Source organism: Priestia sp. VA7 (assembly GCF_055710015.1).
Map to the genome: position 1 here is coordinate 169,322 of NZ_JBVQPN010000003.1, position 54,787 is coordinate 224,108.

Sequence of the window (54,787 nt, forward strand, 5' to 3'; positions counted from 1 at the left end):
ATATGAAAGATGAAGGTATTATTCCAACGGGATCATTTAAAGCTAGAGGCGCCGCTGTAGGGGTGTCAAAAGCAAAAGAACTGGGCGTTGAACAGTTAGCGATGTCTACAAATGGCAATGCCGGAGCCGCTTGGTCGCTTTATTCGTCACGCGCTGATATAAAAGCAACCGTTGTGATACCAAAAGATGCGCCTGTTATTACACGAAATGAGTGTGCTGTCGCTGGAGCTGACCTTTACTTAGTAGATGGACTCATTAGCGATGCGGGTAAAATTGTCGGTGAAGCTATTAAAGCCTGGGGTCTTTATGACGCTTCTACGCTTAAAGAGCCGTACCGAATTGAAGGTAAAAAAACAATGGGGCTGGAAATTGCTGAACAGTTTTCTTGGAATCTTCCTGATGTGATTTTATATCCAACAGGAGGAGGCGTTGGTTTAATCGGCATCTATAAAGCGTTAAATGAATTAAAAGAGCTTGGCTGGATTAAAGGTGACCTTCCTCGTTTAGTTGCGGTACAAGCTGAAAACTGCGCGCCTATTGTAAAAGCGTGGAATGAAAGAAAACAAGAATCTGAATTTTGGCCGGATTCTTCAACCATCGCCTTTGGTATCAACGTACCAAAGGCGATCGGAGACTTTCTTGTTTTAGAGGCCGTATACAATACAAATGGATGCGCGATTGCGGTGGACGAAGATAAGATTGTGGAAGAACAAAAAAAGGGTGCGCAGCTTGAAGGTTCGTTCATTTGTCCTGAAGGTGCTGCTACATTCTTAGCTGCACGCCGCTTAAGAGAAGAAGGCTGGATTAAAGAAAACGAAACGGTTGTTGCTTTAAATACAGGGCTTGGAGTTAAATATCCAAACACGGTAGATATTGAAGTACCTGTTTTAGAGCGAAATGGCAGCCTTACTAAAAAATAAAGCAAGTAAAAAAATAGATCTTCTTCTAAGCGAAGGTCTATTTTTTTATGATAACGCAGATAAAACTTTTTGAATGTAAAAAAATGTAATAAGTGTGAATCTTTATGTTCAAAACTATACGGGGGTATTTAGGTTTAAAGTTCGTCTTATGGGGTATCTAAGAGAAGAAAGAGAGTATCTTTCTATCCGGAAAAACAGCGTGGTGACGGAGTGGAGCTGGCATATTACGCAAGTTGAAGAATATGCCAAAAGTAGCACTGTAAACCAGCTTGCTTTTACAGTAGAAAACTTACTTGAAGCCACGAACGATTATACGGAGAAAGGAGTTGAATTTTTATCCCGCGACCCCCAGCCAACTCTTAAAGTTTTATTCTATGGACCGAATCATCCATTGCTGCCTTGTTAGAACGAGCTTTATATTTATTTTTAAGGCTACATAATTTTTGTAATAGAAACAGTGTATCTATTACAAAATAAAGCTTATATCTAAGGGGTTGTAACAATAATTGTCAGATAACCTGAGTGGAAATTGCTACCAAGCACATTGTAAACCAGATGCGCTCTCTTTAACGACAAGTTACTATTTCAGCGACTGTAATTCCGTCGAAAACGATCCCTATTTTAGGCGAAAATCGTTTTTTAAATAGCAATAAATTGTACGTTGAAATAAAAAAAGTTTATTTTGGTTTTAATTCATTTATTTGTTAGCGTTCCTTTCTCAGCATTTTTTGGCTTCAATCCCTTTAGCCATAACCTTTTTTAATATTTAATATCACATGAATAGTTTTTGTTTTTTACTTAAAAATAAAGAGTGTTACAACACATTTAAGTGTGAAATACAGTAAGTCAGATTTGACTTTACTACTCAGTCTTGTATAATCGTATACCGCGGAGGTGACGTGATGAAATGAAGTTTAATAAGAAAAAAATTAACGTCGTAGATATTGACAAAGCTAAAAAAAGCGTCTTTGCTACAGGAGTAGGAAACGCGATGGAATGGTTTGACTTTGGCTTGTATTCATATTTAGCGGTAATTATTAGTCAAAACTTTTTTAGCGCAGTTGAAAATGATCAGCTCAAATTAGTGTTCACATTTGCCACATTTGCGATTGCCTTTTTAATGCGTCCATTAGGCGGTGTTATATTCGGTAGAATTGGGGACAAGTTAGGAAGGAAAGTCGTTTTAACCACCACCATTATTTTAATGGCCTTTTCCACATTACTCATTGGGTTGTTACCTACATATGATCAAATCGGTATATGGGCACCCATCCTTTTATTAATTGCACGAATCATTCAAGGTTTTTCAACTGGTGGTGAATATGCTGGTGCGATGGTGTATATTGCGGAATCGTCTCCAGATAATAAGCGAAATGTGCTTGGAAGTGGACTGGAAATCGGTACACTTGTGGGCTATATTCTTGCTTCACTGCTAGCTAGCTTACTATTTTTTATTCTGTCGGATAAACAAATGGCCTCATGGGGCTGGAGAATTCCCTTCTTATTAGGATTGCCTTTAGGACTTATTGGTTTTTATTTACGAAGAAGTTTAGGGGAAACACCTATTTTTGAAAATGAACTTTCCAACGAAGACGAAGTTGAAGAAGAAAGCTTCCTCTCTATTTTAAAAAATCACAAAAAAGATGTGTTTGTTTGTTTCGTAGCCGTGGCTTTCTTTAACATTACAAACTATATGCTATTATCGTACATGCCTTCTTATTTGAATGAAATTATTGGTTTATCAAACACAGTTGGTACAGTATTAATTACGGCAGTTATGATCTTAATGGTGCCGCTTGCTCTTATGTTTGGAAAACTGAGCGACAAAATCGGAAACAAGAAAGTTTTCTTAATCGGTTTAGGCGGATTGAGCTTACTGTCAGCCTTTTCGTTCTATTTAATCAACTTAAATGGTTTAGTATTTGTTTCAATCGGTATTCTTATTCTAGGTGTTTTACTTGCTACGTATGAAGGAACAATGCCAGGAACGCTGCCAACAATGTTCTACACAGATATTCGCTACCGTACATTAGCGATTACGTTTAATGTTTCAGTTTCTATCTTTGGTGGAACGACGCCATTGGTTGCGACATGGTTAGTTCACGCAACGGGCAATCACTTGGCTCCAGCGTTCTATTTAACGATTGTGAGTATCATTGGATTCTTCGTAATCTTGTTCCTGTTTGCGAACACGGCAGGAAAATCACTCAAAGGTTCATACCCAACGGTTGCTTCTAAATCTGAATACAATGAAGCCGTTGAAAATCCAAAAGATTCATTATGGTGGCACACAGAGCAAACAGAAAAATAAAGTAAATAAACAGCAGCTGCATTAACTGCTGCGCAAAATATGAATACTTAAAAAGAGCCTTCTCCTTGTATCGCATAGAGAAGGCTCTTTTTATCATTCAATCATTTATCCCATTCCCTGTATTTGCTATCTTTGATTCTGTATGTTACGATTAAGTTAATTATTTTTGTTCGGTATAAAATTGAGAGAAGAGAAATGTCTTCCATAGAATTTTTTATCTTAAGATAGTATGGTTGGACAAGGGTAGTAATACAAGCGTGGAGTATTCCACACCAGGAGGCAACAATTATGGAACAAGGTACAGTGAAATGGTTTAATGCAGACAAAGGCTTCGGCTTTATCGAAATCGAAGGCGGAGACGATGTATTCGTACATTTCAGCTCTATTCAAGGTGAAGGCTTTAAATCATTAGAAGAAGGTCAAAAAGTAACGTTTGATATCGAACAAGGCCAACGTGGAGCACAAGCTGCTAACGTTCATAAAGTAGCATAATTAAAACTAAAAAAGACTCCACATAGGGGTCTTTTTGCTTTGGATTTTAATAATTTAAAAAGATTACTTAAAAAATAAGTAGAGACAGTGGAGACAGAATGCTATTAAAGCAGAGCTACCTATATGTAAAATTCCGTGTCCCAAAAAAATAGAAAAAACCCCTTATGGTTATAGAACTGTATGCTTTAGGAGTACATATACGCCTGAAGGTTTCAAAAATAACTATCCTTCGCTGGATTAACACATTATATTTCCCGATAAATAAAGTTAAAAATTTGATTATTTTTGGTACGAGAAAGGATGAGGAATATGAGTATAAGCTTATTTTCCAATGGAGAAATTGTAAATATAAAAGCATCTAATGAAAGAGTGATCATCTTAAAAAGCCATTATGTAAAAAACATGAAAAGATACTCTTATACAGTGGATAAATATCCAAGTACGTTTTTCTTTGAAGAAGAATTAATGAAACATGAATAAATATTGATTTATAGTTTGGATTTTGTCTATATTATGCTATACTGAATTTACCATTTGTATTACCGATTACTATTTTTGTATTAATAAGCCCTATCCCTCAGTGGATAGGGCTTTATTATGACATTTTCAAGGAAATGAAAAAGACAGACTCCATGGAGTCTGTCTTTTTATATTTATGATGGATTACGCTTTTTGAACGTTAGAAGCTTGAGGGCCGCGTTGACCTTGTTCTACGTCAAATGTAACTGCTTGACCTTCGTCTAAAGATTTGAAGCCTTCGCTTTGGATTGCTGAGAAATGTACAAATACATCGTCTCCGTTTTCGCGTTCGATGAATCCAAAACCTTTTTCTGCGTTAAACCATTTTACTTTACCTTGTTCCATAATTGTTGCCTCCTAGTGTGACACGCACACATTGTGTTACTATCCTTGCTCAAATCTATAGACGAAAGTTATGTAACTTATCAATCTTTACCGAACAAAAATAATTCTTCTTAAACTTAACAGAAATAGGGACTTATTGCAAGGATAGAGTCTGTAAAGCTAGAATTTCTCTTTTATCTATGTTTGCACTATGTGAGCTAAAAAGCGATACGTAAGCCTCCTTAGTTCAAATAAAGAGAATGTTTGTGGTACACTTAAATAGTAAAAAACATTTAAAAGTGAGGAATTATATGAACACACCTAAAAAACATCACAGGCCTAAGCGGCTAAAAATTGCTTTCCGAGCGTTAATGGTCATTATCGGAGGAATTATTGCAGCTTACGGCTTAGAAACTGTCTTAATTCCAAACCATGTTTCAGATGGAGGGGTAACAGGCATTAGCATCGTTGCTTCAAACCTATTTGGCTTGCCACTTGGGGTTCTCATTGCCGTTATCAACATTCCTTTTGTATGGTTAGGATATCAACAAATTGGGAAAAGCTTTGCCATATTTTCCATCCTCGGAATTGTCTCATTAGCTGTCGGTACTAGCCTCATGCATCACACTCCAGCAATTATTGAAGGAGATACACTACTCGTAACCGTTGTTGGCGGTATTATCCTCGGGTTTGGAATGGGAATTGCACTTCGTAACGGCGGGGCCTTAGATGGCATCGATATGCTGGCCGTACTGCTTTCTCGAAAATTGCCGTTTGGAACAAGTGATCTTATTTTGTTCTTAAATGCATTTGTATTTATTTTCGTTTCATTAGTATTTGGTCTGCAAGGCGCGATTCTTTCTGCAATTGCATACTTTATTGCATCCAAAGTTATTCACATCGTAGAGGTAGGGCTAAGCGGATCGAAAACCTTCCAGATTATCACTTCTCAGCCTGCATTAATGGTAGAGACAATACGTGATCGTTTAGGTCGAAGCGCTACATACAAAGAAGCTTACGGCGGTTATTCTCATGAAAAATTTAAGGAAATCACATGCGTAATCAACCGTTTGGAAGAAAGTAAAATGAAAGAAATCATCAATGAAATTGACCCGACGGCTTTTGTTACGGTATATGACGTAGCGGAAGTTAAAGGCGGTAATTTCAGAAAGAATAATATTCACTAAGTTCACAAATCACTACATTCGTACGAACACTCTGCAATAATTCACTTTTAGGTTGGAGTGTAGAGATAAGAAAAGCAGCGTGATGTTTTACATCCGCTGCTTTTTTATATCGTAAAATTTATTTAGTACAGGGCGCCCGTTGTATAGCTAAATTGCTTAGGGGCGGGTTTTAAAACCGGATATGCTGAAATAGTGAAACGGTCAGAATTAGGGTGGATAAGGTATCAGCAGACATTAATGTGATGATTTCCCCTCGATTTTTCTCTTCATCTAACAAATCCAACAGAAAAAATCTCTGAACATAAAAGAACAGAGATTCAACAGAATGATGATTCTTATATAATACAAAGGATGACTTTTCCTGTCTCAGAAAGGGCATTTTTATTGTAACACCAGCAAGGTCTTAACGCTGTGAGATATCTCACAGCTAGGGAAGAAAAAACCTGCTATTATATAGAGGTCGGAGTAAACTTTCTTAATTATGTGCGCTTCTTTCATATGTATCGAACCTGTTGACTGAGATCAGCAGGTTTTTTTATGTTACCAGCTAGCTGTCATCTTTAAAGGGGCAAGATCGTTTAATCTTTATAAACAAATAGACTTTATACCATTTTACCTATACGTAAAATAGGTTAAAATAAAGGGGTGAGGCGTGGAGAGAAAAGAGTTAAATAAGAGGTGCGTTACATTATGATCACAATTTATCTTACAAGGTTATAACGGTGATTATACTAAATGGTGAACGTTGAAAGGGGATACATAGTTTTGAACACAAAATACCTAGATTTACTTGCACAAAAGTATGATACGGAAGAAAAAGTGGTAACCGAAATTATTAACCTTGAAGCTATTCTTCATCTGCCAAAGGGGACCGAACATTTTGTCAGTGATTTACACGGCGAATATCAAGCCTTTCAGCACGTGCTGCGAAACGGTTCGGGAAATGTAAAAGAGAAAATCAAAGACCTTTTTAAAAATGTATTATCAGACAAAGAAATCAATGAATTTGCGACATTAGTGTATTATCCTGAAGAAAAATTACCGTTGATTAAAGCGCAGTTTCGAAACAAAAAGGAACTCTATCAATGGTATACAGAAATCATTGATCGTATGCTTAATCTCATTTCGTACGCTTCTTCTAAATACACGCGTTCTAAACTGCGTAAAGCATTGCCGGATCAATTTGTGTACATTATTGAAGAGCTGCTATATAAAACGGATGAATTTACAAATAAAGAACAGTACTATACAAAGATTGTTCAGCAGATTATTTCTCTGGGACAAGCCGATAAGCTTATTATAGGGCTTGCTTATACGACGCAAAGATTGGTTGTGGACCACCTGCACGTAGTAGGGGATATTTATGACCGTGGACCTGAACCGGATAAAATTATGGATACGCTGATTAACTATCACTCCGTTGATATTCAGTGGGGAAATCACGATGTGCTATGGCTAGGGGCTTTTGCGGGTTCGAAAGTGTGTCTTGCCAATATTATTCGTATCTGCGCGAGATACGACAATCTAGATATTATTGAAGACGTATATGGCATTAACCTGAGACCGCTGCTTAACCTGGCGGAGAAATATTATGATGATAATCCTGCTTTTAGACCAAAGGTAAGCTCAAGTGATAAACTATCCGATCACGAGCGACTACAAATTACGAAAATTCATCAGGCTATTGCGATGATTCAGTTCAAGCTTGAAAGTCCGATTATAAAAAGACGACCTTTCTTTAATATGTCAGAAAGGCTGTTGCTTGAAAAAATTGATTATGATAAAAATGAAATTACGATATACGGAAACACGTATCAGCTAGAAAACAGCTGCTTTGCAACGGTTAATCCGGCGCAGCCTGATCAGCTATTAGAAGAAGAAGAGCAGGTAATGGAAAGACTGCTGCTTTCTGTGCAGCATTCGGAAAAGCTGGCGAGACATATGAAGTTTCTGATGAAAAAAGGCAGCCTTTATTTAAAATACAACGGAAACTTATTAATACACGGCTGCATTCCTTTAGATGAAGAAGGAAACATGGAAAAAATGACGATAGAAGATAAAACGTATGCGGGACGCAACTTGCTTGATGTGTTTGAACATTATTTACAAGAGGCTTTTGCACATCCTGAAGAAACGGATGATTTGGCAACAGATATGGTCTGGTACCTATGGACAGGAGAATATTCATCACTTTTCGGGAAACGCGCAATGACGACGTTTGAACGATATTTTATCAGTGATAAAACAACGCATAAAGAGAAGAAGAATCCATACTACTATTTACGGGAAAATGAAGAAGTCTGCCGAAACATTCTGGAAGAATTTAAGCTGAATCCGGATCATGGTCATATCATTAATGGTCATACGCCAGTCAAAGAAATTGAAGGAGAAAACCCAGTCAAAGCAAATGGAAAGATGATTGTTATTGACGGCGGTTTTTCAAAAGCGTATCAGTCTACAACAGGGATTGCTGGATATACATTATTATATAATTCTTACGGCATGCAGCTAGTCGCTCACAAACACTTTAATTCAAAAGAAGAGATTTTATTAGAAGGAACGGACGTCTTATCCGTAAAGCGATTGGTTGATAAAGAACTAGAAAGAAAAATGGTTTTAGAAACAAACGTCGGAGAAGAATTGTTAAAAGAAATTTCGATTTTAAAAGATTTAAGAAAATATCGCTATAGTTAAAGGTGAAAAAAGAGCAGTATGCCCCGGGGCTTCTGCTCTTTTTTATGTAGCCACTACACTGTCATTTCCCAGCTCGACATTTCCAGCCAGTTCTCTTGTTCACGATAATCGGGCATGATTTTACCGACAAGACGCCAAAACGACCGGTCGTGATTCATATGAACCATGTGGCACATTTCATGAACGACTACGTAATCAATGACGTGCTGCGGTGCCATTGCCAGCCGCCAGTTAAAGGTTAGCTGACGCTTGGAATCACACGTGCCCCACGCTTTTTTGCTATCGGAAATCGAAATGGAGCGCGGCTTTGTTTTAAAATATTTTTGATAGGAGGAGATACTCTTGGTTACTAGCGCTTTACATTGTTGATAGTAAAAGCGTTTGAGCGCTTGTTTTATCGCTTCATTGTCGTGTTGATTGACATAAATCTGAAGCGTGTTCGCTTCAAACACTACAGAATCCTTTGTAATGGTCGAATCGTGATGAATCTGTATCGGATAGTTTTTTCCTACATACAAAAAGCGTTCTCCGGGTTCATAGACTTTTTTCTGTGGTCCATGCGTTCTATCTTTCATTTCGTTTATTTTTTGCTGAATCAATGCCCAGTTGTTCTCTAATAACATCCGTACTTGTTCAGTAGAGGTTCCTTTAGGAGCAAGGACTTCGACCGTTCCGTATCCGTCTACTTTGATTGCAAAAGAACTTCGGTTTTTATATCGTATTTCATAATGAATACTCTGATTTGAAAAAGTGTGTATCATTTTATCCTCTATATTGTACGGTTAAGCCTCTTAGGAATTTCCGAGCAAAATTCTCTTTGCACGGTTTGTAATTTTTGTGGCCTTTTTTTCGTAATAAAGCACCTAATTCTGCTTTAGATACACGTATGCCACCGTCGTCGAATACTTCTAACATCTCTTCACTGGTTAGGGACAAAGCAATTTTTACTTTCTTTAATAAGACGTTATACATATTTTGATTGCTTTGAACCGGCGCTGGAGGTGCTTGCCCTGGTTTAGGGTCTTGTTCTCCTCTTTTAAAGGTAATAAAACCGTTTAAAAAAGAATCTAACATATTGTTACTGCACGAGATGTGTTCGTCCGCATGAATTGCATCCTCGTCCTCTTCGTCCGGTGTTCTCGTAAGGATCTTTAATACGTCTTCTTTTGTTACGTCTACTCCGCCAAGATTAAAGATCTCTACCATTTCTGTGTTTTTTAAATCCAAGGCATATCGTAATCTAATTAAAATATCGTTATTATCCATTCTTGCTCCTCCTATAACTTGCTTGCTGTATGTAAAAATCATGACTGCCACAATCTGAACGAACTTGGTCAATATCAGTACAATTATAGTAACAGGTTTCGCTGGAATTCTAGGTTATTCCATTCATTTCTACAAACATATAATTTCTCATATTTATCAGCCTTCGTCAACTCTTGAAAAAGAACGATTTGCTCATATTATGCCCGAACAGACTCTTTACCATAACAAAAATTAGGCGCCGCAGTCTGCTAAAGGAAGCAGAAGCAGCTTTATTTTTTTAAGAACAGATAGGACAATTTTTGAAGTTGGCGGATCCCTGTGTGCTGCTAGAATGATATACCTTACTAAATAAATAGTTTTACGTATTTATTAAGTGTGTAATTAGGAGTATGATAGTAGTAAAAAAAGAAAGAGGTCAACAGATGAATTCAACATACTCACCCAGAGAATCAACCAAAATTAAAGCTTTATCTATGCATGCACTTTTTATCGCACTGACGTTTGTAGCGACAATGTTTATCAACATCAAGCTTCCAATCATGGGTAACGGAGGCCTCATCCATTTAGGCAACGTTCCTCTTTTTATAGCAGCCTTTATTTACGGCAAGAAGACAGGAGCCATCGCCGGGGCTTTTGGAATGGGGTTATTCGACCTCATCTCCGGCTGGACAGCATGGGCGCCGTTTACGTTTATTATCGTAGGGGCAATGGGCTTTTTAGCAGGTCTTATATCTGAAAAAGCACCTGGTAAAAGAGCACTTGTGAACACACTGGCAGTTGTTGCTGCGCTGATTGTAAAAATCGTGGGCTACTATTTTGCCGAGGTGATTCTTTACGGTAACTGGATCGTTCCGCTTGGCTCTATACCGGGGAATGTGATGCAAGTTGTTATCGCTGGTATCATCGTCGTTCCGCTTGTAGGACGCTTAAAGAACAGAGCTGTACAGATTTAATCGCTTAATTGAAAGTCGTTTTACCATTATCCTATTCTTAAGTGATATACTTGATAGATATTCATCAAGTGAAAGGAGCGGAAAACACCATGAAATATTTAAAATCACAGATGAAACAGCTCATTAAAGACAATCAGGAACTGCAAGGTAAGCTGAATGGACTGATGAAAGAGCACAGCCTTGAAAAAAACTTTGCTCTTAAAGCTCTGTACCATGCAGAAGTGGCTGAAGGCGGGAAATATCAGCTTGCCTATCAAGCATTAGACGCACCGAAAAAGTAATGGCCTTGTTGCTCATTCGTATATTTCTTCATTATAAAAAGGCAGCCGAATCGCATATTTGGCTGTCTTTTTTAGCAAGTAGAATAACATAGCATTATGTTGGCTTTTGCACAACTTCTTTCTAACTGCTTAAATCTTGATAAATAGGGTATTAAAAAATAAATGCTACCGATCGTTCTAATTATATAAGAAAAGAGGAAAATAGCGATGACCGTATCTGCTTTAGAACAAGCAAAAGTAGAATTACCGAATGGAGAAACAGTAAATTACCGAATGAAAAAAGGCGGAAAAGAGGTACTTTTGTTAATTCACGGAAACATGAATTCTTCCCTTAACTGGGATGTGTTAATGAATGAACTTCCAGAACATATCACAGCTTATGCGATCGATTTAAGAGGATTTGGAGACTCCACTTATCATACACCTATCCACACAATCAAAGACTTATCAGGTGATGTCAAACTGTTTGCGGATGCTTTAAAGTTGTCTGCTTTTACAATAAGCGGATGGTCATTAGGAGGAGCAGTTGCTATGCAATATGTGATTGATCATCCGAATGATGCCAAAAATTTAATTCTCTTAAGCTCCGTCAACATTAAAGGCTACCCCATTCCAAGAAGAACGTTCCTAGAACTGCCTATTCCTAACAACTTTATACAAACCAAAGAAGAAGTAAAAGAAGCATTTAGAATGGTAGAAAACGCAAAAGAAACAAAAAACACATGGTTTTTAAAAATGATGCTGCGTCAATTTTTATATACAAAAAATAAGCCGTCTGCTGATCAATTTGAAAAATATTTAGAAGGAACGATCAAGCAGCGAAATTTAATTGATATCAATTACGCACTCATGAGATTTAATATTTCAAACGATTTTAATGGTGTTGTGGAAGGGACAGGAGAGGTGGGAAAAATTATGATTCCTACTATAGTTATTCAAGGCGATGAAGATAAGATGGTTTCCACAAGAGATGCATCTGAAATCGCGAAAGGCATAGGGGAAAACGCGACGTTAAAAATTATGAAAGGCGTAGGCCACTGCCCGTTGTTGGATGATTTAAGCAGTTTAATGGACTTATATAACGCTAATTTAAGCAGGGCTTAGTTTGCTGCTAACAGAAGTTTTATTATTGCTAGATGCAGCATGTTCTAAATCTACACAAGCAAAATGGGCTGCTTGCAAAAGAGATACTGCGAGATGAAAAAAGCGTGTTATCTTTTGAGGAAGCAGACAGCGAGCAAATAAAGCCACTACAAAAAACGTAAGGTCTTTTTAAAGAAGCTTACGTTTTTTTACATGCATTCAACGTATTCAATTCTGTTTTTCAAAATAAAGAAAAAGGTTGGTAATCCATTTTGACAGCAGCATCACACCGAGATAGAACACGAATAAATGGCCGTAAGTGACCCATTCATGTAATTGAAAAAAGCCCATCATTTCTAACAGCGGTTTAAAAATAAAAGCGAGAAAAAGACAAAGGCCCGTTGCGTATAAATAGTAACTTTTATGATAGTTAATTGTCCATTGATAAAGAAGCATAAAAGAGACCGGAATAAACGAAGCATCTAGGCTAAAGCTTACGGGTATAACGGTATTCATTTGATAAGGGTACGTCCACAGCCCGTTATAAACGCCAGCGGTATCACTATAGTGAAACCAAACGTGCACGTTAAATCCATAAAACCCTAAGTGAAAAGCTTTTTTTCGATCGATTAAAAAATAAAGAATAACTAAAGGTAAAATAAAGGCACCTACGATAACCCAGAACTGCCAAGAGCCTGGAGTGGAGTAGTGATGCCAATATTCTGTCCACGTTTTAGCTAACTTTTCCTGTATGTCGTTTATTTTTTCAAGATATTCCTTTTGATTGGTTGTCAATGTGATCCACCCTTTTTCAGTAAGAAAAGTTCTTTTATTTTTAAAATGCCCTTTTCTTAAGGTTTGGATACCTTTTCCTACTAAGATGTTTGTAACTTTCTGAGGAGAAATTATACTTTTGACACATTAAGTGTAAAGGTTTAATTATTCTTTCTTTATCTCGATCATTATCCGATGAGTCAATAAAGCGGATTCGGATTAAAGGGCTTCTTATCCCGATGTATTGGATAGCTAAAGGAATACTTTAACGTCCCGTTTGAACGATTTGTGCGTAAATGGTTATATGTATTCGGGATTGTCTTGATGCTCTCATCGATTTGGCTACTTGGAGTTGCCGTTTATCAGCTCATCATTAAAAAAACAGTTACAGCGACTGCTTTTTTTCCATTTCTATGAAACTTTTAGCGCGGTTTTTACGTATAAAAGGTATCACTAAAATAGTAAAAAAAGGAGTGCAGAATGAAATATTTTGACGAAGCAAAAGAGCTATGGTTAAACTATGTTCCGAGAAATGGCCAGTCGGATATCGTAGAAGGAGAAGTCATCCGGGCCATTGAAAAGCTTCGCTGTGAAGCTCAAGGCAACGGAAATGCCAATTGGGACGGCGGATTTGAGATGCTGGTGTTATATATACTAGACGTATTGAATGATCCGGACGTATTCAGCACAGCTATGTTAGCCGAAATAAAAGCCGATGTTCACACCTTGCTCACTTCGGCAGAAGATCCGTATTTAGAAGATGACTTATACGATCGTTTGACCGACCGCGTCATTGAGTGGCATATTGCCAAAGGCGGACCTATCAAACGAGAGAAAAATCCTCAATTGTATAGATAAACGTGAGAAAGGAGCTGTTTTAAACAAGCTCTTCTTTTTTTGAGTTTCTGAAGCTTTATTTAACAAACATGTATCTAATTGCATCATGTGCTAAATAAATACATATAAAAAACAGCGGTTTACATCGTAGCAGTGTAGCATAAGCTTCTTAAAAAATCCATTCATAGATGGTAAAATGTTTGCTGACCTCCATAAAAAGTTCATAACTGACGCTGTTGCAAACACGTATAGTATTATATCTTTTACTAAATAAGAGATAAAGGGGAAGCGCTGATGTATATTCCAAAGTATTTTAAAGTGAAAGAGGAACAAATAATGTATGAATTTATTGAAGACAATGGATTTGCCACTTTGTTTTCGTATCATAATGAAAAGCCTTATGCTACTCATTTGCCCCTGATGTTAAACCGGAAAGAAAAAGCTTTATACGGACATTTTGCTCGTCCGAATCTGCAGTGGAAAGATGCTGAAAATCAAGAAATTTTGGTTGTTTTTCAAGGGCCTCACTGTTATATTTCACCGTCTTGGTATGAAACGAATCAAGCTGTACCAACATGGAATTATGAAGCTGTTCACGTGTATGGCACCATGAAAGTGATTGAAGAACCAACAGAACTGCTTGGGCTGCTGAGGAAGATGGTGGAGAAATATGAAAGCCCGAGCAGTACATATACACTAGATGACGTTGATCCTGCTTATATGAATGGTTTAAGCAAAGGAATCATTGGGTTTAAAATCGACATCAGCAAAATGGAAGGCAAACAAAAGATAAGTCAAAATCATTCAGTCGAAAGACAGCAGTTAGTCATAGAAAAATTAGAGCAGACGTCTCGTGAAAATGAAACAAAAATTGCGGAGCTGATGAAGCAAAATGTGCAGCGCGTGCTTAAGAAGTAACCGCTGTTGGAAAAGATCAGCAGTTTGTTAAAGGGAAGATAAAGAGAAACTAACTATGTGTTTAGTTTCTTTTTTATGTTCACAACATTTTCTTGTTATTGACAAACAGGCTGTATATCCTTTAAAATTATCTTTAATTAAAGATAATTAAATTAAAGATAATTTTAGTGGAAGTTAAAAAATTTATATATTATGAAAAGAGGCGGAGCAGATGGAATTGTTAGGGTTGCATCATGTATCTATTTTGACGGGGAAAGCTGAGAAAAACTATCAGTTTTTCACCAAAGTTTTAGGCATGCGATTAGTAAAAAAAACGGTGAATCAAGATAACACTCAGTCTTACCACTTATTTTATGCAGATGGAGAAGGGACGCCAGGAACGGAAGTAACGTTTTTTGATATTCCGGGACTTGCAAGAACGCATCAAGGTGCATCTGACATTTCGACTGTTTCGCTTCGCGTTAAAAGTACGGATTCTTTACACTTTTGGAAAGAGCGCTTTGAGCAGTACGGAGTGGAATATGAAGAAATAGCTAAACGAGCTAATCGTGATACGTTAGCATTTAAAGATTATGAAGGTACACGTTTGCTTCTTGTCGCGGACAATGGTGAAAAAGGGGTAAGAGCAGGCGTGCCGTGGAAGTGCGAAGACATTCCGTTAGAACATGCGATTATCGGCTTAGGACCGGTCACGCTAACGGTGGTTACGCCAGAACCAACTGTTGACGTACTGACAAATATTATGGGATTTCGCTACGCGGGTTCTTATCCATCTCTTGCAGGAGATCATAGAGATATTTTGGTTTATGCAACAGGTGAAGGCGGAAGCGGAGCCGAAGTTCATATTGAAACGAGACCCGATTTGCCGAAAGTTCGCTTAGGGCGCGGTGGTGTTCATCACGTTGCCTTCCGTGTTCCAAATGAAGAAGAATACAATAAGTGGGCAGCTCGATTAAATGAAAACAGTCTGCCGAATTCGGGTAAAGTAGAACGATACTATTTCAAAGCACTTTATTTCAGAGAACCAAACGGCATTTTATTTGAATTATCAACGGACACACCTGGATTTGCGACCGATGAACCGCTTGAAACGATGGGCCAAACATTAGCCCTGCCGCCATTTTTAGAGCCGAAGCGCAAAGAAATCGAAGAAAAGTTGAGACCCCTAGATTTGGATGAAACGCTATAGTATTCTGAAGGTGCCTGCCGCCTATTAAGACATGAAAAAACTCCAGTATTTATACTGGAGTTTTTTAGGTTAACACTCATCGTGCCAGAAACCGCAACCACATGCACCAATAATAATGAGTAAAATAAACAGTACGATGATAATGGCGAAACCATTACATCCATGGTGAGGAACGCCGTACCCACATTCAGGAACCATATATCCATAGTCAGGCATTGAATATCCGCAGTGTGGCATCATATGCTCATAAGCAGGAGCTGTATGGCCGTGGTGAGTCATAGCAGGTGAGAATGGCATATTTTCATTAGAACTAAAAGGTGCGTTTACGTTATTATGCATTTTGATATCTTCCCTTCATTTATAAAACTTTTATAAAGCTTTGATAACTTATTCATATGTTCTAAGGTCTTCATATGAAGCTTATTCACAGCCCAATTATGGTTGATTAACTATATTTTACGGTGAATGGAAATGAAACAGTGAGTTTTACGATGCTTGTGGCCTTATAAGTTATGTCAGAAGGGAAGGGGTTTACCTGTTTTTGATTGTATACTGCTGTTTCTAGAACGGGTTATGATGAACGTTTTGATTTTCTTAATTCTATATCGTATACGTACCCAAGCTTTCGATGGTTCATAACGTCTTCAGGGGTTGTATTCCAAGGGTACATCGGATCTCTAAAGTTTTGACCAAATGGCCCGTTTTTCATCGGCTGATAGTTTTGATTACGATGAATAATTTGCCATACAGCCCAAATACGATCCACATTTGCGTGGTGTAAAAAGAAGACAGGATCATTCGGAGCAGTAGGCACAACGCCCATCTGTCCGCCAACCCAACGGTGTACGCGATTGTGAAGCTGTGGCCCGTTAATAAATCCTTCAAGCTGATTACGAAAGCTGTTTTGGCTGGTCATATCCCAAGGCGGCGTATCATACTGAGTTATTTTTAAAGCATTGAGGACATCATCTCGAGTAGGGAGTGTAGGTGCCTCTTTCGTTGCTCCAAAATTACGTTTTAGCCCTCCGGAAGGATTTCCTTGTTCATCGATCGTCGTCCAGCGCCCAGCTGCAAATGGCCCGGTATCGACGATAAAATCTTTTATGGGATTTCCGTTTCCTCCCATAAAATCTGCACTCCAAATTTGTGATTGTGAGGGATCCTGCATCTGTGCGTCCGTTTCCCATTCCCAATAAGGAAGGGTTACTTCTGGATTGATTGACTGAAGGTCACGTTCGAATCGTAAAAGGTATTCACGATGCCACGGTAAAAAAGCAGAACTCATATGTGCTGCATTTCGATCGCTGCCCGGAGGAGTATGAAATTTACCTGCTGCACCATGCCAGGCTATATAGCGGTCATATATCCCTTTTTCCTTTAGTATTAGCACGGTACGAACAAAATCTCTTTTTTCCGTGTCGGTAAGATGTAATACGTTTTTTCTAACTCTGTACTTGTTACTCATTTTTTAACCTCTTTCTAAAAAAGAAGCAAGGGGCTGTTTCTTTTTTATATTTAGAATATGTCCAAGAGGTAAAAGTGCTACTGTAAATTTACAGAGACTTTTTTAAAGGTGTAAATCATAAATAGAGGTAAAATAAAAAAAACAGGCATGCGCCTGCTTTTATTCACTGCATTATTATTAATGACCAATTGGATACATGGTCGTTACGCTGTAGTCGTAGTCTTTGCCTCTGTAGTCAGTATACACAACTCTAACTTCTTGGTTTAAAGAACTAATATACTTTTCTTTAACGTAGTTGCCAGATTTATTGTTGGTGCCGTCTTCGCCTTCGTTGATGACTTCTTCAGCAACAGACATCGCTTGTTTTTCATTTAAATACTTACTGAATTGGCTTTTACCTTGATAGTTGTCAACGCCTGGTTTTTGCATATGCGCGATAATGTGGCAATATCCGTATTTATCATTTCCTTCTTGTAAGACAAGTTCTTTGCCGGTAAATAACCTGTCGCTTTGAGTCTCTGCAGAGCATTGGTTGCTTGATGTAGTGTCCGATGTGCTACTCGATGTGCTGCTTGAATTTTCATGCTGCTGAATGAGGGAAATGGGCGAATTGTTGGTAAATACAGCGATGAGGGCAATAACAAGTGCCACAATAGTGTATAGTATTTTGCTGTTTTTAAAAAAATCCATTCCTTTATGCGTCTCCTTTTTGAATCAACGTTAAAATCAAATCGACTTTCTTTTCTAGCTGATCAATTAAGTTTTGTTTTACTTGTTCTGATTGTAATAAAGCGCTTCTGAGTTCGTCCATATCTTTTTGCATATACGCACGGTTTTCTTTTTCTTGCTGCAGCTCTTTTTGAAGAGCGTGTATCGTGGACAGCAATTCTTTATCTTGGTTCATTTCTGCGTTCACCGCCTCTGTGTTGATAAAAAGGAACTTATGCCCACTATATAAAATACCACTATCTCCGCTGTAAATCGACTATTTGGATAGGAAATGAGTCCTCCCGGGTAGGATTTTAGCAGGATATTGCTAGTTGAGAGGAGAATAGTATGGTTTACCGTAGATAGATAAGCTGCGCAGAAAAGAGGGAAGAAAATGTTTCCGGAATTAGAGACAAAACGGCTGATGTTAAGAAAAATTGTAGAAGATGATGCCGGTGAGATTTTAGAATGCTTTTCTGATGAAGAGGTTCTGCGCTATTACGGGCAAAAACCTTTAGAATCGATCAACCAAGTGAAGGAGATCATTAAGAATTTTTCCAAAGGCTACGAAGAAAAGCAATTGATTAAATGGGGGATTCAGCTAAAAGGAAAAGAAAAGCTGATTGGAACAATAGGGTTTCAAGAGTGGTCTTCTGAGCATAAGAAAGCGAACGTAAGCTATGCTCTTTTTCCGGAGTATTGGAACAAAGGATACGCGACAGAAGCCGTTCATGAAGCGATTTCTTATGGCTTCAACGAACTTCAATACAATCGTATAGGAGCGATTGTATTTACGCAAAATAGTGGATCTATCGCCTTGTTGAGCAAATTAGGATTTAAAAAGGAAGGGACGCTAAGAGAGTACCTGTACCAAAACGGCATCCCGTTTGATACATATGTTTATTCGCTGCTGCGCGGGGAAGCAAAGGTATAAATGCAAGCATGAAAAAAAGGAACACGGGGAGATGTTCCTTTTTTTATGCTTATATTTGTTATTAGAATGTACGTGCAGCTTCTTTAGCGCGAGCAATGCCGTCTTCTTTAATTTCTTGTGCTTTATCTGGCATTGCAGCCTGTCCTTCTACAAATAGGCTTCCGATAGAGGGAACGCCGAAGAAGTTCATCATAATGCGCATATAGCGGTGACCCATTTCTAATTCACCAGCAGGGCCGCGAGAGTAGATACCGCCGTTTGCTTGAATATGATACGCTTTTTTATCTGTTAATAGACCTACAGAACCTTCTGCTGTATATTTAAATGATTTTCCAGCTACTGCTACAGCATCTAAATATGCTTTCATCACTGGTGGGAATGAGAAGTTCCACATTGGTGTAACAAATACATATTTGTCCGCTTGAGCAAATTGGTCACTTAACTCGTTTAAACGAGCAACTTTGCGCTGTTCTTCAGGAGTAAGCGCGTCAAATTCTGCGCCGCTTCCAAGTTTACCCCATCCGCTGAATACATCGCCGTCGATGTGAGGGATATGTTCTTGATATAAATTAACGTGAACAATCTCATCCGTTGGGTTTACTTCTTTATACTCGTTAATGAATGCATCTCCCGCAGCCATACTGAATGATTGCGTAGCATCGTTAGGGTTTGCTGTAATATATAATACTTTTGCCATAATTCTTTTCACCTTTCTGTCTTCAATATATAAATGTTGTTTCATGAATTAAAGATAATGTGTTCGAAAACATCTACTACGTTATTAATAGTAACTTACGTAACGAATTTAGTCAAAGGTTTTTTATTGGATTTTATCATATTCACAAACGTTTTTAAGAGTATTACGCTTTTAGGTTTTGCAGCTGAACCCTTTGAAAACAAGGTTTATTTCAGCATAGAGCGTCATTCTAAACGTTATTCATTTAGAGGAACTATCTTTTTTGAACGCAGATAATTAAAAAACGAAAAAGAAAAAGCGTCTATTTTTGTTTTATTCGTTATTAATAGTAACAAAAAATAACAGCGTTTCATCTTTCCTTTAAACCTATTTTGAGCGTAAAACGAGCAGGAAGGTGATGATTATTTCAAGGGAAATATAAGGGAGGAAAGAAAAGAAAAAGACCTCGATCTGCTTCGAGGTCTTTTTGATTTTTATTGAATTTAAAACGTTTTGGCCATTGAGTGGGCTTTTTGGAGTGCTTTTTCTTTAATTTGCGGAATTTGATCCGGGAATTTTACTTGCCCTTCGATAATAATGCTTTCAAACGCTTCGATTCCAAAGAAGTCCATCATGATTTCTAAGTAGCGGTGGCCCATTTCTCTTGCCATTTCAGGGCCTTCGGAATACACGTCTCCGCGGGACTGAATGTGAATCGCTTTTTTTCCTTTAAGCAATCCCTGAGCGCCTTCTTTTGTATATGTAAAGGTTTTACCTGACACGGTAATCGCGTCAATGTACGTTTTCATAATCGCAGGAACGGAGAAATTCCACATTGGCGTGACAAAAATATATTTGTCAGCGAGTACGAACTGTCCGCCTAGTTCGGCTAATCGTCCCACTTTTAATCGTTCATCCGTTGATAAATCCTGGATGGAAGAGTGAGAACGAAGCTTTTTCCAGCCGTTAAATACGTCTGCATCTAAGTATGGAATATCTGCTTGATATAAATCTAAATGAACCACATCATCATCTGGATGCGTTTGCTTATATACGTCGATAAATTCTTTCCCCACAGCCATGCTAAGTGATTCGTCTTCAGCTAAAGGGTGTGCAGTAATATAGAGAACATTTGCCATGATGCTCATCCTTTCTATGGAGTAGTTTTATTAATCTTGCACCCAGCTTTCTGCCCACTGGCTAATCGGCCCTAATATTTTACCTAACTCCGTTCCTTTTTGAGTCAGCGAATATTCAGAACGAATAGGGCGGTCCGGAATGACATTTCGGACAACAATTCCGTGGTCTTCAAGCTCTTTAATTCGTTCTGTCAAAAGCCTTCTGCTTAAGGCTGGTATACTTTCATTTAATTCACTAAAGCGTTTAGGACCGCTCATAAGCACATAAATGATTAATCCTGTCCACTTCTTGCCAATCAGTTCGAAACTTTTTTCTACTTTAGGTTGAATATCTTTTGGTTCGTCCATATTACGTATCCTCCTTCAAACAATATGGATGAAAAATAACTTATGCATTTATTGTAACAGAAAAAGCATAAAAACATGTGGAAACTTTGGGTGAAGCAGGGTGAAATGAATAATTTCACTAGTATTTGTACCTTGCTTTTCACTTCTTGAAAACTTTTCACACATAGGCTTGTCAAAGCATACGATGTACGAATTCATTTTAAGAAAAGGTGGTATGGTCATGGCAGGAGTTATTAACATCTGTAACACGAGAATTAATGGTATGGCAAGAAACGGATCGATGAATTTTGGAGAAGTTCTTCACAACGGACACACAGCGGATGTTAAATCTGTTGGAATCAACTCAACATATGGAGACATTTCAGCCGCTTGTGCGCGAATGAAAAATACGAATTTGGATCAGGACGTATTTGATCAAACTGAATTGGCGAATGTTGATAACTCATATGGCAATCAGATATAAAGGTGTGCTGCTTATAACAAATGAAGTTGTAAGCAGCTTTTTTATGTTGATAAGTAGGTACTTATTCATGATAAGAGAGTGTTTTGATAGTGACAATGAAGATAGATTGACCTGATAAAAGTTCGCAAATCTATTATATAGGCCTTTTCTAAAACTTTTTACATAATGTACAAGCATCTTTTCACTTTTTGAATAGTATATAGGGGAAAACAGAGATATGACCTTCCTCCTGGGTCAGAAGAAAGAATAAAAACTCATCAGCAGTTTGAAACACTGCGTCCTCGCGGATTTGACTACTTGGCGAGTTCTTTTGAACAAATTTATTACCTATAGCAGTATTACATGCAGAAAAAGGAATGATTCTTAGTCATTCTTTTTTATATGTATGAAATAAGATAAAATGAACAAGGATTACATGTACTAGATTATAGAAAGAATAGATAGAGAAACGTGTTTGAGAAATGAGGAGTTTGCGATGAGAGTAGTATAAAGGGATTGATCGTTAGTAGATGCTTCATCTACAGTATGCGTTCAAAACAAATAAAATTGGTAAAAAATGAATCTTTTTAGGGTATGATTCGTACTAGTAAGTAGATACATAATTTTGATGAAGAAAAGAGGTAGTACATTGAAAAACAAAGGTTTGATCGCTACGATCATTGTGTTAGTGCTTGTTGTAATTTACGGAGTGAGCTCTTACAATAGCCTTGTTAGCGCAGAGGAAGATGTAGATAATAAATTTTCCCAAATAGATAATCAATTAAAAAGAAGAGCTGATCTAATTCCGAACTTAGTGGAAACGGTCAAAGGCTATGCTAAGCATGAGCAGGAAGCAATTGATTCAGTCACTCAGGCAAGAGCGCAGCTAGCGGGAGCGAAAACTCCTGGAGAGAAAGCTGATGCTAATCAACAGTTAAGCGGCGCATTAAGCCGCCTGCTCGTAGTGGTTGAAAAATATCCGGATTTAAAAGCGAATGAAAACTTCAGAAGCTTAATGGATAGTTTAGAAGGAACGGAAAATCGACTCGCTGTAGCACGTAAAGACTATAACGATGAAGTTGCGAAATACAATAAATCGGTTAAGAGATTTCCTAAAAGCATGTTAGCGGGTACGTTCGGCTTTGAAAAAAAACCGTATTTTGAAGTAACAAATGAAGAAAAAGAAGCGCCGAAAGTTGATTTTGGGAGCGATAAGTGATGAAATTTCTTGCTTCGTTTGCTTTATTATTGTCTCTTTTATGTAATATGGTAAGCGTTGCTTTTGCTGCACCTGATATTCCAAATCCGGTAGGCGATATTTACGTTCAAGATTTTGCTCATTTATTAAACGATCAGGAAAAAGCTGAAATAAACCAAATGGGCAGAAAATTGGATGATGAAACGAAAGCTCAAGTAGCGATTCTTACCGTGAATTCATTAGGTGATGCGGATGTAGAAGAGTACGCGAATGAAGCGTTTCGAAAGTACAAACTAGGTGATAAAAAGCTGAACAATGGCGTTCTTATTTTGCTCGCTAAAAAAGAACGAAAAATCCGAATCGAAGTAGGATATGGGTTAGAAGGAGCTATCACCGATATCAAATCGGGAGAAATTTTAGATTCTTATGCTATTCCTAACTTGAAAAATGGAAAATACGATACGGCGCTAGAAAGCACATACAAAGCTGTTTATAACCAAGTGGTGAAAGAGTATGATTTAGGAACAGATTTTGAACAAAAAGTGCCAAAAGCATCTCCGCCCTCTGATAGCGGTGTTCATTTAACAACTCTTCAAACGCTGCTGATTGCAGCTGTTATTGTGGGCTTACTTATTCTAGACTTCGTCTTTTTTAAAGGAGCGATCACGCAATTTCTGCTAAACTTCCTTGTCATATTTGGAGGAAGAGGCGGTGGCAACGGCAGCGGTCCTCGCGGAGGGGGAGGCGGCAGCTCTGGAGGCGGCGGAGCGAGCCGGGGCTGGTAAAAAGATAAGAGTAAAAAAAAGCTGAGATAAGATTAGGTTACTTGAAAGAAAATCCGAACGAGATGGATTCTTGATTGAGAATCCGACGCGTTCGGATTTTTTATTTGCGTGGTGAACATAGCTTTCATATATTCATTCAGTTACTTCTAGCAGTTGATTGAAGGGCAAGACGAAGTCTTGGACGTAAATCAACTGCGGTGTCACAAGCGGTCCAGCTCATGTATCCTATTTGTGCGTATTTAAATCGAATTAATTAGGTATGTCTCAACCTCTTTTTTTTCTTTGTACAGTTATACCTTAAAAAATAGATTTTTTCCATTATATAAGCATAATTAGAAAAATTAAGGGAACTAAGAAAAAAGCTAGAGATTTACAAATAAAAAGGAAGGTTTTATATGAATACATTTAGATGGATAGCGGCAAGGAAACAGCTTTCTCCTCGTGCTTTTAAAGATGAATTAACTAGTCAAATATGGTTTAGTCCCTTAATTTATGCTTTTTTTTCTGTTCTTTTAGCTGCGCTGACGCTGTTTCTCGACTATTACTGCAAAGTAGGAGAGAAGGTTCCTTCATTTTTTTCAATCAACATGGATTTAACCAATACGTTAGTAAGTACGATTATGCCGGGAATTCTATCGATTACGACGTTTACCTTCAACTTAATGCTTGTTGTGTTTACATCATTTGCAGCTCAGTTTTCTCCTCGCGTGTTAAAGAACTTTGCTTCTTCTAAGTCTACTCAGCGAATTCTGGGTATTTTCATAGGGAGTTTTTTGTATACACTTTTTGTGTTTTTATTTTTAAACAGCTCTCAAGTAAACGGATATTTTGCGATTCCGTTTGTGACGACAGCCCTGTCTGTTTTTAGTGCGGGCACGTTTGTCTACTTTATTAATCATTCTGTTAGGTGGCTGCAAGTAAATCATATGACTCAATCGATGAAAACAGCGTCCATAAAAGCGATTAAGACAACGATTCGAGAGGAACTGGAGATTCACCGAACAAAGTCTAGTCATAGCGAACAATTTTCTTTTCCAGAAGGAGAGAAAAAGCCGGTATGTATTCAAACATCCGGCTATATTCAAACGCTGAACTACAGCCGATTGATTCACTGCGCCAAAGAGCATAATTTAGTTATAAAAATGGAGCGTGAAGTAGGGGATTATGTGCTCAGCGGAACCGTATTGTTTTATTATTGGCATAGAGATTCGACAGAGCACGATGAAATGGATTGTACCGTCTTTCACCAATATATCCATGTAGGGAAATCTCAGACTGATATTCAAGATACTACGTATATCATTACGAAGTTTGTGGAGATGGCAGTTAAATCACTGGGGAATGATGATTTCAAAACGGCGGTTAACTCCATTCATCAAATTAGCGATATTCTTCGGGAAATTTGTGAAGTTAGTCAATTTTCTTCTTATTTAGTGGATGACAGCGGCGTGATACGAATGGTGATTCCTGATAAAAAATTTGAGGACTTTTTATATGATGGATTCGCTAATATCCGGCACTATGCGAGACGGAATATTATCATCACGATGGAGCTGCTCAAAACGCTTGGAAATCTCGCTGAGGCCATTGGACCGGCTTATTACGACGATATTTGGGAGTTTGCTGTATACATTTCTAAAGGCTTTGAAGAAGAGTATTTATTTGTTCAAGATAAAAAGTACTTTTTGCATATTCTTTGTGATTTAGCGGTTTCTACAAAAAAAGAAGAGCAATATGAACAAATCGCCAAACAGATGAAGCAATAAAAAAATCGAAGTCAGACGCTGACTTCGGCTTTTTATTTATTTGAACGTTTTAAGATGCTTTTAGCATGTGAAAATGTATCAAAGCTTGCTTTTCCGTGATACGCACCCATTCCGCTGTCACCAACGCCGCCAAATGGAAGGTAGTGAGACGTCATATGGTTAATCGTATCATTGATAGAGCCGCCGCCGAATGACACGCTGTTTAAGATGTGATCTTGGACTGCTTTATCTTCAGAGAAAAGATAAAGTGCTAATGGTTTTGGACGTTTTACGATTGCTTGGATTACTTCTGAGATTTCATCGTATACGATGACTGGAAGAATTGGTCCAAAGATTTCATCTTGCATCACATTGTCTTCCCATGAGATGTTGTCAAGAACAGTTGGTTCAATAAACAGACGAGAACGATCCGTTTTGCCTCCAAAAACAATATCTCCGTGTGTTAAGAAGCTGCTAAGACGATCAAAATGCTTTTCGCTCACTACGTGAGGGAAGTCTAGATTTTGTGAAACATCTTCGCCGTACGTGTTTGTTACGACTTGTTTTAGGTTAGCTAGGAGCTCGTCTTTTACATTTCGCTGAACAAGAATGTAGTCTGGCGCTACGCAAGTTTGACCAGCATTTGCAAATTTACCGCGCGCAATGCGTTTTGCTGCTTCTTCAATATTTGCATCTTCGTGTACAATTGTAGGACTTTTTCCGCCTAGCTCAAGCGTCACAGGCGTTAAATGTTTAGCAGCAGCTTCTGCCACAATTTTGCCGACCATTGTACTTCCTGTAAAGAAGATGTAATCAAAGTTTTCTTTTAGTAAAGCCGTGCTTGTTTCCACTTCACCTTCGACTACCGTCAAGTATTCTTCAGGGAAGTTTTCATTAAACATCTTAGCAAGAAGGCTTGACGTATGAGGTGTTAATTCAGAAGGCTTTAACACCACGCAGTTACCTGCAGCAATCGCGCCTACTACTGGTGATACAGCAAGTTGGAACGGATAGTTCCAAGGTGCAATCACTAGAGCTAAACCGTATGGATCTTGATAAATGTAGCTTTTTGCTCCTGCGTGAGTAGATGGTGTTTCTACTTCTTTTGGCGCTGCCCATTCTGCAAGGTTTTCAACTGCAAAGTCGATTTCGCTTAGCACAAGACCAACTTCTGCACGTTTTGCTTCAAATTCTGGTTTGTTAAGGTCAGCTTTTACTGCTTTTAAAATGTCGTCTTCATGACGTACAACAAGTTCTCTTAATTTCTTTAGCGTTTCGATACGGAACGCAACGTCTTTTGTTTTACCGCTATTAAAGAATGAAAGCTGTTTTTTTGTAAGTTCTTGATAGTTATTCATCAGAAAATCTCCTTTTACTTCACAATTTTAGCCCTTTATTTACTAAATAGAACTAGCTACTGCTTATTTCCAAGTTGTAACCGTATTGACTGGTAAACGGTAAGAAGCATGGCCTTCGCTTGCCGCTTTCCCGATTGAGATAAGCATAATTGGAAGATAACGTTCTTTATCTAAACCGAATTCTTCTGCGATTAAGTGTTTTTCGTATCCGCCGATTGGATTTGTATCATATCCGTGAGCGCGAGCAACAAGCATAAGCTGCATAGATACAAGACCTGAATCAATTAGCACGATGTCTTTCATATCTGCTTTTGGCATGTTTTCGTAAATCGGCTTAAAGAAATTTAGCTGCTGTTCTTTAATGTCCTGAGGCATATAGCCAAGCTCTACTGCTTTTCCGAAAATTTCGTCTGCATATTCGACGTTGTTCATGTCACCAAACACGGCAATAACAGCTGAAGATGTATGAACTTGTTCACTGTTAAATTTCGCAAGTTTAGCTAATTTTTCTTTGCCTTCCGGCGTTTCAATTACAACAAAGCGCCACGGCTGCATATTAACAGAAGAAGGAGCACGCATAGCTTCTGTAAGAATTTCTTCCATTTCCTCACGGCTGATTTTTACTGAAGGATCATAATTTTTAATTGAACGGCGTTTTAAAGCAATTTCGTTAAAGTCTTTTGTAGTCATAGTCATTATTCCTTTCTTTTTAGGCGTTAAACTTATATATTGTCATTCCTATATTTTTGATTGTGGACAATTGTTTGAGCTATCAATAATTGATACATCAACAATATAATACATTGATTTAAGAATTGCAAGGGAAAAAGTTTAAACTTTTGAAGTGGGGTTAATGGGAAGTGTGAAACCATATCCTGCGGGGAATAGAGATGAAGAGAGTAAGTGATAAAAATAAATAATAAGAATGATAAAACAAAAAGTTTGACTACTTTATTTCTCTTAGTTACGATAAGTAACGAAAAGAGGCAAAAGTGAATTTGTTACTTTTTAAATTAATGACAGTTTAAGAAAGAAGAGATAGAGAAATGTTTATTCTCTTTTTAAAACCTAAACTGTATTCATAATTAGTACAGTACAGCAAGACATATCAGGCAGAAAAATTAGGAGGACTTCAAGATGTATACAGATTTAAAAGATAAAGTAGTAGTTGTAACAGGTGGATCAAAAGGGTTGGGTCGCGCAATGGCCGTTCGTTTTGGTCAAGAGCAGTCAAAAGTGGTTGTAAACTACCGCAGCAATGAAGATGAAGCGCTAGAAGTAAAAAAAGAAATTGAACAAGCTGGCGGTTAATTTGGTTATCAGTGAAAAGCTGAAGGATTCTAGACTGGTCGAAACGGGCATCTATACAACGATTGAAACTATTATTCAAGCTCAGCAAGCGGCTATGCTAGCGGTTATTGCGAGCACTTCAGCGGTTGCTACTACGACTACTACTTGATAAATGAAACGGCTATAAAAAGAGGCTGGGGCAAAAGTATGTTAGTTGAAGGGTGACCTGAACGATGAATCGGTCGAATTTTTTATTGGCAGAGGGAAGGTAGGTTTACTCAATTTAGTTACTTCTAGCCGTAGATTGGAGGGCAAGGCGAAGACTTCTCGGGAAAAGTGGAACAGATGAGACCCCGCAGGAGCGCAAGCGACGAGGAGGCTCATCGGTCGCCCGCGGAAAGCGTAGTCTTGCACGGAAATCAACGGCGGTGTCATAAGCGAGCGATTCATGCGATCTCATTTGTCCGTCTTTACATTGGAATGATTTTGTTATGTCTCAATCTCTTCTACTTAAAAATATAAACCTCGCCATCATCTGGAACAAAGACGTGAGATGTCATGTCTTTTTCTTTGATAAAGCCTTTTAATTCTTCCCTTGATAGCGTCCAGTGGTTTACAGCTTCCATATGGACAGAAATAATCGTAGCCTTAGGAGCTGCTTTGTATACTTCGTAAATATCTTCTTTCCCCATTACAAGAGAACCGCCTTCTAAAAACTGATTATCACCGCCATTTACGACAATGACATCCGGTTGATGGGTGTTGATTTCTTCTTCAACAGCGGCATACCATACCGTGTCTCCAGCTACATAGAGGGTTTTTTCACTCTTATGTTTAAAAACAACGCCGCACACTAAACCAGTACGCTTTAAAATTTCTCCTCTTCCATGCTCGCCTTTTGTTTTGATTAATTCAACGCCTTCAAAAACCGTGTTTTGCGTAAGTACTTCTACATTTTTAAAACCAGCTTCTTTTACTACTGCGGCATCTTCTTCATTTTGAACGAACATTTTGATATCGTTTGGTAACGCATGTTTAGCGGCATCGTCAAAATGGTCTAAATGGAGGTGAGTGACAATAACCGCATTTACATCAGCAATAATTTCTTCAACGGATATCGGTAAGTTCACTAAAGGGTTGTTTTGATCTTGTCTGATCGAATTTGAAAAAGGGGGGTAAGTTCCTTTTTCCGCTAACATAGGATCAATTAAAAACGTTTTTCCCTCGTATTCAACAAGTAAAGTAGCATTTCGAATATGTGTAATCTTCATCTCTATCTCTCCTTTTTTTGATCTACATACAGTTTATAAGATGAGCGGTTTTCAAATACATAAACAAAATCAAGTCTTTTAGCCCTTTTACTTTATAAATGAAAGAATATTAGTCAAAAGCAAAAAGAACCGAAACAATGATGTTCAGGTTCTTTTTAGCATTTCTTTTTTCTCTTCATACAAACGTACTTGGTTGCGTCCGTTTTGTTTGGCAGCGTACAGAGCAATATCTGCTTTATTTAAAAGGTCATCCAACGTGTCGTTTTCTTGTTTTGCTGCTTGGGCTACTCCAAGGCTTAGCGTAACAGAAATGGTTTCTTCATTGATACGTAAGGGCTGAGTCTCAACGTGCCTGCGAAGCTGATTGGCAAGGACCTCAGCTTCTGATGATGTATAGCCCTTTAGCGTGAGTACAAATTCTTCACCGCCGTACCGAGTAAAAAGCGCTCCTTGCGGTAATACGGACTGGCAGGCTTTTACGACATGTAAAAGCACCTGATCGCCGGTATAATGACCATACGTATCGTTCACTTTTTTAAAATAATCAATATCAAGTATAAGAAGCGTAAAAGAAGATGCAGACTTTTTTGCTTCTTCGAACGCTTGCTTGCTGTGCTGAAAAAATGCCCTGCGGTTATAAATTTGCGTCAGCTCATCGTAATAAGCTTGATTTTCAAGCTTTAGCTGAAGTCTTTTTAGCTCCGTGATATCCGTAAAAATAAGCAGCAACCCGTGACTGTTGTTAGCATACTGCAAAGGAGAGGTGCGAACTTGATACGTATACTGAGATTGGTCCGCGAAAAAAAGCTGCAGCTCTTGACTGCTGTTTTTATTTTCGAATGTAAAAGGAAATGAACTGCCCGATAGCGTGAACCAAATATCAGCAAACCGTTTTCCAAACATCGCTTTTTTCAGCTGCGGAAACATGTTCTTCGACGCTAAGTTAAATTCAATTAATCTGTAAGCTTCATCAAGCACGATAACACCGTCATTAATGCTGTTGAATATCGCATCTTTCGCAACGGGCATAACTGTAAACATACGGGATGAGTTAATGGACCATAAATATAAAAAAGAAGAAACCCATAAAACCATAGGAACTGGATCAATTCCCTGCGGCGTAAAGCCCATTAAATAGACAAAAGCTGTGACGATAGGGACTAATTGCCCGACCATTAATGCAATTAACTGCAGGCGGTAAGCTTTGGCTGTTTCTTTCCAGCGGTAAACGGCGAGCAAAAAAGCAACGAACATAGACGAAAAGATGAACATGCCGTGAATCGTATACCATGGTCCAATTTCTTGATGAATGTAAGGAGCACCTAAAACTGGGTCAATTTCAAACACGCGGTAATGAAGGTGATGCCAGTCATTTGTTGCGACCATTATCAAACTAATAAAAGGAATGATGAAAAGCGCAAGAATATGCTTTTTCCTTACCTTTATGCCGACATACTGCATAACAAACAGCAGCCCTGCAGGAGGCGAAAAAGGCATGCCCACATATTGAACGACGGTCCAAAATTTCATTTCCTCAAGATTAACAGATAGTAAGCTAAAGGCCGCACCCATACAATAAATAGCGGTGAAACCTGTATGAAGAATAAATAAATGCGCAATATTGCTGTAGTGGTGACGTTTAATAAACACGTAAAAGCACAAGTATAAATTAAGAACACCGGACGTACAGATAAGCGTTATATAAGCTGTTAAATCTAAATTCACAATCGTGTCCCTCATTAAGAAATCATTTTTAGTTAAATGTAGCACAATTGAAATGAAATGTGGATATTTTATGTAGGAAATTAGTAGTGTTGGAGATAGTAGAGGGACTATAAGGATAGGTCTGGACGATGAAAAAATGGTGCCTAAACAACAAGTAATTAAAACGAACGGAGAAGATTTATCTTCAGCTACAAAAGTCAAAGTTTCTCGGTGAAAAACACATGCCTGAAAACACGGGATGTTCCTTCATCTGCGTGTCTTCAGGCATATTTGTATTTAAGTTTACTGTTTTACAAAGGTGTCACCTGCATTTTTTTCTGTCTAAAAAAGACCCAATCCTTAAAGCCGATTTCTTTAAGGCGCTTTTTTACGAGTTCAAAGTCGTCGCCAATGCGCTCCGGATCATGAGCATCGGAGCCAAATGTCATGCGTACCCCGTAGTGCAGAGCTCTTTCCAAAATATCGTCTGCAGGATACCAGCCTCCGCAGTCTTTGGTTTTGCCTGATGTATTCACTTCTATGGCAATGTCATGTGCTGAAATCACTTTTAGCGTTTGATCAATAACAGCTGTCTGAATAGAAGAAAAAGAAGGATAGAATCCTTTCATGGCATCAATATGGCCAAGAATCTGAAACATTCTGCTTCGGGCGGATTCTTCGATCAATTGATAATACGTTTCTTTCGTGCGCTGCTTTTCTTGCTGAGAAAGGCCTTCCCAGCGCGTTTTATGAAAGATGCTGACTTCATCAACTTGATGGACAGAGCCGATTATGTAGTCAAACGGATATTTTTCATAGTAGCTACGATATATTTTTGCATGATCGGGAAAGAAATCAGACTCTACGCCTAACAGCACTTCAATTTTTTCTTTATATTCTTCTTTTAGTTTCAAAATCTCAGCTACATATCCGGAGAATGCGCTTTTTCCCATCGCAATGTGAGGATACGGCTGGTCTTCTTCGCTTGCGAAATAAGGAGAATGATCCGAAATCCCAATGATATCAAGGCCTTTATCAATAGATGCCTCTATATAATCTCGAATCGTTCCGCGAGCATGTCCGCATCGGTCGTGATGGGTATGAAAATCAAATTTTAAATCAGCGTTCATTTTTCATCACCTCTGTTACCTTTTTCATGTAATGTATAAAATATTCTACAAAGAAACAAAGTATCCCCCGTAGAAATGGATGGAGAGAATATTTCTTGGCTTGCTGGTGATTCATCTATTAAAAAGATTGTACAGAAACAAGTTATTTTATTTAATTTGCTGCAAAAATTGAAATGGAATCCATACCAAAAGTTACATTTGATTCGGCAAGCTAAAACGCATATACTACTCATACACGATCTGAAATAACGTTCAGGTAATCGCTGCATCATTTGATGTAGAGGAAAGTCCATGCTCGCACGGTGCTGAGATGCCCGTAGTGTTCGTGCCTAGTGAAAAAATAAGCTAGGGCAGCTTGGCTTATAGCTTAGCTGACGGCGGGAAAAACCACCTAAGTCCTCGGATATGGTCGAGTATCCCTGAAAGTGCCACAGTGACGAAGCTTTGCTGGAAACAGCAAAGGTGGAACGCGGTAAACCCCACGAGCGAGAAACCCAAACAATGGTAGGGGAACTGTCTCTAAGGAATTCAACGGAGAGACGGACGGTTACATGTGTAATCGTAGATAGATGATTACCGCCTGAGTACGAGAGTAAAATCGTTTGCAGTACAAAGGTACAAAACATGGCTTATCGAACGTTGTTGAAACAGAGACTGACTATAAATATGTAATCAAAACAAACCAATTGGGTTTGTTTTTTTGTTTATTATTTTTCAACTCGTAGCTGACTCATTGGTAGAGTGCTTGAATTTCTTTACATATGTAAATACATATTGCCTAAATTGTTGTATAGTTTACTTGTACTTACTAAACATGAGGAAAGGGAGAAGATGGATGATTAAGAAAATGGAACATACAGCAATTATTGTTGGAAATATGGATGAAACGATTCACTACTACTGTGATATGTTTGGCTTCAAAGTTCGCCTTCAAGGCTCTAACGAAAAGAGAGAGATGGCTTTTTTGTATCTTGAAGAACAGCCGGGTATTGAAATTGAGCTCATTCGAGATATTGATCCGATTGGAGAGTATAACAAAAGCGGGATTGTTAACCACCTTGCCTTTACGGTAGAAGATATAAATAAGGCAATTCAACATTATAAGAGCAAAGGAATTGAATTTTTATCACCGGAACCTCAGCCAACACTTGAAGGCGGTCGTATGATTTTATTTCACGGACCTAATGATGAATTGCTGCAGTTAGTAGAACGGGTTAAACTTTAAAAAGTTTACTTTAAGAGGTACATATAAGAAAAAATGTGTTTTACATTCTCAAAAAAGACCTTTCTTTTATGGTGATAGAAAGGTCTTTATGATGTATAGTTACTATGATATCTTAGTCAGCTTTTTAATAATTCCCTTACGGTTCAGGACAAATTCTTCTTTCTGCTAGAAAATGATGAGTATAAAATTTTAATAAGTGCCGTATACAGCAATCGACAAGAGGAACTAAAAACATCCTCAAGTATGTTTCCGTTTTTTATAGTAGCATCTTCTATTTATAATGTATAATTCATTATAATCATATTTTTCATACATCTATGTAATGAATAGAGCCGCTTGATAAGGAGATGGTACAAAATGGAATGGCAGCAGTTTAAATATTTTCAAACGCTAGCACGTACGCAGCATATGACGCGCGCAGCAGAAAAGCTGTTAATTACGCAGCCTGCGCTCAGTCGTTCAATCGCTCGTTTTGAAGAGGAAGTAGGAGCGCCGCTATTTGACCGGCAAGGACGTTCCATTCGATTGAATCAATACGGTAAAGTCTTTTTGAAGCGTGTAGATAAGATGATGAAAGAATTTGATAAAGGACAAGAGGAAATTCAAGCGCTGCTAGATCCTGAGAAAGGGCAGGTGTCACTTGGATTTTTGCATACGCTCAGCACGGATTTAATTCCAGATTTAATTGCGTCGTTTCGCAGCTTATATCCTAAAGTGAATTTTCTGCTGAGGCAAAGTCCTTCTCACGTTCTTCTTGAGCAGCTGGAGCTCGGTGAACTGGATCTTTGTTTGATTGCGCCTATGGAAGAAAAATCGTTCATTAAGTGGCATCATCTTTGGAGTGAAGAGCTGTTTGTGATCGTACCGAAAAATCACCGGTATGCTGATCGTGAAAGTGTTGCACTAGAAGAAATTGCTGAGGAATCATTTATTCACTTAAAAGAAGGCTTTTCTCTTCGTCTTACGTTTGAGCAGTTATTTGAAGAGACAGGGGGAAAGCCTCACATTATGTTTGAAGGAGAGGAAGCTGACACCGTAGCGGGACTTGTAGGAGCCGGTTTAGGAATTTCTATCCTTCCAGATTTACACGGAATAGATCAAAGCAAAATAGTGAAAATCCCATTAGCTAAAGCCAACTGTCACCGAGTAATTGGACTAGCATGGATTGAAGGAAGATATCTATCACCGGCTGTTAAACAGTTTAGAAACTTTGTTTTACATAAATTTAATGACCAGAAATAAAGATGTTTCATGGCCTAGGCTTGTTTACAAATTTAGTCCTTTTTTCGTTTGAATAATCGTTTTAAAATCGATCTTTTTTTACCTACTACGCTGCTTTCTTTTGAAGCTTCTACTAATTCTGAAATGGCCTGCTGCTCACGCAAGCTTTTACGCAAAGATTGAATAAGCTGCTTGTCTTTTTCCTGAAGAATTTGTTTTGTATCAGGCTCTTGTTGGGGTGAAGGCTGTACAGGAAGTTCAGAAGTTGTCGGCTGCTGGTCGTCGGCCTCGGGCTGGTCAGCGGTTTCTGCTGTGTTCTCTATGTCCTCTTTGTCTTCGGCTTCTTCTAGAGACACGGCAGCTTGATCCTCGCTTGTAGTCAAAGAGAATTCTTTTTGCAGAGATTCATTAATTTCTTCTGCTTGATAACCCTCATCATAAAGCTGCTTAATTTTCAGTAAAACGGTCGCAGCCGAAGCTTCATATTGTTTTGGCCGATGATCCTCTTTTTGTATAAAGAAATATTGGAATTTATCTATATATCTTCTGATGGTTGAAGTAGGAATACTTGTTTCTTTAGATAATTCTTTTACACTAAGCCATTTTGTCATTTTCTCACCACTTTTTAAATGATTACTTATTCGTCAGCATCAATTTGAAATTGTATTAGTATCTACTGTTTATCTTATCATGTAACGCTTCTACGTACCTTGCTGTGTTGGTTTCTGTAACGTTTTTATAATCACAGTGTCATAAATGAGGTATAAGCTGCCACTCGCACAAAGATTTGTTAGTTGAAGAATAGGAAATAATCAGTAAGCATTTGTTTGGAGTATGTTAAACAATGATGAGCGTACTTCTTATTATTATCTTATAATGTTGCTGAAGAAAAATCGAGTGATTCCTTCACTGTTTATTTAATATGGTAATGTTGTACTAAAGAAGAAACGAAAGGAGGAGCGACTTGAGTTTTACAGAACGAGCAGTAGCACTTATTAAACAGATACCATCCGGGAAAGTAATGACATACGGACAAATCGCCCGCCTGGCTGGTAGTCCGCGAGGTGCAAGGCAAGTTGTACGAGTATTGCACTCGATGAGTAAGAAACATAAACTCCCTTGGCACCGAGTTATCAACTCCAAAGGAGAAATTGGATTTAAAGACGAAGAAATGCACCTTGTTCAAAAACATTCACTCGAAGCGGAAGGAATAATCGTTTCTTCGGATGGAAAGCTTGACCTTAAAGTCTATCTCTATGAACCTGACGTACATAAATAACAAAAAAGCTATCTGAAACAGATAGCTTTTTTGTTATTTATGTTTTTCAAAAGCGAGCTTTAATCCAAATCCAATTAACACCACGCCCGTTGCTTTGTCCATAAAGCGCTGCACGCTAGGTGTTGTAAGCCATTTTCGTAAATAGTTAATAAAAAAGACGAATACGAAAAACCACGTGATAGCGAGGATCGTATACGTTATTCCCATAAGAAGTAATTGAAGAGTTACGTTTTGATCATTTTGAACAAATTGAGGTAAAAAAGTTAAGAAAAATACCGCCACTTTTGGATTAAGGACGTTTGAGACCAGACCTTGACGAAAAGCAGATGTTTCTTTTGTTTTTTCTTCTTTCGCAGAAGAACCTGTATCGCTTTTTTTAGAAAGGAAAGCAGAAATTCCTAAGTACATTAAATAGACCGCTCCTGCGTATTTTACGATTTCAAATGCAAGAGCTGACTGAAGAAGAAGAGCCGATAAGCCAAACGTAGCGGCAAGCGTATGTACTAAAGAGCCGCTTGCTAATCCTAACGCCATCTTATAGCCGCCCGTTTGGCCGTCTGCCATCGTTCGTTTGGTAATAAGAGCAGTATCAATACCAGGATTCATAATCACAAATAATGTAAGAACCAAAAAGGTCAAGATGTCATTCATTTTTTTCTTCCTCCTTACTGTGATAGTATTAAATTATAATTTATTTATTAAATATAATTTAACATAAGTAACGTCGTTTATTAAGTTTAATTTAATAAAATTAAATGTAATTAAACATCTTTTACGGAGGAATCATCATGGAAAACATAGATATTGGAAAAAAAGTAGAGAAATTTCGAAAAGAAAAGGGGCTAAGCAGTCGAGAATTAGCAAAATTAGCGGACATCACGCCATCTATGTTAAGTCAAATTGAACGGGGATTAGCTAACCCGTCCATTTCAACGCTTAAACTTTTAGCAAAAAGCCTCGATGTGCCTACCTTCAGCTTTTTGCTCGAAGAAATAAATACATCTCATTTAGTCGTAAGGTCGAATGAGCGTAAAACAATGAAGGTAAAAGAGCTAACGTATTCGCTGCTATCGCCCGATTTCACAGGGAATCTAGCTACGGCCATTATGGAAGTACCGCCGATGATGGCTTCATCAGAAACTCCTTTAGCACATAAAGGAGAGGAAGTGGCATACGTCTTAGAAGGGAAAATTAAAGTGTATTTGGACGAGGAAGTATACGTGTTAGAAAAAGGAGATAGTGTCAAAATTCCTTCGCATCTGAATCATAAATGGGAGAATACGTTTGAAGAGAAAGCCGTTATTTTATTTTCCGTTACGCCGCCTATTTTTTAAAGTACTTACGGTTTTTATACTGCTCATCTTCAGTGTGAGACACTTTTATTATATAAATGTGATAAAACTATCATGTTTGTGAGAGTAAACAATTGATAAAATAGCATTGTTGGTAATCTCTACCTAAGAGAATACATACTAAATACTTTTTTTGAAAGGTGTTGAAGGGTAATGAAGACATGGAAAAAGATGTTTCGCGCTTCAAAGCTCCAAAAAATGCTGCCTGTATTCGCTCTTTCGTGCGCGGCGGTTGTAGGCTTTTCAAGCAGCGAGGTACATGCTGAAACGGTAAAATGTCAAAGACAAGAAACAAAGAGTGATCGAGAGTTTGCTAAGCTTGAAGAAAAATATGATGCGAATCTTGGCGTTTTTGCATTAGATACGGGTACCAATAAAACGGTAACGTATCACCCGGACGAGCGTTTTGCTTATGCGTCTACTCATAAGGCTCTCGCTGTCGGTGCACTTTTACAGCAGAAGTCAATTGAAGATCTCAACGAACGAATCTTTTATACGCGCGATGACCTTGTAAACTACAATCCAATTACAGAAAAACACGTAGATACAGGCATGACTCTTCGAGAACTCGCGGATGCATCGCTTCGCTACAGCGACAATACGGCAGGGAACTTAATTCTGCAGCAGCTGGGCGGACCGGATGGATTTAAAGAAGCTTTAGAAAACATAGGAGACGATGTGACGCTGCCTGAGCGCTTTGAACCGGATTTAAATGAAGTGAATCCAGGAGAAACCCACGATACAAGTACACCGAGAGCGCTCGCTACAAGTCTTCAAAAATATGTACTTGGACAGGCACTTCCTGAAGACAAACGTGCACTTTTAACAGATTTGATGAAGCGAAACACAACAGGGGATGCTTTAATAAGAGCGGGCGTACCGAAAAGCTGGGAAGTAGCCGATAAGACAGGCGCAGGCTCATACGCAACGCGAAATGATATTGCTATCCTTTGGCCGCCCAAAGGAGATCCAATTGTTTTTGCGATCCTCTCCAATCGTACGGAAAAAGATGCAGAGTATAATGATAAACTAATTGCAGAAGCGGCTAAACAAGCGGTGAAGACTCTTAAAATTACTCGTAAATAAAATTGGATAATAGTAGTTTAAATGTAAAAAAAAGATTTAAAAGATCGATAGAACATTCTATTATTAATTAGAAAAAATACAGGAAGGAAGTATCTCTTATGAAAAAGATTTTTCCAATTGTTCTATCTTTCGGTTTACTAACGAGCGTATCTTTTAGCACAGTTTCAAACGTAGATGCGGCAGTTAAATCTTATAAAAACTGCACGGAGTTAAACAAAGACTACAAAGGCGGCTTAGCTCGTGCGGCTAATGTAACAAATAAAGGCGGCAAAACAAAGTACAAACCGTATGTGTCAAAATCACTGTATGATGCCAATACAAAGTTAGATCGAGATAAAGACTACATTGCCTGTGAAAAATAAATACTAGCTCATCACTCATCCAAGCGTTTATTATAAGCGCTTGGATTTTTTATTATCATCGACTTCTGTATGTTGCGAGCTGAGGTCAAAAATTAGTCAAATCGCACAAAATAATATCAGAAAATTCACATAAATAATAATGAACTTGCATTGAAATTCGTATACACTATGTACATGTTAAGTTAACTAACATTAAATGTTAGTAATAAGAGTGGAAACATCATAAAAAAGGAGTTGAGTGTATAGTGTCTACAAATGCAACAAGTTCCGTTATAGAAGAGGTGCATTCTCATCAAGATGCAGGTCTTGATCCGTCACTAAAGCCAAAAGCGGAAAGTGATCGAAAGCTAACTCCGATGTCCTATATGTTTATGTGGATTGGAGACGGCGTTAATTTAGGAAATATGACGCTTGGCGCAAGCTTAGTAGTAGCAGGTACTGCGGTATTAAATCTTTTTCAAACGTTTGTGGCAGCGATTATTGCCATTGGTATTATTTCTACTTTTTTTGTGTTAAACGATCGAATTGGCTATAAGACGGGCATACCGTATGTGATGCAGCTTCGAATGTCTTTTGGAATAAAAGGATCCATCATATCGTCTCTTTTACGAGGTATTCCAGCTATCATTTGGTATGGTTTCCAAAGCTGGACAGGCGGTACCGCTTTAAACGAAATCGGGAAAATTGTGACTAAAGGGTCTTTTGATAATCTTGTTCTTTGCTTTATTATCATTCAGCTGCTGCAAATCGTGCTTTCTCTGTACAGCTTCCACGCGGTTAAATGGGTAGAGATGCTTGCTTCAATCATCATATTGCTTGGCCTTGTTTACGTATTTGGCGTTCTTTTAACTTCTCATAGTGAGGTAGTAGGGGAGAAGTGGGTACATACAAAAGGTTCATGGGGACTTCCGTTCTTTTCTTTCATTATGATGTTCATGGGGAATTATGCAGCGATTTTTCTAAGCGCAGCCGATTACTCTAGAGAACTAAAGCCAGGAATTAGCGACACAAAGCGTGGGTTCTTATACTTTACACCAATTCTAGTAGCCTACGGATTCGTTCTTACAATCGGGGCAATGCTTGCTTCTGCTACGGGTATTTCCAATCCAGTTAAAGCGTTCGCGGTTGTAGTGGATAATTCATATATTACCGTTGCTGTATCGGCTTTTATTGTGATTGGCGTTATTGCCGTAAATATGGTGGCAAATATTATTCCGCCTACGTATGTAATTACGCTGCTGACAAAAGCAAATTATAAACTGGCGGTTACCATTACTGGACTGCTTGCCTTTTGCTCGTTCCCTTGGGTGCTTGTTCAAGATTCATCAGCTGCAGGTCTTGGTTTGTTCATTTTGATTTACTCTGCTTTTTTAGGTCCAATTGTTTCTATTTTACTGGTTGATTACTATATTTTACGAAAACAAAGAGTAAACGTAGAAGAATTGTATCAAGAAAAAGGGCCGTTTTCCGGCTACAATCCATGCGCCATGCTTGCGATGCTCATCGGCGCAGGTGCTGCATTTATCGAAGTCGATTTAGGCTGGATTATAGGAGTGGTAGTTGCAGGAGTTGCGTATATTCTTTTAACGAAATTTGCTTTTAAACATTCAAAATTTAAAAAAGGAACCATCTTTGAATACTAACATTCCATCGATAAAAGCCTTTGCTTGCTGCAAAGGCTTTTATCACGTCAGATTAAATCTCTTTGTCTAGTTTCCTAAAAAGTGGGTAAAGTAAAGAAGAGAAAAAAGTTACCTCTATTATGAGTTGCTTTTACAGGAGCGCATCTAATGTATCGCATCAATCATAGCTTAAAGGAGAGGGTAGAGTATGTATGAATTTAGAGTGTATACTCTTCGGGATGGAAGCGAAAAGGTAATCAAAACGCTGAAACATGAATCGTTTGCTGATGAAATTCAACGAGCGGGAATTAAGCAAACGGAAATTGCGCAAACACAGTTAATAGATAAACCGAGATAACGTATTTGCCTTTATTTTTACACGTTTTAAAAAAGCCGGATTCCTATGTTTTTACGCAGGAGTCCGACTTTTTCTAATTTCTTATAATTCTTCACCATTTGTTTCAATTACATGTTTGTACCAGTTAAAGGAATCTTTTTTGTAGCGCTTCATTGATCCGTTTCCTTCGTTGTCACGGTCGACATAAATCATGCCGTATCGCTTTTTCATTTCGCCTGTTGTAAAGGAAACAATATCAATAATTCCCCATGGCGTATAGCCCATTAAATCAACACCATCGTACGTTACAGCTTTTTCTAACGCTTCGATGTGCGATTTTAAATATTCAATTCGTGATGCGTCATGAATGGATCCGTCTTCTTCAACCGTATCAATGGCACCAAATCCGTTTTCTACGATGAACAGCGGAATTTGATAGCGGTCGTAGAAGCGGTTTAACGTATAGCGCAAGCCCGTTGGATCAATTGACCAGCCCCAATCGCTTGATTTGATATAAGGATTTGCTACGCCGTTTGGCAATCCGCCGTTTACGATATCGCCCGTGTTATCAGCTTCAACGTCGCTTTTAACCGTTGTGGACATGTAATAGCTGAAGCCTAAATAATCAACTTTTCCGTTTCGTAAAATTTCTTCGTCGCCTTCTTCAAACGGAATATGATAGCCTTCTCGTTCGAATTCTTTTAACGCATAACTTGGGTAATAGCCGCGAACTTGAACGTCAGGGAAGAAGTAGCGCTGTCTCATTGTTTCTTCTGCTAACATCACATCTTCAGGATTTGAAGAATACGGATAGATTGGCACATGTGAAACCATCGCTCCGATTTGGAAATTCGGATTAATTTCTTTTCCTTTTGATACGGCAAGAGCGCTTGCAAGCAGTTCATGATGTCCTGCTTGATACATCACTTCTTTTGCATTTTCACCCGGCTTTACAGAAACGCCGGAGTTCGTCCATAAGAATAGAGGGTTGTGTACGTCCATTTTGTTGTTAATTTCATTAAACGTCATCCAGTACGTGACTTTGTCTTTATAGCGGTCGAAACAAACTTCAGCGAACTTCACAAAGCAGTCCACCGTTTTTCGGCTTCTAAATCCGCCGTATTCTCGAGCTAAATACAGGGGCATTTCAAAGTGAGAAAGCGTAATAACCGGTTCAATTCCATGCTTTAACAGTTCATCAAATACATCATCGTAGAATTTTAGTCCTTCTTCGTTTGGCTCAGCTTCATCGCCTTTAGGGAAAATACGGCTCCAGCCAATAGACGTTCGCAAACATTTTAAGCCCATTTCTGCAAACAGTGCGATATCTTCTTTATAGTGGTGATAAAAATCAATTGCTTCGTGATTTGGATAAAATTTATCTTCTTCCACTGTTTCAGTGATTTGTCGCGCTACACCGTGTGCACCTGCAGTCATAACGTCTACTACGCTCGGTCCTTTTCCGCCTTGGTTCCATCCACCTTCAAATTGATGAGCTGCTAATGCGCCGCCCCATAAAAAATTCTTTGGCATCTTTGTCATTGTTAGTTCCTCCTTATTTCACTACGGTAAATAATGTTTGATTCAGCCCGCTATTTTTAATATCTTCAACGATTACTTCTCGATAATCGCTTGAATTTGTGATAATAACCGGTGTGATTCTTAACACCCTTGTTGATTATACGCTTTCAGTATAATTGTATCGATACAATTTATCAATACCCTAATAAAATAATAATTAATGAATAATTAAAGTTTATGGTATAGAGTTAGATTATGGTATAATCGTGTTATTCTTGAGACAAATTCAGTAAAGAGGTATAGCTATGATTAAATACCAACAAATTGCAATTGAAATTGAAACCTATATTGAAGACCATAAGCTTCAGCAAGGAGATAAGCTGCCGGTATTAGAAACGCTGATGGCGCAGTTTAAGGCAAGCAAAAGTACGGTAACAAAGGCCTTAGATCTGCTTGAGAAAAAAGGCGTGGTTTTTCAAGTAAGAGGAAGCGGCATTTTTGTCCGCCGTCATAAACGAACAGGCTATATTGGCTTGCTTTCCAATCAAGGATTCACGAGTGAACTTGAAGATTTTCAGTTAACGTCGGAAGTGATTGAGTTAGATGTACGAAAGCCGACGCAAGAAGCCGCGTTAAATTTAAACATAGAAGAAAATAGTGACGTCTATTATGTAAAAAGAGTACGGTATATCAACGGTCAGACGCTTTGTCTAGAAGAATCGTTTTATAATAAATCCATCGTTACGTACTTGAATAACGAAATTGTTTCTCAGTCTATTTTTCATTACATTAAAGAAGGACTTGGCTTAAAAATCGGGTTTTCTGATCTATATCTTCACGTTGGCAAGCTGAACGAAGAAGAAGCTACGTACTTAGGATTAAAAGAAGGCGATCCTAAATTATTTATTGAAACGCTTTTCCACTTAGCCAACGGCCAGCCGTTTGACTTTTCAAAAGTGACGTACAACTATGAACAATCTCAGTTCTTTTTACAAGCAACAAGTCATGTTTTATAAAAAAGTGTCTGTCTCACAATTAGTAAGGAACGAGAGGCAGGCACTTTATTTCATTTTTTCGATAAAAATATGAAATAAGATAATTATTGTAATAAATAGGAAATTACTATACGATAAAATGGTTACAGGGTTTATAGAGATAAGGAAATGAGGTGCGAAGTTAAAAAAATGCTGAGCTATCTTATTCCCATGCTTTTTATGTTTGGTTTGCTTTCCATGAATTTATTTCAGCCGACTAAAGGAGATTTTATCGCTGTAGGTGTGATATCAATTCTTGTAGGTGCGGTGATTGGTTTTGTAATAAACATAGGTTATACATTATTAAAAACAGTCAAAAGCAAGGTGGAGTAAAGTAATTAGAGGGGGGAGAGTTTTTGAGTGAAAGTATCATTATTCAGCCATATACGAGCAAGTATCAACAGCAAGTAGTAGATTTAATTCTTCATATTCAGCAGCAAGAATACCAAGTTCCAATAACGGAAAAAGATCAGCCTGATTTGTTTGAAATCGAAAGCTTTTATCAACAGGGAAACGGAAACTTCTGGGTTGCTGTTTGCAACGAAAGAGTAGTAGGAAGCGTAGCTTTAATAGACATTGGCAGCCGTCAAGTAGCGCTGCGGAAAATGTTTGTAGCAAAGTCTTATAGAGGAGCGAACTTCAAAACAGCTCACCGGTTATTGTATACAGCCATCGCGTGGGCAAAACAGAGAGAAGTGGAAAGAATATATTTAGGAACCACATTACAATACAGAGCTGCTCATCGATTTTATGAGAAAAATGGGTTTCAACATATAGAGAAAGAAAAGCTGCCTGAGAATTTCCCGGTGATGAACGTAGATAAAAAGTTTTATACATATAAGGTATAAGCTAAGCCTTTGTGCAAAATCATATCGGTTATTGTAATGCACGATAGATATGAGAGCTGTGTTTGTAGCAAAACATATAAAAAAGACGGTCTATGCATATTAGATCGTCTTTTTATATAGCCTGTTTATAAGGATGGATGATAACCCAAACGGCAATGAGCAGCTCAACGTTACAATGAGGATTCGCGGGAAGAGACTAAAAGCGGATATCCCGTCGCTTAGCAAAAATAAAGTTAATACGGCGAGTGCTCCAACGATACCGAAAAGAAGATATAGAATTAGTTCAATTAATATCTTAAGTGAATTTATGTATTTCATGATGCTTGTTATAGCTATTGAACAAGGGATGCCTACTATAATGATGAATGGAGCCGTAAGATATACACCAATAAGCAAAGTCGATAAATAATCTAATATACTTGTATAGCCAAGGGAATTTAATTCAAATATTTCGATGCAAACTGCACCGCCGCATATCGATGAAGCAATAGTTGCAAGTATTCGTTTAATAAGCTTCACAGTCGTTCTCCTAGACGTGCTTTTTTATCTAGAATAGCAATAGACTTTGAAAAATACTAGCATCCATTAAAAGAAAAATAGAGATAGGTGTTGGGACTGCTAAAAGAAAGCTTATACTTTAGCTTAATAACAAAAGCCGCTAGGTAAACGAATCTAGCGGCTTTTACTTTGGCAATGTCTCTTGATAATGAACTCTTTTTTTTAGTAGCAAATTGTCTAACTGAGCAATTAAAATCCCCGCAACCACAATAATAGAACCAATCAGTTCTTTAAGCGTAAACAGCTCATGCAAAAAAAGAACGGCAAAAAGCGCAGCAAAAATAGGCTCTGTTGCAAAAATAAGTCCTGTGTGAGTAGGAGTTGTATAGCGCTGCGCAATAGCTTGACAAATGAATCCAATCGCGCTGCAAAGAACGCCAAGACCTAAAATCGCAATCCATGATGATAAAGTAGCTGGAATGCTGGGATGTTCAAATAAAAAACTGCAAATCAGTGCAAATAATCCAGCAAAACCCAGCTGTAAAATGCCGAGAGCAATTGGATTTTCGTTTTTCGTAAACGTGCCGGTCAGCGTAATATGAATGGCATAACATAGCGCCGTTCCAATGCAAAGTACATCACCAGTATTCATATGAAAGGAGTGCTTTAAAGTTAAAACACCTATACCGGTTAGAGTAGTGATAATACCGAGCCCAATCGGCCAAGAAGGAAGCTTCTTTACTAACAGGCAGTTGAGCAATGGAACAAAAATGACCGTTAAACTGACAAGAAATCCGGCATTTGAAGCAGACGTCATGCTGACGCCAAACGTGACAAATGAAAAAACTGAAAACAGTAAAAAGCCTAAAATAGCGGATGATAAAATCATTTTGCGCGTGATATGTAGTAAAGGCTTATAGAAAAACAGTCCGGCAATCAAAAAAGCAATTAAACATCTAAGTGCAATGATAGTAAATGACCCGAGCGAACTCAGCCCCATTTTCATAAACACGTACGACATGCCCCAAAATACATTTACACCAACCATCATCATATTTGCTCGTGTGCGGTAACTCACGTTCAACCCTCCATTGTTTATGATGTACTCACAGTATACAAAGGAATTTGATATTAATAAAATGAATCTTTATAATGATGAACGTGAATTAAATTCATGTTAAGGCGGGAGAAAATGAGTTTAGTAAAATATGAAATTTTAAACAAAGTAGCGGAAGTGAGAAGCTTTACAAAAGCGGCAGATGCGCTGGCGCTCACGCAGTCAGCGGTCAGTCATGCCATTACAAATCTTGAAACAGAATTTGGATTTCCGCTTGTGAATCGAAACAGATCAGGTATTACCTTAACAACAGAAGGCGAAGCGATGCTTCTTGCTATTCGGAAGGTGCTCCAAGAAAATGAAAAAGTTCATCAAGAAGCAGCCAGTCTCTTAGGACTTGCGAAAGGAACCATCAAAATCGGTATTTTTAAAAGCGTATCGACCAAGTGGCTCCCCGAAATTATTCAGCTGATGGAAAAAAACTACCCTGAGATTCAAATTCAGCTTAAAGAAGGCGATTACCTTGAAATTGAACAGTGGCTGCTGAGCGGAGAAATAGACTGCGGCTTTATCAACATTACGCATTCAAGTCAATTTCATATTATTTCTTTAAAAAAAGACCGGCTGCTGTGCATCGTATCGAATCAAAGTGCTCTATACCATCAAAAAACCGTTTCCTTTAAAGATTTAGAGAAAGAACCGTTTATTATGCCTACGTACGGCGGTTATCATGATATTAAGCAATTGTTTGAAGAACGTGGCATTCAGCCTGACATTCGTTTTGAATTAATGGATGAAAGTGCTATTTTATCGATGGTTACGCATCACTTAGGAATTAGCATTTTACCTGAAATGCTTTTGGATTCGATCCCGCAAGAGCTGCGTGCGATTCCGTTTCAAGTAGACAGCTACCGTTCAATTGGTCTAGCTACTCGTTATCATCTTTCACCTGCAGCCGAAAAATTTGCTGAAACAACGCAAGCATGGCTGCAGGATTCGGATAAGTAGAAGATTATTTATATAGCAAAATCGGTTAATTCATAAGACTCTTAGGAACTAAGCGCATCTTTGTGCTATAATAAAGCTATACAATTACCTATTAGTCATCATTGATGACTAATTTTTTTTGGAGGATAATATGGAAGATTTATTACAATTAAAGAACAAGAACATTGTGATCATGGGAGTTGCCAACGACAGAAGTATTGCTTGGGGTGTTGCAAAAGCCCTTCATCAAGTAGGAGCAAACTTAATTTTTACATACCGTAAAGAACGTTCACTAGGAAAGTTAAACAAGCTGCTAGAAAAAAATGAAATTCAAGCATCATTAATTGCAGAATGTGATGTAAACAGCGACGAAAGCATTGAAGCAGCGTTCAAAAAAATCGGAGAAGAAGCAGGCATAGTTCACGGAGTGATTCACTCTGTTGCGTTTGCTCATTCAGAAGATTTAAACGGCGAGTTTATTAATACATCAAGAAGCGGATATGCATTTGCTCAAGATACAAGCGCTTATTCACTTATCGCGGTAGCAAAAGCAGCAAAACCTCTTATGACAGAAGGCGGTTCTCTTGTGGCAATGAGCTATCTTGGTGCAGAACGTGCAGTTGAAGGCTATAACGTAATGGGCGTAGCGAAAGCAGCGCTTGAGTCTTCAGTAAAATACTTAGCATTAGACTTAGGAAAAGACAATATCCGCGTAAATGCGATTTCAGCAGGCCCGATTCGTACGCTTGCAGCGAAAGGCATTTCTGACTTTAACCAAATTCTTCACCATGTTGAAGAAAAAGCACCTCTTAAGCGTAACGTAACGCAAGCAGAAGTTGGCGACATGACGGTTGTATTACTGAGCCATCTTTCACGCGGTGTAACAGGAGAAATCGTACACGTAGACGCTGGTTATAATATTGTAGGTTAATTCCTAAACACCTTCTCGAATGAGAAGGTGTTTTTTTGTGGGAAGCTTAGAAATCTATCGTTTCCTCTAGTGAAAATTATGTGTTAAAGGACAAGCATCCAAGCATTATTCCTGCGAATGAATAAAATAGAGAGACACATAACGAAAGGATGATTACAATAAAAAAAGATGATAAATATTATGTAGAAAAGTCTCATTTTTCTAAGAAACATCATCATTGTTCTTCCAAACAAGGAAATACAAGAGACTCAGCATTTCGTGCTCTTAACCTTACAAACCAGCCCGTATCAGCAAACACTCCTGTAAAAGTTTCTTATCAGTTTAAACAATTTGATTTAGCAAATGAATACAATCCTGTTACGTCTATTTTTCGCCCCAAAAAAGATGGCGTATATTCCCTTGTTGCTACAATTGGATTTCTTCCTAACGATACGACTGTCGATTATCGAGCGCGCGTAGAAATTCGTGTCAATGGCACGGCGGTTATCGCGATTGATAACGATTTCTTTGGAGAAAACACTATATTTGTTAACGTGGTATCGGTCTCTACTATTTACAATTTAGAAAAAGGAGATCGAGTTGAAGTCTTCGCGGAAAGTAATGTTGACGGCACAATTGTCACAACAGAAAATGTGTCGCATTTCGAAGCAGCGAGATTTCCATCTCCTTCCGAATAAAGAGCTACATTCATCTTTTGGTGTATAGAAGTCGAGAAAAACCAGTTCAATAAAAACAGGAAAAAGAAGCAGATTTCTTATAAGAAACCTGCTTCTTTTGCTTATGTTCATTTAAACGTTTCTTTTAGGTTTTTCTCAGCCTTTTTCATAGGAAGGTAGACAAATTCGTGTAAAGAAAGGCCAATCACGGCAGTAATATTAGCAATAAGACTGATCATAAGAAATACCCATTCTATAATTCCAGATAAGTTTGCGCTTCCGCTTATAAGAGAAGAGCTCATACCTATAAGTAAGATGGTCATTAATAAGGGTAAGAAATGTGTAATTTACAAATAATTAACCCCCTATATTTTAAAAAAGATAAGCTCTAAATCAAAAAATGAACATATGATGTGGCAAAGGAAAAGGAGTTGACGAAATATGCATCAAGGACAGCAACATTACATTCCATGGGAACAATGGCATCACCAGCATCCTCAAGGCACGTGGAATCAATGGCATCAGCAACATCCTCATGTACCTTGGGAGCAGTGGCATAAACAGTATCCGCACGGCACATGGAATCAATGGCATCAACAACATCCATATACACCTTGGAATCAGTGGCATCATCAGTATCCGCACGGCACGTGGCATCAGTGGCATCAGCAAAATCCATATGTGCCATGGAACCAGTGGCACCAGCAGCATCCACACAGTTCATGGAATCAATGGCATAATATTTATCATCAAAGCTAATCAGCTTTTTAACACAAAAGGTCCAGTTCCCAAGGAGAACTGGACCTTTTGTGCGCAGATGGTGAATGGTGCAGTAAGCTTATTTTTTATTAATTTATATGAGCCCAGGTGATGTATGAAAACGGAAAAGTCTGTTTAGTCTATAGGGGAGGGGGTACACACAATAAAGCAGGTTAAAGAAAACATTCATGATTTCTAAGGTGGATAAAGTGGGTTGGTTCGTATGAAAGGATTCATGTAAATCATCAAAATTAAATATAATTTTCTCGCTTGACAATATACCTATAGGGGTATAATATAGAGCGTGTAAACAACATTAATTCAATAGCAAGGCGGTGATGGTTATGCTCTATATAGCAGTGTTGTTGCTTGCTATTTTATTTATTGCATACAGACGTTATTATCCCGTTAAAAGAATACAGTGCATACGTGAATCTGAAGCAAAAGAACGTGGGCGAACGGTTGTAGATGTTCGTCATTATCATGAAGTTCGCGATGTGATTAGTATAGTTATTCCGTATGCGTATCTCAAACGCTTTTATTCAGAAATTCCACAGGGCAGCGTTCATCTGATTGCCGGAGATAGAGTGGAGTTAAATTTAGGCGTACGGGTCTTACGAAAAAAAGGTTTTGAAGTACGTAGCTATGAGTTAGCAGCGTGTAAAAGAAAAGGAAAGAAAGGGGTATTCGATTATGGAGTATAACCAACAAGTGAAAAATCGCCTGCGCCGAATTGAAGGGCAACTAAAAGGCGTGCTTAGCATGATGGAGCAAGGAAAAGACTGCCGAGACGTCGTGACTCAATTATCTGCTGCAAGAAGTGCCATTGATCGCACAATGGGAGTCATTGTGAGCAGCAATCTTGAACAGTGCGTCAGAGAAAGCCTGGAGCAAGGAGAGTCAACGGAAGGTTTAGTGAAAGAAGCTGTACAGCTGTTAGTGAAAAGTCGTTAATCATTGTCACCTTGTTTAAGGTTGACGAATATCATTATTTAGTATAATATACCCTTACAGGTATATGTATATAAAAAGGAGAGAGAAATACGATGAAAATTGATCAAGTTTTAGATGCAAAAGGATTAGCTTGTCCAATGCCAATCGTAAAAACAAAAAAAGCAATGGATACTTTAACAACAGGTCAAGTATTAGAAGTGCAAACGACAGATAAAGGTGCTAAAAGTGATTTAACAGCGTGGGCAAAATCAACAGGACACGAGCTTATTGATTTTAAAGAAGAAGGCAGTACATTTATCTTTTACATTCAAAAGAGCTGATTTTTTTAGAATTAAATATACCCCATAGGGTAAGAGGAGGAACAACATGAGTGAACAAAAGAAACGAACAACAATTGTATTATTTAGCGGTGATTATGACAAAGCAATGGCAGCTTATATTATTGCTAACGGAGCGGCTGCTTATGACCATGAAGTGACGATATTCCATACGTTTTGGGGATTGAATGCGCTTCGTAAAGAAGAAATGGTGCCGGTGAAAAAAGGATTTTTAGAAAAAGTGTTTGGTAAAATGATGCCTCGCGGTGCGGATAAAATGGGCTTATCTAAAATGAACTTTGCAGGTATGGGACCTAAAATGATTAAAAATGTCATGAAAAAGCATAATGCCCTAACGCTGCCGCAGCTTATCGAAATGGCACAGGAACTAGACGTGAAGCTAGTAGCTTGTACAATGACGATGGATCTTCTAGGGTTACAGGAAAATGAGCTGCTAGATAATATTGAATATGCAGGCGTAGCGGCGTATTTAGCCGACGCAGAAGACGGAAACGTAAACTTATTCATCTAAAAGATAACTCATGAAGCGAGGGCCAATATGATTATCAATGCGCTTATTATCATCTTTCTGTTGTGGTTTTTGTATCTGCGTTTTGCACCAGTAAAAGGAATACAGCAAATAGCCACAACGGAGTTAAAAGCAAAGTTAAAAAATAAAAATAACCAGTTTATCGACGTGCGAACACCGCATGAATTTCGTACCAAACATATTAAAGGATTTCGAAACATTCCTTTGTCAGAACTGCCAGCGCAAACAGGCCAGCTTTCAAAAGACAGAGAAGTAGTCGTTATTTGTCAAAGCGGCATGAGAAGTATGAAAGCGAGTAAACTGTTGAAAAAGCAAGGTTTTACATCTATCACCAACGTTAAAGGCGGCATGAATACGTGGAGATAAATCAAGAAGGAGGAGACGCAGGGTGAAGGCAATAGCAGCACAAGAAGTAGAACAATTAGTAAAAAAGCAAGAACAAGTTCATATTTTAGACGTGCGTGAAGTAGAGGAAGTAAAAACAGGTAAAATACCAAACGCGTTAAATATTCCGCTTCCTTTATTGGAATTCCGTATGCATGAGCTAGATAAAGCAAAGAATTATATTGTTGTCTGTCGTTCTAGTGGCAGAAGCGGAATGGCAGCTCGTTTTCTTGAGCAGCAAGGCTACAGTGTAACGAATATGACCGGCGGAATGATGGAGTGGAAAGGGGAAACGGTCTAATTTTTTTAGATAAAAATATACCCCTACTAGTATTTAAACCAAGGAGGAAAAAGAAATGATGCAAGCAAACTTCGTATTAGATGCAAAAGGGCTAGCATGTCCAATGCCAATTGTGAGAACAAAGAAGAAAATGAATGAATTAGAAGCAGGTCAAGTACTGGAAATTCAAGCAACAGATAAAGGCTCTACGGCTGACTTACAAGCGTGGGCAAAAAGCACAGGTCATGAGTATTTAGGTACAGAGACAGAAGGTGACGTTCTTCATCACTTTCTTCGTAAAGGCGGCGCTGAAGAAGACGTAACGCCAATTCCTGAAATTTCATTAGAAGAATTTGCGCAAAGAGTAGAAAATGATGAACATCTTCATATTTTAGACGTTCGTGAAGTAGAAGAATACGATGAAGCTCATATTCCAGGTGTAGTTCATATTCCGCTTGGTGAAGTAGAAAAACGTTCGAATGAGCTAAATAAAGAGAATGAAATTTATATTATTTGCCACTCTGGAAGACGAAGTGAAATGGCAGGGCAAACGATGAAAAAGCAAGGATTTAAACACTTAGTTAACGTGGTTCCTGGTATGCGTGACTGGACAGGTAAAGTAGAATAACTAATGAATCATAGTGAATTAAAAAATTTTGATATTTTATATACCTAAGGAGGTATTTTAATATGACAGTACATGTTCTTACTGCAAAAGAAGTTACATCTAAAATTATCAATAAAGAAGCGTTATTTATCTTGGACGTTCGTAACGAAAGTGATTTTAGCGATTGGAAAATTGAAGGTCATCAATTTCAGCATTTAAACGTGCCGTATTTCGATCTTTTAGACGGAGTAGAAGAAATCTTAGAAAAAATCCCTTCTGATAAAGAAGTGGTAGTTGTCTGCGCCAAAGAAGGTTCATCAGTGATGGTAGCTGACATGCTTTCAGAAGCGGGTCTTACCGTATCTTACCTTAAAGGCGGTATGAAAGCGTGGAGTGAATATTTAGAGCCTGTTAAAGTCGGCGATTTGAAAGATGGCGGAGAGGTCTATCAGTTTGTTCGTATCGGTAAAGGATGCTTATCATATATGGTCGTATCGAACGGTGAAGCGGCTATTATTGATGCGACGCGTATGGCGGATGTGTATATTAACTTTGCCAAAGAACTTGGTGTCACAGTTAAGCATGTGTTTGATACTCACCTTCATGCAGATCACATTTCAGGAGGAAGAGTTATTGCTGAAGCAACAAATGCAGCTTACTGGCTGCCTCCAAAAGATGCAGAAGAAGTGATTTTTGACTATAAGGCTTTAGAAGAAGGCAGTGATGTCGTGATTGGTAACACAGCGATTACGATTCAGCCTCTTTATTCACCGGGGCATACGATTGGATCAACTTCTTTCATCGTAGATGATCAATACTTACTTTCAGGTGATATTTTGTTCATCGATTCAATTGGACGTCCTGATTTAGCTGGTATGGCTGAAGACTGGGTAGGCGATCTGCGCGAGACGCTTTATAAACGCTATAAAGCATTATCAGATGAGTTAATCGTATTGCCAGCTCATTTTATGATTATTGATGAGCTAAATGATAACGGCAGCGTAGCTGAAAAGTTAGGTACTTTGTTTGCAGAAAATCACGGATTAAACATTAAAGACGAAGCAGAATTTAGACACTTAGTAACAGATAACTTACCGCCGCAGCCAAATGCATATCAAGAAATCCGTGAAACCAATATGGGGAAAGTAAGTCCAGATGAAGAAAAACAGCGTGAAATGGAAATTGGACCAAACCGCTGTGCGATTCGCTAAAACCTAAACAAAGGAGAGAGAGAAATGGAATCAACTAAAGTACTAGATGCAAAAGGGCTGGCATGTCCAATGCCGATTGTTAAAACAAAAAAAGCAATGAATGAACTAGAAGCAGGTCAAGTGTTAGAAATTCATGCAACGGATAAAGGGGCAAAAAACGATCTTGCAGCCTGGGCAAAATCTGGTGGTCACGAGCTTTTTCATACAGAAGAAGGCGACGTTTTTAAGTTTTGGATTAAAAAAGGATAAGAAATAATGGACGAAAAGGGTATCTCTTGTAAAAGGTACCCTTTCCTTATATGAAACGGAGCGACTATAGATGGATCTTACATTTATCATCACGCTTTTTCTTATTGGATTTATTGGGGCGTTTATTTCCGGTATGGTCGGTATTGGAGGGTCTGTTATTAATTATCCGATGCTGTTATATATTCCTCCATTAGTAGGAGTAGGAGCATTAACGGCTCATCAAGTCTCAGGTGCAGGAGCTATTCAAGTGTTTTTTGCGACAATAGGCGGCGTATGGGCGTATCGAAAAAGCGGATTTTTAAACAAACCATTAATTATATATATGGGCAGCACCATTCTAATTGGAAGTATGCTCGGAAGCTATAGCTCGCATTATATGAGTGAAGAAGGATTAAACGTTGTGTACGGGGTTTTAGCTCTTATTGCGGTTATTATGATGTTTATTCCAAAGAAAAACTTAGATGGAATTAAAAGTGGCGAGCTTCAATTTAACAAAGGGTTAGCTTCTATTTTATCGCTGCTTATCGGAGCCGTAGCAGGAGTGTTAGGAGCAGGAGGAGCCTTTATTTTAGTTCCTGTCATGCTCGTAGTGCTTAAAATTCCAACTCGGATTACCATCGCAACTTCACTAGCCGTTACCTTTATTTCCTCTATTGGATCAACGGTTGGAAAACTGGTCACTCACCAAGTCCCGTTCATCCCTGCACTTATTTTAGTTGGTGCAAGCCTGATTGCCTCTCCAATCGGTGCAAAAGTGGGGCAGAAAATGAATACAAAAGTGCTTCAGTGGATCCTTGCCGGTTTAATTTTAGCAACGGCAATTAAGATTTGGTGGGGGCTGCTATAAAAAAAGCTAACGCTATGGGAATCCATAGCGTTAGCTTTTTTTATAGTACTTCATCACTTTCCACAAACATTTCAAGCGCAGGATGAAATTCTTTTTGATAGTGGTTAGACGGACATACTTTTACAACAGTAGAGCGAAGCGCATTGGATTTTGATGTATTTAACACTTGCTTGCATTTAGGGCATCGTTCATTAAACAGCAAATGAAGCCATTTCACTTTTTATCACTCCTGTACTAAAACCTTTAAATCTTATCGAGTTAATAAGGATTATAAAGAGTTTTACACGGAAGGTCAATGAAAAGGGAATTTTTAAATATTACGAAGTTTTTTCAACTTACGCTGATACGCTAAGTAAGGAAGTCCTGGAAATACTAGAAGCACTGTTGAAATTATTAATAAAATGTCGCTAATCATTCCCACTGCTTCTGGCAACCAACCGTATGAGCTCATAGCGTTAAAAAGCAGAAGAAACATCATAATGGCAAGAATAGATAGCGCTGCTTTCCCTACGAAATGCTTTTCTCGTTTGTATCTGTCAATAATAGTCTCTATATCGGAATAGATAGGTTTTGTTCCCGGAGATGCGCTGAAAATGTGCATGGCATGCCCCTCTGAACAAACGTGCTGCCATCCAGCATCTTTAAAAAGGAGAAAATATTCATCATCTGCAT

General features: G+C 38.3%; 68 protein-coding genes, 1 other RNA gene and 1 pseudogene (2 of these 70 cut by a window edge). 46 read left to right on the forward strand and 24 right to left on the reverse strand.

Features of this window, described 5'->3' with window-relative positions:
- The 5 genes from AC0C45_RS13335 to AC0C45_RS13355 all read left to right on the forward strand — a co-directional run.
- A protein-coding gene (locus AC0C45_RS13335) for a threonine synthase (protein WP_472928413.1) crosses the window boundary here: on the forward strand, nucleotides 1-920 show its 3' portion. The gene continues 295 nt to the left of window position 1, outside the view; 920 of the gene's 1,215 nt are visible here — the last part of the coding sequence; its start codon lies beyond the left edge, outside the window; its stop codon occupies nucleotides 918-920.
- Nucleotides 921-1,068: 148 nt separating this feature from the next.
- Nucleotides 1,069-1,326 (forward strand): hypothetical protein, encoded by a 258-nt coding sequence (locus AC0C45_RS13340; RefSeq protein ID WP_237892621.1) that lies wholly within the window; start codon nucleotides 1,069-1,071, stop codon nucleotides 1,324-1,326.
- A 501-nt stretch (nucleotides 1,327-1,827) separates the two neighbouring features.
- Entirely contained in the window at nucleotides 1,828-3,231 is a 1,404-nt protein-coding gene (locus AC0C45_RS13345; protein WP_013084113.1) for an MFS transporter, read from the forward strand.
- 288 nt (nucleotides 3,232-3,519) lie between these two features.
- The gene (locus AC0C45_RS13350) at nucleotides 3,520-3,723 is read left to right on the forward strand and encodes a cold-shock protein (RefSeq protein ID WP_013056405.1); all 204 of its coding nucleotides are present in this window, start codon (nucleotides 3,520-3,522) and stop codon (nucleotides 3,721-3,723) included.
- 309 nt (nucleotides 3,724-4,032) lie between these two features.
- On the forward strand, nucleotides 4,033-4,203 hold the full coding sequence (locus AC0C45_RS13355; protein WP_013058097.1) for a hypothetical protein: 171 nt from the start codon (nucleotides 4,033-4,035) through the stop codon (nucleotides 4,201-4,203).
- Nucleotides 4,204-4,386: 183 nt separating this feature from the next.
- Here AC0C45_RS13355 and AC0C45_RS13360 read toward each other — a convergent pair whose 3' ends face one another.
- Nucleotides 4,387-4,587, reverse strand: coding sequence for a cold-shock protein (locus tag AC0C45_RS13360; RefSeq protein WP_013058096.1), 201 nt, complete (start codon nucleotides 4,585-4,587; stop codon nucleotides 4,387-4,389).
- Nucleotides 4,588-4,877: 290 nt separating this feature from the next.
- On the opposite strand from AC0C45_RS13360, the gene AC0C45_RS13365 reads away from it, so the two are divergent.
- Nucleotides 4,878-5,753, forward strand: coding sequence for a YitT family protein (locus AC0C45_RS13365; RefSeq protein ID WP_013084111.1), 876 nt, complete (start codon nucleotides 4,878-4,880; stop codon nucleotides 5,751-5,753).
- Nucleotides 5,754-6,518: 765 nt separating this feature from the next.
- Nucleotides 6,519-8,447, forward strand: a complete 1,929-nt coding sequence (fbp, locus tag AC0C45_RS13370) for a fructose-1,6-bisphosphatase (RefSeq protein WP_257061871.1) — start codon at nucleotides 6,519-6,521, stop codon at nucleotides 8,445-8,447.
- 53 nt (nucleotides 8,448-8,500) lie between these two features.
- On the opposite strand, the gene AC0C45_RS13375 is transcribed toward fbp, so the two are convergent.
- Nucleotides 8,501-9,208: a M48 family metallopeptidase gene (locus AC0C45_RS13375; RefSeq protein WP_472928191.1), complete on the reverse strand. Its 708-nt coding sequence runs from the start codon at nucleotides 9,206-9,208 to the stop codon at nucleotides 8,501-8,503.
- Nucleotide 9,209: 1 nt separating this feature from the next.
- Nucleotides 9,210-9,713, reverse strand: a complete 504-nt coding sequence (locus AC0C45_RS13380; protein WP_016766592.1) for a YehS family protein — start codon at nucleotides 9,711-9,713, stop codon at nucleotides 9,210-9,212.
- A 422-nt stretch (nucleotides 9,714-10,135) separates the two neighbouring features.
- On the opposite strand from AC0C45_RS13380, the gene AC0C45_RS13385 reads away from it, so the two are divergent.
- The 3 genes from AC0C45_RS13385 to phaZ all read left to right on the forward strand — a co-directional run bounded on the left by AC0C45_RS13385 (nucleotide 10,136) and on the right by phaZ (nucleotide 12,051).
- Entirely contained in the window at nucleotides 10,136-10,666 is a 531-nt protein-coding gene (locus tag AC0C45_RS13385; RefSeq protein WP_034655059.1) for an ECF transporter S component, read from the forward strand.
- Nucleotides 10,667-10,755: 89 nt separating this feature from the next.
- Nucleotides 10,756-10,947 (forward strand): hypothetical protein, encoded by a 192-nt coding sequence (locus tag AC0C45_RS13390; RefSeq protein ID WP_013058089.1) that lies wholly within the window; start codon nucleotides 10,756-10,758, stop codon nucleotides 10,945-10,947.
- Between the two features lie 207 nt (nucleotides 10,948-11,154).
- The gene (phaZ, locus tag AC0C45_RS13395; RefSeq protein ID WP_472928192.1) at nucleotides 11,155-12,051 is read left to right on the forward strand and encodes an intracellular short-chain-length polyhydroxyalkanoate depolymerase; all 897 of its coding nucleotides are present in this window, start codon (nucleotides 11,155-11,157) and stop codon (nucleotides 12,049-12,051) included.
- Nucleotides 12,052-12,258: 207 nt separating this feature from the next.
- Here the strand turns inward: phaZ and AC0C45_RS13400 are convergent, their stop codons facing one another.
- Nucleotides 12,259-12,825, reverse strand: coding sequence for a CBO0543 family protein (locus tag AC0C45_RS13400; protein WP_237892620.1), 567 nt, complete (start codon nucleotides 12,823-12,825; stop codon nucleotides 12,259-12,261).
- Between the two features lie 459 nt (nucleotides 12,826-13,284).
- Here AC0C45_RS13400 and AC0C45_RS13405 point away from each other — a divergent pair, with 459 nt between their 5' ends.
- The 3 genes from AC0C45_RS13405 to AC0C45_RS13415 all read left to right on the forward strand — a co-directional run bounded on the left by AC0C45_RS13405 (nucleotide 13,285) and on the right by AC0C45_RS13415 (nucleotide 15,748).
- A complete protein-coding gene (locus AC0C45_RS13405; protein ID WP_095379109.1) occupies nucleotides 13,285-13,662 on the forward strand; it encodes a hypothetical protein in 378 nt (125 codons plus the stop codon).
- 273 nt (nucleotides 13,663-13,935) lie between these two features.
- On the forward strand, nucleotides 13,936-14,559 hold the full coding sequence (locus AC0C45_RS13410; RefSeq protein ID WP_472928193.1) for an FMN-binding negative transcriptional regulator: 624 nt from the start codon (nucleotides 13,936-13,938) through the stop codon (nucleotides 14,557-14,559).
- 211 nt (nucleotides 14,560-14,770) lie between these two features.
- A complete protein-coding gene (locus AC0C45_RS13415) occupies nucleotides 14,771-15,748 on the forward strand; it encodes a ring-cleaving dioxygenase (protein ID WP_016766598.1) in 978 nt (325 codons plus the stop codon).
- A 69-nt stretch (nucleotides 15,749-15,817) separates the two neighbouring features.
- On the opposite strand, the gene AC0C45_RS13420 is transcribed toward AC0C45_RS13415, so the two are convergent.
- From AC0C45_RS13420 to AC0C45_RS13435, 4 genes are all read right to left on the reverse strand, one after another.
- Entirely contained in the window at nucleotides 15,818-16,087 is a 270-nt protein-coding gene (locus AC0C45_RS13420) for a YjcZ family sporulation protein (RefSeq protein WP_472928194.1), read from the reverse strand.
- A 232-nt stretch (nucleotides 16,088-16,319) separates the two neighbouring features.
- A complete protein-coding gene (locus AC0C45_RS13425) occupies nucleotides 16,320-17,213 on the reverse strand; it encodes a tyrosinase family protein (RefSeq protein WP_257061877.1) in 894 nt (297 codons plus the stop codon).
- A 177-nt stretch (nucleotides 17,214-17,390) separates the two neighbouring features.
- The gene (locus AC0C45_RS13430) at nucleotides 17,391-17,903 is read right to left on the reverse strand and encodes a hypothetical protein (protein ID WP_013084099.1); all 513 of its coding nucleotides are present in this window, start codon (nucleotides 17,901-17,903) and stop codon (nucleotides 17,391-17,393) included.
- Between the two features lie 4 nt (nucleotides 17,904-17,907).
- On the reverse strand, nucleotides 17,908-18,117 hold the full coding sequence (locus AC0C45_RS13435; RefSeq protein ID WP_014459119.1) for a hypothetical protein: 210 nt from the start codon (nucleotides 18,115-18,117) through the stop codon (nucleotides 17,908-17,910).
- 198 nt (nucleotides 18,118-18,315) lie between these two features.
- On the opposite strand from AC0C45_RS13435, the gene AC0C45_RS13440 reads away from it, so the two are divergent.
- Nucleotides 18,316-18,855, forward strand: a complete 540-nt coding sequence (locus AC0C45_RS13440) for a GNAT family N-acetyltransferase (RefSeq protein ID WP_095379111.1) — start codon at nucleotides 18,316-18,318, stop codon at nucleotides 18,853-18,855.
- 61 nt (nucleotides 18,856-18,916) lie between these two features.
- Here AC0C45_RS13440 and AC0C45_RS13445 read toward each other — a convergent pair whose 3' ends face one another.
- From AC0C45_RS13445 to AC0C45_RS13455, 3 genes are all read right to left on the reverse strand, one after another.
- On the reverse strand, nucleotides 18,917-19,552 hold the full coding sequence (locus AC0C45_RS13445; protein ID WP_013058078.1) for an FMN-dependent NADH-azoreductase: 636 nt from the start codon (nucleotides 19,550-19,552) through the stop codon (nucleotides 18,917-18,919).
- A gap of 482 nt (nucleotides 19,553-20,034) precedes the next feature.
- Entirely contained in the window at nucleotides 20,035-20,670 is a 636-nt protein-coding gene (locus AC0C45_RS13450; protein WP_342828019.1) for an FMN-dependent NADH-azoreductase, read from the reverse strand.
- A 30-nt stretch (nucleotides 20,671-20,700) separates the two neighbouring features.
- Complete coding sequence (locus tag AC0C45_RS13455; protein WP_013058076.1) at nucleotides 20,701-21,018, reverse strand: winged helix-turn-helix transcriptional regulator; 318 nt, start codon at nucleotides 21,016-21,018, stop codon at nucleotides 20,701-20,703.
- Between the two features lie 220 nt (nucleotides 21,019-21,238).
- On the opposite strand from AC0C45_RS13455, the gene AC0C45_RS13460 reads away from it, so the two are divergent.
- From AC0C45_RS13460 to AC0C45_RS13475, 4 genes are all read left to right on the forward strand, one after another.
- A complete protein-coding gene (locus tag AC0C45_RS13460) occupies nucleotides 21,239-21,481 on the forward strand; it encodes a spore germination protein (RefSeq protein WP_013058075.1) in 243 nt (80 codons plus the stop codon).
- A 628-nt stretch (nucleotides 21,482-22,109) separates the two neighbouring features.
- Nucleotides 22,110-22,679, forward strand: coding sequence for a LemA family protein (locus AC0C45_RS13465; RefSeq protein ID WP_472928195.1), 570 nt, complete (start codon nucleotides 22,110-22,112; stop codon nucleotides 22,677-22,679).
- Nucleotides 22,679-23,443, forward strand: coding sequence for a TPM domain-containing protein (locus tag AC0C45_RS13470; RefSeq protein WP_440399651.1), 765 nt, complete (start codon nucleotides 22,679-22,681; stop codon nucleotides 23,441-23,443). Before AC0C45_RS13465 ends, AC0C45_RS13470 begins: the two co-directional genes overlap by 1 nt.
- 395 nt (nucleotides 23,444-23,838) lie before the next feature.
- Nucleotides 23,839-25,209, forward strand: coding sequence for a DUF2254 domain-containing protein (locus AC0C45_RS13475; RefSeq protein ID WP_047932218.1), 1,371 nt, complete (start codon nucleotides 23,839-23,841; stop codon nucleotides 25,207-25,209).
- A gap of 32 nt (nucleotides 25,210-25,241) precedes the next feature.
- Here AC0C45_RS13475 and AC0C45_RS13480 read toward each other — a convergent pair whose 3' ends face one another.
- Nucleotides 25,242-26,546 carry an aldehyde dehydrogenase gene (locus AC0C45_RS13480; protein WP_472928196.1) on the reverse strand — a complete coding sequence of 435 codons (1,305 nt, stop codon included), beginning with the start codon at nucleotides 26,544-26,546 and terminating at the stop codon, nucleotides 25,242-25,244.
- A gap of 63 nt (nucleotides 26,547-26,609) precedes the next feature.
- On the reverse strand, nucleotides 26,610-27,236 hold the full coding sequence (locus AC0C45_RS13485; RefSeq protein ID WP_034655063.1) for a nitroreductase family protein: 627 nt from the start codon (nucleotides 27,234-27,236) through the stop codon (nucleotides 26,610-26,612).
- A 447-nt stretch (nucleotides 27,237-27,683) separates the two neighbouring features.
- Here AC0C45_RS13485 and AC0C45_RS13490 point away from each other — a divergent pair.
- Together AC0C45_RS13490 and AC0C45_RS13495 are read left to right on the forward strand one after the other, a co-directional pair.
- Nucleotides 27,684-27,854, forward strand: a pseudogene (locus tag AC0C45_RS13490) (SDR family NAD(P)-dependent oxidoreductase); the annotation flags it as partial.
- A gap of 4 nt (nucleotides 27,855-27,858) precedes the next feature.
- Entirely contained in the window at nucleotides 27,859-28,005 is a 147-nt protein-coding gene (locus AC0C45_RS13495; protein WP_201780334.1) for a hypothetical protein, read from the forward strand.
- A 337-nt stretch (nucleotides 28,006-28,342) separates the two neighbouring features.
- On the opposite strand, the gene AC0C45_RS13500 is transcribed toward AC0C45_RS13495, so the two are convergent.
- The 3 genes from AC0C45_RS13500 to AC0C45_RS13510 form a co-directional block, all read right to left on the reverse strand.
- Nucleotides 28,343-29,107 (reverse strand): MBL fold metallo-hydrolase, encoded by a 765-nt coding sequence (locus AC0C45_RS13500; protein ID WP_472928197.1) that lies wholly within the window; start codon nucleotides 29,105-29,107, stop codon nucleotides 28,343-28,345.
- 144 nt (nucleotides 29,108-29,251) lie between these two features.
- Entirely contained in the window at nucleotides 29,252-30,832 is a 1,581-nt protein-coding gene (locus tag AC0C45_RS13505; RefSeq protein WP_280168597.1) for a histidine kinase N-terminal 7TM domain-containing diguanylate cyclase, read from the reverse strand.
- Nucleotides 30,833-31,122: 290 nt separating this feature from the next.
- The gene (locus AC0C45_RS13510; protein WP_016764974.1) at nucleotides 31,123-31,941 is read right to left on the reverse strand and encodes a histidinol-phosphatase; all 819 of its coding nucleotides are present in this window, start codon (nucleotides 31,939-31,941) and stop codon (nucleotides 31,123-31,125) included.
- A gap of 248 nt (nucleotides 31,942-32,189) precedes the next feature.
- Here AC0C45_RS13510 and rnpB point away from each other — a divergent pair.
- From rnpB to AC0C45_RS13525, 3 genes are all read left to right on the forward strand, one after another.
- Nucleotides 32,190-32,578, forward strand: an RNA gene (rnpB, locus tag AC0C45_RS13515) — RNase P RNA component class B.
- 198 nt (nucleotides 32,579-32,776) lie between these two features.
- A complete protein-coding gene (locus AC0C45_RS13520) occupies nucleotides 32,777-33,166 on the forward strand; it encodes a VOC family protein (protein WP_047932212.1) in 390 nt (129 codons plus the stop codon).
- 357 nt (nucleotides 33,167-33,523) lie between these two features.
- The gene (locus AC0C45_RS13525) at nucleotides 33,524-34,408 is read left to right on the forward strand and encodes a LysR family transcriptional regulator (RefSeq protein ID WP_233334980.1); all 885 of its coding nucleotides are present in this window, start codon (nucleotides 33,524-33,526) and stop codon (nucleotides 34,406-34,408) included.
- A gap of 32 nt (nucleotides 34,409-34,440) precedes the next feature.
- Here AC0C45_RS13525 and AC0C45_RS13530 read toward each other — a convergent pair whose 3' ends face one another.
- Nucleotides 34,441-34,998, reverse strand: a complete 558-nt coding sequence (locus tag AC0C45_RS13530; protein WP_257061886.1) for a helix-turn-helix domain-containing protein — start codon at nucleotides 34,996-34,998, stop codon at nucleotides 34,441-34,443.
- A 353-nt stretch (nucleotides 34,999-35,351) separates the two neighbouring features.
- On the opposite strand from AC0C45_RS13530, the gene AC0C45_RS13535 reads away from it, so the two are divergent.
- The gene (locus AC0C45_RS13535; protein WP_016764970.1) at nucleotides 35,352-35,666 is read left to right on the forward strand and encodes an MGMT family protein; all 315 of its coding nucleotides are present in this window, start codon (nucleotides 35,352-35,354) and stop codon (nucleotides 35,664-35,666) included.
- 33 nt (nucleotides 35,667-35,699) lie between these two features.
- On the opposite strand, the gene AC0C45_RS13540 is transcribed toward AC0C45_RS13535, so the two are convergent.
- A complete protein-coding gene (locus AC0C45_RS13540; protein WP_472928198.1) occupies nucleotides 35,700-36,317 on the reverse strand; it encodes a LysE family translocator in 618 nt (205 codons plus the stop codon).
- Between the two features lie 137 nt (nucleotides 36,318-36,454).
- Here AC0C45_RS13540 and AC0C45_RS13545 point away from each other — a divergent pair, with 137 nt between their 5' ends.
- The 5 genes from AC0C45_RS13545 (at nucleotide 36,455) to AC0C45_RS13565 (ending at nucleotide 40,446) form a co-directional block, all read left to right on the forward strand.
- On the forward strand, nucleotides 36,455-37,000 hold the full coding sequence (locus AC0C45_RS13545; RefSeq protein WP_095379138.1) for a cupin domain-containing protein: 546 nt from the start codon (nucleotides 36,455-36,457) through the stop codon (nucleotides 36,998-37,000).
- 171 nt (nucleotides 37,001-37,171) lie between these two features.
- The gene (gene bla / locus AC0C45_RS13550; protein WP_257061892.1) at nucleotides 37,172-38,104 is read left to right on the forward strand and encodes a class A beta-lactamase; all 933 of its coding nucleotides are present in this window, start codon (nucleotides 37,172-37,174) and stop codon (nucleotides 38,102-38,104) included.
- Between the two features lie 98 nt (nucleotides 38,105-38,202).
- Nucleotides 38,203-38,466 (forward strand): excalibur calcium-binding domain-containing protein, encoded by a 264-nt coding sequence (locus tag AC0C45_RS13555; protein ID WP_472928199.1) that lies wholly within the window; start codon nucleotides 38,203-38,205, stop codon nucleotides 38,464-38,466.
- Nucleotides 38,467-38,711: 245 nt separating this feature from the next.
- Complete coding sequence (locus AC0C45_RS13560; protein ID WP_257061896.1) at nucleotides 38,712-40,109, forward strand: NCS1 family transporter; 1,398 nt, start codon at nucleotides 38,712-38,714, stop codon at nucleotides 40,107-40,109.
- A 187-nt stretch (nucleotides 40,110-40,296) separates the two neighbouring features.
- Nucleotides 40,297-40,446 (forward strand): hypothetical protein, encoded by a 150-nt coding sequence (locus AC0C45_RS13565; protein WP_016764964.1) that lies wholly within the window; start codon nucleotides 40,297-40,299, stop codon nucleotides 40,444-40,446.
- Between the two features lie 81 nt (nucleotides 40,447-40,527).
- Here the strand turns inward: AC0C45_RS13565 and bglA are convergent, their stop codons facing one another.
- Nucleotides 40,528-41,967: a 6-phospho-beta-glucosidase BglA gene (gene bglA, locus AC0C45_RS13570; RefSeq protein ID WP_047932206.1), complete on the reverse strand. Its 1,440-nt coding sequence runs from the start codon at nucleotides 41,965-41,967 to the stop codon at nucleotides 40,528-40,530.
- A 284-nt stretch (nucleotides 41,968-42,251) separates the two neighbouring features.
- On the opposite strand from bglA, the gene AC0C45_RS13575 reads away from it, so the two are divergent.
- The 3 genes from AC0C45_RS13575 (at nucleotide 42,252) to AC0C45_RS13585 (ending at nucleotide 43,828) form a co-directional block, all read left to right on the forward strand.
- A complete protein-coding gene (locus tag AC0C45_RS13575; protein WP_034650302.1) occupies nucleotides 42,252-42,962 on the forward strand; it encodes a GntR family transcriptional regulator in 711 nt (236 codons plus the stop codon).
- Nucleotides 42,963-43,130: 168 nt separating this feature from the next.
- Nucleotides 43,131-43,313 (forward strand): hypothetical protein, encoded by a 183-nt coding sequence (locus AC0C45_RS13580; protein ID WP_047932239.1) that lies wholly within the window; start codon nucleotides 43,131-43,133, stop codon nucleotides 43,311-43,313.
- A 23-nt stretch (nucleotides 43,314-43,336) separates the two neighbouring features.
- The gene (locus AC0C45_RS13585) at nucleotides 43,337-43,828 is read left to right on the forward strand and encodes a GNAT family N-acetyltransferase (protein ID WP_472928200.1); all 492 of its coding nucleotides are present in this window, start codon (nucleotides 43,337-43,339) and stop codon (nucleotides 43,826-43,828) included.
- A gap of 99 nt (nucleotides 43,829-43,927) precedes the next feature.
- On the opposite strand, the gene AC0C45_RS13590 is transcribed toward AC0C45_RS13585, so the two are convergent.
- The gene (locus AC0C45_RS13590) at nucleotides 43,928-44,347 is read right to left on the reverse strand and encodes a hypothetical protein (RefSeq protein WP_142238680.1); all 420 of its coding nucleotides are present in this window, start codon (nucleotides 44,345-44,347) and stop codon (nucleotides 43,928-43,930) included.
- Nucleotides 44,348-44,510: 163 nt separating this feature from the next.
- Nucleotides 44,511-45,404 (reverse strand): DMT family transporter, encoded by an 894-nt coding sequence (locus tag AC0C45_RS13595; RefSeq protein WP_034650314.1) that lies wholly within the window; start codon nucleotides 45,402-45,404, stop codon nucleotides 44,511-44,513.
- A 114-nt stretch (nucleotides 45,405-45,518) separates the two neighbouring features.
- Here AC0C45_RS13595 and AC0C45_RS13600 point away from each other — a divergent pair, with 114 nt between their 5' ends.
- The 3 genes from AC0C45_RS13600 (at nucleotide 45,519) to AC0C45_RS13610 (ending at nucleotide 47,978) form a co-directional block, all read left to right on the forward strand.
- On the forward strand, nucleotides 45,519-46,391 hold the full coding sequence (locus tag AC0C45_RS13600) for a LysR family transcriptional regulator (protein ID WP_171776921.1): 873 nt from the start codon (nucleotides 45,519-45,521) through the stop codon (nucleotides 46,389-46,391).
- Between the two features lie 130 nt (nucleotides 46,392-46,521).
- Entirely contained in the window at nucleotides 46,522-47,301 is a 780-nt protein-coding gene (fabI, locus tag AC0C45_RS13605) for an enoyl-ACP reductase FabI (protein ID WP_016764955.1), read from the forward strand.
- Between the two features lie 149 nt (nucleotides 47,302-47,450).
- The gene (locus tag AC0C45_RS13610; protein ID WP_237892604.1) at nucleotides 47,451-47,978 is read left to right on the forward strand and encodes a complement C1q domain-containing protein; all 528 of its coding nucleotides are present in this window, start codon (nucleotides 47,451-47,453) and stop codon (nucleotides 47,976-47,978) included.
- Nucleotides 47,979-48,085: 107 nt separating this feature from the next.
- On the opposite strand, the gene AC0C45_RS13615 is transcribed toward AC0C45_RS13610, so the two are convergent.
- Nucleotides 48,086-48,304 (reverse strand): hypothetical protein, encoded by a 219-nt coding sequence (locus AC0C45_RS13615; RefSeq protein WP_237894156.1) that lies wholly within the window; start codon nucleotides 48,302-48,304, stop codon nucleotides 48,086-48,088.
- 94 nt (nucleotides 48,305-48,398) lie between these two features.
- On the opposite strand from AC0C45_RS13615, the gene AC0C45_RS13620 reads away from it, so the two are divergent.
- The 11 genes from AC0C45_RS13620 (at nucleotide 48,399) to AC0C45_RS13670 (ending at nucleotide 54,115) form a co-directional block, all read left to right on the forward strand.
- Nucleotides 48,399-48,716: a hypothetical protein gene (locus tag AC0C45_RS13620; RefSeq protein WP_237892603.1), complete on the forward strand. Its 318-nt coding sequence runs from the start codon at nucleotides 48,399-48,401 to the stop codon at nucleotides 48,714-48,716.
- Nucleotides 48,717-49,060: 344 nt separating this feature from the next.
- A complete protein-coding gene (locus AC0C45_RS13625) occupies nucleotides 49,061-49,420 on the forward strand; it encodes a sulfurtransferase (RefSeq protein ID WP_237892602.1) in 360 nt (119 codons plus the stop codon).
- Nucleotides 49,410-49,670, forward strand: coding sequence for a metal-sensitive transcriptional regulator (locus AC0C45_RS13630; RefSeq protein ID WP_034650330.1), 261 nt, complete (start codon nucleotides 49,410-49,412; stop codon nucleotides 49,668-49,670). The genes AC0C45_RS13625 and AC0C45_RS13630 overlap by 11 nt, the downstream gene beginning before the upstream one ends.
- A gap of 92 nt (nucleotides 49,671-49,762) precedes the next feature.
- On the forward strand, nucleotides 49,763-49,990 hold the full coding sequence (locus tag AC0C45_RS13635; RefSeq protein ID WP_028414566.1) for a sulfurtransferase TusA family protein: 228 nt from the start codon (nucleotides 49,763-49,765) through the stop codon (nucleotides 49,988-49,990).
- Between the two features lie 46 nt (nucleotides 49,991-50,036).
- Nucleotides 50,037-50,519, forward strand: a complete 483-nt coding sequence (locus AC0C45_RS13640; protein WP_415762181.1) for a DsrE/DsrF/DrsH-like family protein — start codon at nucleotides 50,037-50,039, stop codon at nucleotides 50,517-50,519.
- Nucleotides 50,520-50,546: 27 nt separating this feature from the next.
- Nucleotides 50,547-50,903: a rhodanese-like domain-containing protein gene (locus tag AC0C45_RS13645; protein WP_237892600.1), complete on the forward strand. Its 357-nt coding sequence runs from the start codon at nucleotides 50,547-50,549 to the stop codon at nucleotides 50,901-50,903.
- Nucleotides 50,904-50,925: 22 nt separating this feature from the next.
- Nucleotides 50,926-51,222, forward strand: coding sequence for a rhodanese-like domain-containing protein (locus AC0C45_RS13650; RefSeq protein WP_472928201.1), 297 nt, complete (start codon nucleotides 50,926-50,928; stop codon nucleotides 51,220-51,222).
- 55 nt (nucleotides 51,223-51,277) lie between these two features.
- On the forward strand, nucleotides 51,278-51,829 hold the full coding sequence (locus AC0C45_RS13655) for a sulfurtransferase TusA family protein (protein WP_472928202.1): 552 nt from the start codon (nucleotides 51,278-51,280) through the stop codon (nucleotides 51,827-51,829).
- Nucleotides 51,830-51,891: 62 nt separating this feature from the next.
- Nucleotides 51,892-53,019 (forward strand): MBL fold metallo-hydrolase, encoded by a 1,128-nt coding sequence (locus AC0C45_RS13660; protein WP_171776925.1) that lies wholly within the window; start codon nucleotides 51,892-51,894, stop codon nucleotides 53,017-53,019.
- A 24-nt stretch (nucleotides 53,020-53,043) separates the two neighbouring features.
- A complete protein-coding gene (locus AC0C45_RS13665; protein ID WP_472928203.1) occupies nucleotides 53,044-53,268 on the forward strand; it encodes a sulfurtransferase TusA family protein in 225 nt (74 codons plus the stop codon).
- A gap of 70 nt (nucleotides 53,269-53,338) precedes the next feature.
- Nucleotides 53,339-54,115, forward strand: a complete 777-nt coding sequence (locus AC0C45_RS13670; protein WP_472928204.1) for a sulfite exporter TauE/SafE family protein — start codon at nucleotides 53,339-53,341, stop codon at nucleotides 54,113-54,115.
- A gap of 40 nt (nucleotides 54,116-54,155) precedes the next feature.
- Here the strand turns inward: AC0C45_RS13670 and AC0C45_RS13675 are convergent, their stop codons facing one another.
- Together AC0C45_RS13675 and AC0C45_RS13680 are read right to left on the reverse strand one after the other, a co-directional pair.
- Nucleotides 54,156-54,332, reverse strand: coding sequence for a hypothetical protein (locus AC0C45_RS13675; protein WP_016764944.1), 177 nt, complete (start codon nucleotides 54,330-54,332; stop codon nucleotides 54,156-54,158).
- A 93-nt stretch (nucleotides 54,333-54,425) separates the two neighbouring features.
- Nucleotides 54,426-54,787 carry the 3' portion of a DUF2812 domain-containing protein gene (locus AC0C45_RS13680; protein ID WP_128820216.1) on the reverse strand. 178 nt of this gene lie beyond the right edge of the window, so only the last 362 of its 540 coding nucleotides appear in the window; its start codon lies off the right edge, out of view; its stop codon occupies nucleotides 54,426-54,428.

Excerpts from the sequence above, each read along its gene's own strand:
- AC0C45_RS13340 (WP_237892621.1), top strand. The coding sequence starts at position 1,069 with ATGGGGTATCTAAGAGAAGAAAGAGAGTATCTTTCTATCCGGAAAAAC.
- AC0C45_RS13345 (WP_013084113.1), top strand. The coding sequence starts at position 1,828 with ATGAAGTTTAATAAGAAAAAAATTAACGTCGTAGATATTGACAAAGCT.
- AC0C45_RS13350 (WP_013056405.1), top strand. The coding sequence starts at position 3,520 with ATGGAACAAGGTACAGTGAAATGGTTTAATGCAGACAAAGGCTTCGGC.
- AC0C45_RS13355 (WP_013058097.1), top strand. The coding sequence starts at position 4,033 with ATGAGTATAAGCTTATTTTCCAATGGAGAAATTGTAAATATAAAAGCA.
- AC0C45_RS13360 (WP_013058096.1), bottom strand. The coding sequence starts at position 4,587 with ATGGAACAAGGTAAAGTAAAATGGTTTAACGCAGAAAAAGGTTTTGGA.
- AC0C45_RS13365 (WP_013084111.1), top strand. The coding sequence starts at position 4,878 with ATGAACACACCTAAAAAACATCACAGGCCTAAGCGGCTAAAAATTGCT.
- AC0C45_RS13375 (WP_472928191.1), bottom strand. The coding sequence starts at position 9,208 with ATGATACACACTTTTTCAAATCAGAGTATTCATTATGAAATACGATAT.
- AC0C45_RS13380 (WP_016766592.1), bottom strand. The coding sequence starts at position 9,713 with ATGGATAATAACGATATTTTAATTAGATTACGATATGCCTTGGATTTA.
- AC0C45_RS13385 (WP_034655059.1), top strand. The coding sequence starts at position 10,136 with ATGAATTCAACATACTCACCCAGAGAATCAACCAAAATTAAAGCTTTA.
- AC0C45_RS13390 (WP_013058089.1), top strand. The coding sequence starts at position 10,756 with ATGAAATATTTAAAATCACAGATGAAACAGCTCATTAAAGACAATCAG.
- phaZ (WP_472928192.1), top strand. The coding sequence starts at position 11,155 with ATGACCGTATCTGCTTTAGAACAAGCAAAAGTAGAATTACCGAATGGA.
- AC0C45_RS13405 (WP_095379109.1), top strand. The coding sequence starts at position 13,285 with ATGAAATATTTTGACGAAGCAAAAGAGCTATGGTTAAACTATGTTCCG.
- AC0C45_RS13410 (WP_472928193.1), top strand. The coding sequence starts at position 13,936 with ATGTATATTCCAAAGTATTTTAAAGTGAAAGAGGAACAAATAATGTAT.
- AC0C45_RS13415 (WP_016766598.1), top strand. The coding sequence starts at position 14,771 with ATGGAATTGTTAGGGTTGCATCATGTATCTATTTTGACGGGGAAAGCT.
- AC0C45_RS13420 (WP_472928194.1), bottom strand. The coding sequence starts at position 16,087 with ATGCATAATAACGTAAACGCACCTTTTAGTTCTAATGAAAATATGCCA.
- AC0C45_RS13425 (WP_257061877.1), bottom strand. The coding sequence starts at position 17,213 with ATGAGTAACAAGTACAGAGTTAGAAAAAACGTATTACATCTTACCGAC.
- AC0C45_RS13430 (WP_013084099.1), bottom strand. The coding sequence starts at position 17,903 with ATGGATTTTTTTAAAAACAGCAAAATACTATACACTATTGTGGCACTT.
- AC0C45_RS13435 (WP_014459119.1), bottom strand. The coding sequence starts at position 18,117 with ATGAACCAAGATAAAGAATTGCTGTCCACGATACACGCTCTTCAAAAA.
- AC0C45_RS13440 (WP_095379111.1), top strand. The coding sequence starts at position 18,316 with ATGTTTCCGGAATTAGAGACAAAACGGCTGATGTTAAGAAAAATTGTA.
- AC0C45_RS13445 (WP_013058078.1), bottom strand. The coding sequence starts at position 19,552 with ATGGCAAAAGTATTATATATTACAGCAAACCCTAACGATGCTACGCAA.
- AC0C45_RS13450 (WP_342828019.1), bottom strand. The coding sequence starts at position 20,670 with ATGGCAAATGTTCTCTATATTACTGCACACCCTTTAGCTGAAGACGAA.
- AC0C45_RS13455 (WP_013058076.1), bottom strand. The coding sequence starts at position 21,018 with ATGGACGAACCAAAAGATATTCAACCTAAAGTAGAAAAAAGTTTCGAA.
- AC0C45_RS13460 (WP_013058075.1), top strand. The coding sequence starts at position 21,239 with ATGGCAGGAGTTATTAACATCTGTAACACGAGAATTAATGGTATGGCA.
- AC0C45_RS13470 (WP_440399651.1), top strand. The coding sequence starts at position 22,679 with ATGAAATTTCTTGCTTCGTTTGCTTTATTATTGTCTCTTTTATGTAAT.
- AC0C45_RS13475 (WP_047932218.1), top strand. The coding sequence starts at position 23,839 with ATGAATACATTTAGATGGATAGCGGCAAGGAAACAGCTTTCTCCTCGT.
- AC0C45_RS13480 (WP_472928196.1), bottom strand. The coding sequence starts at position 26,546 with ATGAATAACTATCAAGAACTTACAAAAAAACAGCTTTCATTCTTTAAT.
- AC0C45_RS13485 (WP_034655063.1), bottom strand. The coding sequence starts at position 27,236 with ATGACTACAAAAGACTTTAACGAAATTGCTTTAAAACGCCGTTCAATT.
- AC0C45_RS13500 (WP_472928197.1), bottom strand. The coding sequence starts at position 29,107 with ATGAAGATTACACATATTCGAAATGCTACTTTACTTGTTGAATACGAG.
- AC0C45_RS13510 (WP_016764974.1), bottom strand. The coding sequence starts at position 31,941 with ATGAACGCTGATTTAAAATTTGATTTTCATACCCATCACGACCGATGC.
- AC0C45_RS13520 (WP_047932212.1), top strand. The coding sequence starts at position 32,777 with ATGATTAAGAAAATGGAACATACAGCAATTATTGTTGGAAATATGGAT.
- AC0C45_RS13525 (WP_233334980.1), top strand. The coding sequence starts at position 33,524 with ATGGAATGGCAGCAGTTTAAATATTTTCAAACGCTAGCACGTACGCAG.
- AC0C45_RS13530 (WP_257061886.1), bottom strand. The coding sequence starts at position 34,998 with ATGACAAAATGGCTTAGTGTAAAAGAATTATCTAAAGAAACAAGTATT.
- AC0C45_RS13540 (WP_472928198.1), bottom strand. The coding sequence starts at position 36,317 with ATGAATGACATCTTGACCTTTTTGGTTCTTACATTATTTGTGATTATG.
- AC0C45_RS13545 (WP_095379138.1), top strand. The coding sequence starts at position 36,455 with ATGGAAAACATAGATATTGGAAAAAAAGTAGAGAAATTTCGAAAAGAA.
- bla (WP_257061892.1), top strand. The coding sequence starts at position 37,172 with ATGAAGACATGGAAAAAGATGTTTCGCGCTTCAAAGCTCCAAAAAATG.
- AC0C45_RS13555 (WP_472928199.1), top strand. The coding sequence starts at position 38,203 with ATGAAAAAGATTTTTCCAATTGTTCTATCTTTCGGTTTACTAACGAGC.
- AC0C45_RS13565 (WP_016764964.1), top strand. The coding sequence starts at position 40,297 with ATGTATGAATTTAGAGTGTATACTCTTCGGGATGGAAGCGAAAAGGTA.
- bglA (WP_047932206.1), bottom strand. The coding sequence starts at position 41,967 with ATGACAAAGATGCCAAAGAATTTTTTATGGGGCGGCGCATTAGCAGCT.
- AC0C45_RS13575 (WP_034650302.1), top strand. The coding sequence starts at position 42,252 with ATGATTAAATACCAACAAATTGCAATTGAAATTGAAACCTATATTGAA.
- AC0C45_RS13580 (WP_047932239.1), top strand. The coding sequence starts at position 43,131 with ATGCTGAGCTATCTTATTCCCATGCTTTTTATGTTTGGTTTGCTTTCC.
- AC0C45_RS13600 (WP_171776921.1), top strand. The coding sequence starts at position 45,519 with ATGAGTTTAGTAAAATATGAAATTTTAAACAAAGTAGCGGAAGTGAGA.
- fabI (WP_016764955.1), top strand. The coding sequence starts at position 46,522 with ATGGAAGATTTATTACAATTAAAGAACAAGAACATTGTGATCATGGGA.
- AC0C45_RS13610 (WP_237892604.1), top strand. The coding sequence starts at position 47,451 with ATGATTACAATAAAAAAAGATGATAAATATTATGTAGAAAAGTCTCAT.
- AC0C45_RS13620 (WP_237892603.1), top strand. The coding sequence starts at position 48,399 with ATGCATCAAGGACAGCAACATTACATTCCATGGGAACAATGGCATCAC.
- AC0C45_RS13625 (WP_237892602.1), top strand. The coding sequence starts at position 49,061 with ATGCTCTATATAGCAGTGTTGTTGCTTGCTATTTTATTTATTGCATAC.
- AC0C45_RS13630 (WP_034650330.1), top strand. The coding sequence starts at position 49,410 with ATGGAGTATAACCAACAAGTGAAAAATCGCCTGCGCCGAATTGAAGGG.
- AC0C45_RS13635 (WP_028414566.1), top strand. The coding sequence starts at position 49,763 with ATGAAAATTGATCAAGTTTTAGATGCAAAAGGATTAGCTTGTCCAATG.
- AC0C45_RS13640 (WP_415762181.1), top strand. The coding sequence starts at position 50,037 with ATGAGTGAACAAAAGAAACGAACAACAATTGTATTATTTAGCGGTGAT.
- AC0C45_RS13645 (WP_237892600.1), top strand. The coding sequence starts at position 50,547 with ATGATTATCAATGCGCTTATTATCATCTTTCTGTTGTGGTTTTTGTAT.
- AC0C45_RS13655 (WP_472928202.1), top strand. The coding sequence starts at position 51,278 with ATGATGCAAGCAAACTTCGTATTAGATGCAAAAGGGCTAGCATGTCCA.
- AC0C45_RS13660 (WP_171776925.1), top strand. The coding sequence starts at position 51,892 with ATGACAGTACATGTTCTTACTGCAAAAGAAGTTACATCTAAAATTATC.
- AC0C45_RS13665 (WP_472928203.1), top strand. The coding sequence starts at position 53,044 with ATGGAATCAACTAAAGTACTAGATGCAAAAGGGCTGGCATGTCCAATG.
- AC0C45_RS13670 (WP_472928204.1), top strand. The coding sequence starts at position 53,339 with ATGGATCTTACATTTATCATCACGCTTTTTCTTATTGGATTTATTGGG.